Below are 57,671 nucleotides of genomic sequence, written 5' to 3'. Positions count from 1 at the left end.
GCGCCAACAGATGGTGCGAGTGTATCGGGCACGATAAACATCACGGGTTCGGCAACCGATGCGAACTTTAAGAACTACGCACTCGAGTATGGCGCCGGTGCGACACCATTATCCTGGACGCCGATTACCAATCCGACGACGCCGATTACGAGCGGCACGCTCGGTTCATTAAATACATCAACGCTGGCCAATGGGCTATACACCATCAGGCTTACAGCTAATGACAATGCAAGTAAAACATCGACGGCTTCGATTCAGATCAATGTTACAAACGATGTAACGGCACCGACGACGACATTATCGACGAATCCTAGCGCGATCAACGGTAAGAATGGTTGGTTTAATACGGCAACAACTATAACGCTCTCACCGTCCGAACCGGGCACCACGTATTACAAGTGGGATGGAGCTCCAACCGATACAACGTATACCGGCCCGTTTGCAGCACTTGAGGGTACGCATACGCTGTCTTACTACTCAAAAGATACTGTGAATAATACCGAGACGGTTCGGAACCAGACGATTAAGGTCGATACGGCGGCACCGGCTCTCTTTAACCTAACGTCACCGGCGGATGCAAGCTGGCAAAGCACTACGAGCCAGACGCTTAGATGGGGTGCTTCATCGGATGCAACCAGCAATCTTGTGAGCTATATTGTGAAAGTCGATGGCGGTATCAACAAGACGGTTGCTGCCGGTACCACGCAGGCAGCGGTAACTCTAACTGAAGGCAGCCATAATTGGCAGGTTATTGCAGAAGATAATGCCGGCAACCAGACAGCTTCGTCAACCTGGTCTGTTAGTATCGATACCGCAAACCCGGTGGCAAATATAGTAGCGCCGGCAAACAATGCGACGATTTCAGGCACAGTTGCAATAAACGGTACGGCGAGCGATATCAATATCGCTAGCTATAAGCTTGAATATGGTGTAGGTGCCTCACCGTCGAGCTGGACAACAATCACAAGCTCGACCGCGAGCGTTACAAGCGGCACACTCGGTACGTTAAATACCACGCTGCTCGCGGACGGCGCGTACACGATACGTCTCACCGTAACCGATAAAGCGGCGAAGACGACGGTAGCCAGTATTGCGGTTACAGCGAACAACGATACGGTTGCACCGACAACGACCGTGATCACCAGCCCGGCAGCTCCGGATGGAACGAACGGCTGGTTTAAATCAGCGACCACGCTCACGCTCGCGTCGTCCGAGCCGGGGTCAACCTACTATCAGTGGGATGGAACAGGTGGAACGTGGAACGCCTATACCGGCCCAATTGCGGCTCCGGAGGGCAATCATACGCTCTACTATTACTCAAAAGATGCCATAAACAACATGGAAGCGACAAAGAACCTGGCGGTAAAGGTCGATATGAGCGCTCCAAGTACACCTGCAATGCCGGCCGAGCCGTTTAACGATATCTGGCTTTCCACCCAGACACCAGCGTTTAAGTGGACACCGGCGGCAGACAGTATGTCCGGTATTCTAAAATACAAGCTCATGATTGATGGCGTGATGAACAAAGAAGTGGGCGGCGCTATAACAGCGACAACGCCGACAGCGTTGGCAGCTGGAAGCCATACCTGGAATATTGTTGCGGTGGACGCTGCCGGCAACGAGGCGGCATCCAGCAGTACGTGGACGATCAAGATAGATCTGACAAATCCGGTTGCCGTCATTACGGCTCCCGCTAACGGAGCGCTTGTATCGAATACAATTGCGGTTACAGGTTCGGCGACAGATGCCAACTTTGAAAAGTATGTTCTTGAGTACGGGCGCGGCACATCGCCGACTTCATGGACCACGATTAATGAGGCCATAAACCAGGTCAACAATGGAACCCTGGGATCGATAGATACGACTAACTGGCAGAACGGCACATATACCATAAGGCTAACTGCTAATGATATTACCGGTCGCAGCGCAACCACTAGTATTACGGTGACATCCGGCAATGTTGACGGCAATCCGCCTATTTGGTCCGGTAGCACTGCGGTTGAAGCAGTACCGATTAGCTACGACCAGATATATGTCAGGTGGCCGGAGGCAACCGATACGGTTGGGGTTGCGGGTTACGAAATCCACAAAGTATATAGTGGAACCGATAGCATAATTGAGACCGGAACCGGTACATACTATATAGCACAAGGGTTGTTACCAAATCAGGAATATACGTTCTACGTGAAGGCGTACGATGATGCGGGCAACCGCTCTGTGAAGACGCTGGATGCTGTAGCAACAACATTTAAGAAGCAAGAATATATTGTGACGCCGCCTTCAAGCGATAAAACTGTTGAGGTTCCGTTGAGCGGTATAGGCACAAAAGTTATATTTGATAATGTCACATCGGGCGGCGAGGTTAACTTCGTTGGTTACTCGAGCCTACCCCAGTTAAAAGCGCCGCTACCGCCGTTACCGAGTGACGCCCAGCCGATTATTGGCGCGATCTTTGATGTTGCGCTAGGGGAAACCTTCATATATGAAGGCAATGTTCAAATCATAATACCGTATACCAAGCTGGGAATATCGCAGCCAGATAAACTCGAGTTATGGCACTATAATACAAAACGCCAACCGGCGGCCTGGGAGACCCTGCCGAAGCAGGTCAGGGTAGATCAGGGTGTGGTCGTATTTACCACAACATCGTTCTCTCCATACGTTCTTGTTTACTCCGCTTCAGCACCTGGGCAGGTGGCATACGGCATGAATACTAATATGCTGCTTGCGATGGCCCTTCTCATGATGGCGTCCGGCGTATTCTTTATACGTGGGCTTGCCCGGCATCCATTCTAAATTAAGAAATCTTTATGGGCACACCAAGCGTGCCCATTCTTTTGTGCCTAGCAAGCTATTGCAATTCCGACCAGGACAAGCGATACTGAAATTCGACCTGACTCGCTGGTCGAATTATTGTTATCGGTTGCAAGGTAGTGTAACATTCAAGCAATAACCATCGTGTGCATAAGATTTGGTTTGCCGTAAAAAGGAGCGTACAACGTGGCTTCGCAAGTGTCCCCCCAGGGCAATAAGCCGACAAAGACAAGAGTTAAATTCAATAAGAAAGCGCTGGTTCCGGCATCGGTACTTTTTCTAGTAGCGATAATTGCATGGTGGCAAATATCGCTGTCGCTTCAGAAAACCACGGTCAAGGCGGTAAAAGTAGAGAAGGGCAGCATTGATATTCTTGTTTCCGCACCTTCTAAGGTAACGCTACCAAGTCGTGCTGATTTGAGCTTCAAAACCAATGGAAGGTTAGCGGCTGTATATGTGAAAAAAGGTCAAACGGTTTTGGCGGGGCAAACGCTCGCCGAACTCGATATGACGTCGATTTATCCGCAAATTAACCAAGCACAGGCCGGGCTCAAAATAGCACAGGCCGGGCTTGAGAAGCTGTTATCCGGACGCAGTAGGGGCGAGGTTGCCGTAGCTGAGGCCCAGGTTGATCAGGCCAGAACAGCCATAGAGAATGCGCAGCGGGCTCTACGAACGACGAGTAAACTTGTTGCACAGAGTAAACAAAAAGCCACGCTGGGCATAAAGAATGCCCAGGAAGGGCTTAATGTTGCAACCGAGCAATTTGCCAAGGTAAGAAACGGCGCTCGGACAGAGGAAAGGGCTGTTTCACAAGCCCAGGTCGACCAAGCATGGCAAGCGCTTCAAGATGCGGAAGACAACCTCACACAAGTGAGCCTAGTAAATAGTGCGGTTGCGCAAGAGGCACAGAAAGCGTATGAAGGCGCAGATGCTGTTCTAGCCGCATATACGCTAGATACAACATCGACCGCATATAAGCAACTTCAAGCTAGCGCTGATGGCGCACATCAGGCCTATAACAGGGTTATGGCTTCTAACGGCCAAACATATCGGGCAGCGCAAGCACAGGTAAATTCCGCACGCAAAGCTTATGATACGGCGGTGGCGCAACATAATCTTTCAACATCGCCAGCCAGGGATGAAGATGTGGCTATCGCGCAGAGCCAGCTTGCACAAGCTGAAATTGCTCTTACGCTTGCAAAATTTAACCAAGACGATGCGAGCATCGACGGCCAGCTCGACACAGCACAAGGGCAGCTTAATACTGCGATGAAAGCGAGTAAAGTTGCTATAGCACAGCTTGAATTGCAGAAACAAGGGCCGGGAGCCGCCGATGTTAAGCAGGCGCAAGGGCAGGTCGAGCAGGCTCAGGCAGCAATCCAATCAGCCCAATCGATCGCTCAAGACGCTGCGCTAAAGGCACCTTTCTCGGGCAGGGTTGCGGATGTTAACGGTAAAGTCGGTGAAATCGCAGGGATGAATGCTCTCGCAGCAGGAGGAACGGGCGGTTCAAGTGCGTTTATAACGCTCATCAATAACGATCGCATCGAACTTTCAGCCGACATCGACGAGACAGAAGTGAGTAAGCTAAAAGTCGGTCAAAATGTACGCGTTATGCTCGACGCATACGATACCAAGGCATTTGACGGAAAGCTCACCAATATCTCGCTACTCTCGTCCAAGAACTCGACCGGCGGTACGATTTTCGAGGCAACGGTTATCGTCAACACGGGTAAAGGTGAGGTTCGTGAGGGTATGAACGGTGACATTGATATAATCGTCGATCAAAGGAATAATGTACTTACCGTACCGTTTGAAGCCATAAAAACCGATGGACAGAAGAAAATGGTCTATGTCATAGAAAAGGGAATCGCGCACATCCGCGAAATAAAAACAGGTTTGGCGTCCGATACGGAGTACGAAGTGGTATCGGGGCTAAAACAGCATGATACAATAGCCGTCGGAAAAGTCACGTTAACCGAGGGGCAGACAGTAAAATTAGAAAATTAAGGCAGGCCGAGAATGGCAATTGAAGCACAAGACCTCTACAAGATTTACTGCCTGGAAGATGTTGAAATCAATGCCGTGAACGGTATTACTCTTCGCATAGATGATGGTGAGTTCGTTTCCATTATGGGTCAATCCGGCTCAGGTAAATCCACACTTATGCACATCGTCGGCTGCCTGGATAAGCCGACGAGAGGTTCTCTTCTCATTGACGGCCGTGATACCAACGACCTCTCCGATAACGAGCTCGCCGATCTTCGTCTTCAGAAAATCGGGTTCGTTTTCCAAACGTTTAATCTAATCCCCCGCGCGACGGCGGTTAAGAATGTCGAGCTGCCGCTCGTATATGCAGGTATTGCTGCCGCTGAGCGCAGAGAACGCGCCATACGCGCCCTTGAATCAGTGGGCTTGGGCGACAGGCTCTATAATCGCCCGTCACAGCTCTCAGGTGGGCAGCAGCAGCGCGTAGCGATCGCCCGTGCGCTTATTAACGATCCCAAAATCATCTTCGCCGACGAGCCGACTGGGAGCCTCGATTCGAAATCGGGCACCGAGATCATGGGCATTCTTACAGACCTTCACAAGCAAGGCAAGACCGTTATCCTTGTAACCCACGAGGCGGAAGTCGCCGAATATGCAGACCGCCTGATACGCCTGCGTGACGGTCAGGTTATCGAAGACGGCCCGGTGAAAAAAACCATGACGGGTGGGAAGCGCAAGAATGAACTTACTTGAGAGCTTTTTGCTTGCGCTTGACGCGATCATTGCCAATAAAATGAGGTCGGCGCTGACGACGCTCGGTATTATCATCGGCGTTCTTGCCGTGGTGTTGCTCGTTGCTATCGGGCAGGGCGCTAAGAACTATGTCACACAGCAAATCGAGGGCATCGGTTCAAATCTTATCATGATCATGCCGGGTTCGATGGATTTCTCCACCGGCGGCAATCCCGGCTCAACCGTAAACAAACTGCGATTAAGCCATGTTCGTGATATCGAGCGTGAGGCGACCAATGTAAATCAGGTCGGAGCGCTCATAGAGGGTGCGGGCACCGTGAAGTTCGGCACCAAGTCTGGCAAGAGCACTATTGAGGGTGTTATGGCGAATTACCCGGATATGCTCAACTATCCGGTCAGTGAAGGTACGACTTTCAGCGAGGCGCAGGTAAGCGGCGGCAAGAAAGTCGCCATTATCGGCAGCACCCTTGTTGATAAGCTCTTTAACGGTTCAAATCCCATTGGCCGGCGCATTACGGTCGAAGGGCAAAAGCTAATAGTAATCGGTACGCTCGAGTCTAAAGGAAAATCCCTGGGACAAGATCAAGACAATGTAGTGTTCGTGCCAATCACGCTTGCACAACGTATGTTCGGTTTTGAATGGGTCTCGTCTCTCGTGGCCGAAGCTAAAGATGAGAACAGCGTCAAGCCGGCGCAAGAGGAAATCAAGCGTATCCTACTGAAAAGCATGTCGAAAGACGATTTTTCAGTCATGACCCAAGAGAGCATCCTCGGTACTATGCAATCGATTCTCAGCATACTCACACTCATGCTCGGCGGTATCGCAGGTATATCACTGCTGGTAGGCGGCATTGGAATCATGAACATAATGCTGGTGTCGGTTACGGAACGAACGCGTGAGATCGGTATCCGCAAGGCGGTCGGCGCGAAGACGCACGATATTCTGGTTCAGTTTATCATTGAAGCAGCGACACTTAGCGTTATTGGCGGGCTTATAGGCATTATTATTGGGTTTAGCGGCGCACTCCTCATTAGCATCGTATTTCCGGCTACGGTGCCGGCGTGGGCGGTGATTGTCTCGTTCGTGTTCTCGGCCGGTATCGGTATTTTCTTTGGTGCGTACCCCGCATATAAAGCTTCGCGGCTCAGCCCGATCGAAGCGCTCAGATATGAATAAGTGCGCGGCTGTCAGGTCACGGTTTGCTTGTAGCGTCAGGTAAAGGGGGATAATTGTGGAATTAGTTAAAAGCCTTTTAAACACCATTGTAAGCCCTTCTCAGGCATTCGCTTGGGTGGCAGAGCATCCTCTCTGGTTGATCCCGGTGGTGCTGTTATTATTAACCTCGGTAATCGCAACCTTTGTTAGCGCCCCGTTTATCGCGGACTTGTCGATGCAGCGCCTCGAAGAGCAGTCGAGCAACATGTCCCCCGAGCAGATCAAACAATCAAAAGACATGATAAACTCACCGCTCATGGGCACAATAACGGTGGTATTTGCCGTTATAGGGATGATAATCGCGCTGCTGATACAAACGGTTGTCTTCCATTTCTCTGCGCTTACCATTGGGGGGAATGCACGATTCGGCTTAGGGTTTGCCATGGTCGCCTATGCACAAGTGCCGATCATGCTACAGCAAATCATACAGTCGGTGTACTCGAAGATGACCGACACAATGATACAATCCGGTTTTTCAGCTATGTTACCGGCCGATCAGGCCACTAAACCGATGGGAATATTCTTAACCCATGTAGATGTATTTACCGTCTGGTCGCTCATCCTCATCGCCATCGGATTGCCTATCATCTATAAAATATCCAAAGCCCAGGCGGCTGTTCTTTCTGCCGGCTACTGGGTATTGAGCACGACGATAGCCGTTATCATAGGAGCAATCGGCGGCGCTTTCGCTTAAAGTGAAGTCAAGCCGGCATATTATGCCAGTACCCAGTATGGGTATAATAAGACACAGGTTCGCAGCCCAGGCGAAACCGGTGCATTCAGCCACCCGAAGGCACATGCTTCCTTCCGCCATTAATACCCTAAATGACTTACTATAGAGATAAAAACAGATTGATGTGGGATAAAGCCCCTGTTTTAGCAGGGGCTTTATCTGTACGCCTTAAATTTTCGCATGTGCGTAACCAAACGCCCACTATCTCGTTATAGTAAATGAATGATCAATTAAGCGCTTAACTTGCCTCCATTTACAATGACGGGGGCAGCCGATTAACAAGGGGGAATCAGTATGCTTTTTAAGGGACTAAAGATTGTACTTGCCGTATTTGTAGTATCGGTGCTGCTGGCAGGCATTGCAGTAGCGTGCCCGGGTGGCAGCAAGATATTTAGTTCGAGCGAAAAACAGCAGGCTAAGGCACAAGTTAAGGGAGATGCTGCACACGAAGCTAATGACAACGTTGCGTATGATGCCGACACCAAAGACAACGATAAAGTTATTGTCGAAAAGGGCAAAAAGCGGACAATCATTAAAGTAGTGTACGAGCCACGAAAGGACAGAGATAAGAACAAGGATAAGTGGGCGAAAAAGTTCGGGTCAGTTACCGGTCTAACCTTGCTAGCATGCGAATCGACACCGACTAGCGGAACAGTAGATTGTACACCATCGGTTGAGAATACGCACTGCACGAAAAGCGCAGCGTGCATAGAGTTTTCGAAGAGCTGTAAAACTTCACCTAGCGTAGAGTGCTCAAAAAGCGCCGAAACATCGCCGAGTATTGACGGTACCGGCACACCGCTCGCAGGCGTGCACCTCCGTCTCTTAAAGAACAAGGGCAAAGGGTTTGAGCACGTCTCGTGGGCAACTCAATCCAACAAAAAGGGCCAGTTTGTCTTCAAGAATGTTAAGACCGGCGACTATGTACTGCGCGTTTGGTCAAAGAGCGCTGTTTACAACGGCTCCAAACCGATTGCGGTTCATGTTGAGGGCGGCAAAGCGACAAATCTTTCGCCGTTAGTATTTGAAGCAAAGGCTGTGTGTGCCAAGGCAAAATAGCCACATAATGTTTTGGCTGCGCTAAATGGTGTGTTCCATAAGTGTGACAAGACAAACCAAGCGGATTTATAAAACGCCTAGCACAAAACAGCACCGTGGTTTCTCCATATCATGATAGGAGGTAAGCCACGGCGCTGTTTTATTATCGCTTTGGGAAAAACGTGCTGCTTTTATCGTCGCATAGTATTTCTGGTGCTGCTCGCGTGAGGCAGTGATATGATAGATTCTGTTGCTGCTCATCCCCGTTATTTTCGTCGGCTGTAGTGGTAAGAATCAGACATCGGCAACTACTGCATCCAGCACGACGGGACTGAAAGTGTCTGCCGGGGAGGGTGCAATGAAGCTATTATCAAGTGCGTATGAAGATAAAGGCATAATCCCGGTCGAATATGCGAACCTGGGGGTCGAGGGTGGCCAAAATATCTCGATTCCGTATCAATGGGAAGGAGTACCTGAAGGTACTAAATCTCTGGTACTTGCTATGATTGATATTACCGCGAACCAGTGGACCCACTGGTTCGCGGTAGATATTCCTCCGACAGTAAACACTATCCCGGAAGGGGCTTCAAATCACGACATGCCATCCGGTTCCCGTGAAATGTACAACTCCTTTGGCTCGATTGGCTACGGCGGGCCGCAACCGCCGATTGGCTCGGGCGATCACGCATATGTGGCAACCCTCTATGCTTTAGATACGGCGACGGTTTCAATCAGTGAAAAACCTACATATGGGGAATTCTTAAAAGCAATCGACGGTAAGATTATCGATAAAGTATCGTATACAGGTTTGTTTGGCAGGTAGGATTGACCGGTTAGCAAGCCAGGCGGTGATGTCTGTGCCGGAATTACCGGAAGTTGAAACGATAAAGAGAGAGTTTGATCGTGAGCTTGTGGGCTGCACGGTTGTATCGGTTGGCGTCAAAAACCCGGTTGTTCTCGATATCCCGCCGGTGCAGTTTATCGAGCGGGTTCGCGGGGCTGAGTTCACGCATGTATCCCGCCGGGCTAAATACCTGGCCATAAATCTCTCAAACGGTTATAGCTTAATTATTCATCTTAAAATAAGCGGCCAACTGCTCTACACGGCGCCCGATATGCCGGTTGATGATGCAACCCACATCATTCTCAATCTTAATGACGGCAAGCAGCTGCGCTTGCGTGACAGCGATACGTTTGCGAAAGTTTTTACTGTTAAGACCTCGGACATTCCGTCGTTTTTTGCCAAACTGAGGCTGGGGCCCGAACCGTTGAACCCAAATTTTACCTTTGATGAGTTCCGCACGCTTATCCGCAGGCATAAACGTGCGATGATAAAACCGCTTCTTATAAACCAGCATTTCATCTCGGGCATCGGTAGTATATATGCCGATGAGATTCTATTCTTCGCAAAGGTGCATCCAACAAAAAAAGTCGGTGACCTTACCGAAGATGAGCTCCACAAGATTTACGATGGTATTAAGCGCATACTTCCCGAAGCTATCGCCCATCACGGCACGACAACCAGGGCGTATCGTGATCTCAACGGTCAAAAGGGCGAATACCAGGACTATCTCAAGGTACACGCGAAAGTTGGGCAGCCTTGCCCGGGCTGCCTGGGAACGGTGGAGAGAATCGAGATGTCCGGCAGGGGCACCTACGTCTGTTCAAGCTGCCAACACTAAAGAATTATCGTCGGTTATGCGGCTGCTTCAGACGAACGATTGATCTCGGTAATCACGGTGTCGCAGAATTCCTTGATGTTCTCCGGGCCTTTGCAGGTGATAAGATTACCGTCGACGACAACAGGTTCGTCATAATAATTGGCTCCAGCGTTTTCCACATCAACCCTTATCGACGGTGATCCGGTCACATTCTTGCCCTTGAGGACACCGAGCGTTATCAGCACTTGCACCCCATGATCGATAGCGCCGACGATTTTACCGGTATTGAACATGTCGAGCACCAGATCGAGCGCCGCATCGTTCATCCTGACTCTATCCGGTGAATAGCCATCCGGTATTATGACTGCCTGGAAATTGTAACCTCGCGCTTGCTCGTATGATATTTCCACTTCAACTTGAGTCGTGTGCTCAAAGTCCTGAAGCTTTCTTTCCGGTACATCGCCTATAACACTGATAAGAGCGCCGGCATCATCGAAGCACCTTCGAAGGCTGTTAAGCTCTCGTGAATCAAAGTTGTCTGCGATAATAAGCGCTACCTCTTTACCTGAAATCGACATAAAGCACTCCTCCTTAATAAGTTGATTTTTACCCGCGATACAGGCTCGAAAACAGTCTTACGTCGATTCATGGCAAATGATTTGCAGAAAAGTCGTATATCCAGTTTTGTACACCTTCACCACGGGTAAACTGTGCTCGTCTTATCAATTTTGGAGGGATGCCATATGCAGGCAAGGGGAAAGACCGTCGCGATGCTGTTACCCAATCACTATAACGCCAACTTATTCGATACCCTTCGCGATTGCATAGTGGGTGGCGGCGGCAAGATTCTTATAGCCGGTTTTCAAGAAAACGAACCGCTCACCGATAGTATGCGAAAAGAAGTGGTTACGATTGATGTAGATGCCCAGAACTTGTCACCGGGAGATTATAACGCACTCGTTATCGTAGACAGCTCAACTCCGGAGGAAATGATCGCAAGCCGTAAGAACTTGAACCTCATTCGCCGTTCATACGAAAGTCAAAAAATAATCGGTACTGTCGATAGCGGCGTTGAGCTCTTAATTGCGGCCATCGGGTCACTGTTAAGCGGTCGGAAAGTAACGGGATCTGAAGCATCGAGGATCGATCTCGAAAGCATCGGGGCGGTCTTTATCGATAAAGATGTTGTCGTCGACGAATACTTGATAACTGCGAGGTCTGTTGAGGATGCCGAGGAATTCTGTCAGGTGTTGCTCGATCGTCTCCAAGCGGTAGGCGACTTAGCCGCGTAGAGTTGCTTGTGCTTATGCCGATTTCAGCTTATTGGAATCGGCAAACGCGTTCTTATAGCTCAGATCTAAAGAACCGTTGCTCGCGATATCGGCCAGGACCCAAACGACTTCCGCGTCGAACTTAGTGCCTGCATGATCCTTTAATTTCTGAATAGCGGTTTCAATCGTGAGACTGCGCCGGCATTGTTGGCCGGTAGTAAGCGTTTCAAACTCATCGGCCACCGCTAGTATTCGTGCATTAAGAGGAATTGCTTCAGCCCGTAGGCCGTGAGGATAACCGGTTCCGTCAAGACGCTCATGGTGGTATAGAACCGTCATATATACCGCCGACATATTGGATTTCATCAGCATTTTGGCGCCAATGACAGAATGCATCCTAAGCTGCCCGGTCTCCATTTCGGTCAAAGGGGTTCTTTTTCTAAGGATTGAACCGGCGACAACGATCTTTCCTATATCATGCAATAAGCCCGCTATGCGCAGGTGCTCAAGTTCGTCTTCCGGTACGTTAAGTTTGCGCCCGATCATACAGGCGAGAGCTGCGACGCGCTCACCATGACCGGCATAAAGACCGCCCTCAAGTTCAGCTCGCTCCGCCAGCGCGCAGAAGATGTCGATATAATTCGACTGCCGCCACGTGCTATCAAGCCATGTATCACTACTGGTACCGTGCTGCAGCTCTGTAAATATCCCATCCATATCAAAAGCGTCACGTTTGCCCAGAGTCGGCACAGCCGCTTCGGCTCTCTTGGTAGATGCCGGCGCCTCAGTTCTCCGTGCGGGCTCACTGTTCGGTTTGCGATTGTCCGATTGTTCGTTGTGCCGGGAAGCGGTGCGGTCGTGGTTCTTCACGGCACGGGAGATGTTTGTACGGTCACGGTGCCGCACAGCAAAGAAGCCGGCCGGCTCATAAGCGGAGGAGCTTATTCCGGTTATCATTAAAGCCGGTGTTAAAAGAACCGCCAGTAATGCGATTAAGACGTTCGCGTTCATACCCCCGTTGTCGGGCATAATACGAGCTAGGGCATAGGTAATTATGCGATTGCCGCTGCTTGACGTAAAAACGCCTGAGTTGATAAGAAAGCGACCGCCATCTGCCGAGTTTTTATCGACTATCTTGTTTTCATCGCTGGTTCGCTCATTTATATAGCTGGCTTGCAGCGCTTTAATAGCAGCTGTTTTAGATGAGCCGGCAAACAATCCGTCGTAAGAAACGGCCACCTCTGCGCCCGTCATGCGTTTGATGTTATCCAAAAAGGGCTCATTAATGTTACTGCCGATGAGAATATAGCCCATAAGTCGACCCGATTGTGAGCGTAGCGGTGCCGAAGCTAAAATCCACACTCGATCGGCAGACCGGGTAAAACACGATACCGTTTTTGCGGCCGCGGTCTTAGTAAATTCGGCGGGTAACCGTAGCTTCGGGCCGAGTGAGATGAGCTCGGTGTTAGCGGCTGTAACTATTCGGACGCTATCAACGGTAAATGTTGTTTTGAGGATACTTCGCAGTGACCTTTGCTTGTTACGCGCAACACTGTCTTTTATCACAGCGCTTGAAGCAAGAGAGTCGGCCAAAGCTTCAAGGCGAGCTTCTTTATCATTGAGCTCTACGTTGATAGCATAGAGCGTATGTTTGTCCGGGGTCGCTTGTTGACGGTTGCCAACCGGTTTGGTGAGCGCGAATGCAATAAGCACAATTCCGACCAATCCTAAAAGCAGTATCGGTACGATCGGGCGCTCTATAGTTTTACGTCTAGAAAGCTGTAAATATTTCATAGTATTTAATATCGCTTGGCTCTAATAAAGTACGGGCGTTGGTGTATATATTACTTCTACCCAAGCGCATGCATATTAGTACGTATATCGGCATTATGGCATCTATAATTAGCGATTTATGGTTGATATAAAGCCTGGTACATTGGGCAATAAGAAATTAGCTTACTTCTTATGGCGTTTTGCCAGGGGGTATTGGATATGCAGTTTCTCGGTCTCACCTTAGAGGCGCAGGCCGCAAGAACTGCCGACCATATTGTCGACTCACGCTAATTTGCAGCTAACGCTGCTTCTATTTGGGTACATCTATATGCGACTTATATGGAGGTGATTTTGTGAAGTTTTTGGTTATTGACCGCGGCGGGACTATTGATCTTTCGCCAACCGAAGCCCAAACGTTGTTCGACGGCACCGGCGCTTGGGTTCGGCGTATGATGGACGCCGGTAAAATCGAGGTTGCATATGCGCTCTCCGGCCAGATGTCGACTGCCATGATTTGTAATGTAGGTTTGCATGAAGAGCTTGATGACCTATTACTAGAGTATCCGCTCAGCAATTACGCGCTCTTTGAAATCTACCCGTTGTCCGATGCGCTTCATTCGTTTGCCAAGGCAAGTCAGACGTTCGCTGCAAGACGACAGATGGCCGCATAACATCAGTAATGATACGCATGTAAAAAAGCCGGATGAGAATTCATCCGGCTTTTCGTTGTAGGTTTTATTGTGTGTTATTGGCCTGTTCCGCCGGCAGCACCTGTCATGCTGACTTGCGAGTCTTGAACGGTCCACTGGCCCTTATCGTTCTTTACGAACGTCCAGATTGTCTGCCACGTACCGTTCGTACCGAGGTTCATTTGAATGTCGACGGTGCCTACGTTGCCCGAGACCTGCGGTGTTCCAATTTGATATCCGGTCAAGCCGTAGCCTTCACGGCTCTGACCAAAGCTATCGATATCGGCTTGGGTCGCTTTCGCATTCCTCTTGGAGTACGGCTGCAGATCATACGCCGTTTTCCAGTCTTTTGCCATCCATGCTTTGTAGTATTTCTCGCAGAATTGTTCAAGCGTCATACCTGCGGGGACAAGCGTTGCCGGAGCGGTCGAGCTAACCGGCTTTGTGTCTGCCGGGACGCTTGGGGCTGCCGCTGGCGCCTGTGACTGCGTTGCGGGAGCCTGGGTCTGAGTTTGGCCGACCGCGCCGGTTTGACCCGTTAGAGCTTGGTCTTGCGGTGTGGCAGGCCTAAATGCTGCGTACACCACAACTGCGAGTACCGCAATAGTGATTATGGCGATCGGAAGGATCTTCTTTAAATCCACAAAAACAACGTCCTTTCCTTAGAATGTGAAAAAATACATTTGCTTGTAATGTACCTTAAACAGGGCCATCTTTCAAGTAGGACACACCTACTACACGAAATAATAGACAAAGAATCTTCGAGGCGTGATATAATTGGTATACCCATACCGGGCATGCTATGACAGCTGTTTTTGACTTTGGAGGTTAATGAATTGTTGGATATAAAAAAGATTTTAACTGCGCTCATTATTGTTGCCTCGATCATCATAGCGGCCGGGTGCTCATCGAACCAGCCGTCGTCGCAGGACCAAAATGGGCAGGTGGGGCAGACAGGCACAGAGCAAACTGCATCTCAAGCGCAACAGCAGGCTCAGACAAATTATCGAGATGTTGATGCGGCGCAGGCAAAGCAGTTGATTGATAGCGATAAAACGCTGCAGCTTATCGACGTACGCGAGCAGGATGAATATGCTGGGGGACATATTGAGGGTGCCAAGCTCATACCGATTGGAGAACTATCGACAAGGATGAGCGAAATCGATAAAGCCAAGCCCGTGCTCGTATATTGCCTCTCGGGCGTGCGCAGTGCTCAGGCGGCTCAGGTACTAGTACAAAGCGGCTATCCTAAGGTGTATAACCTGGCATCAGGTATTGACGGCTGGAGTTATCCACTCGCAAAGTAGCCCGACAGCACCTTGTTCCAAGCAGCACCGCAGCTATAATTTGAGCCTCGCTATCTACTGCCTTAACTAGCCGGCGCGTTTCTGCTCCTGGCCTTGCAAGCGCTGGATTACATCTACCGCTTCCCGGATATCGGGAAGTTCATCATCGGGATAGACGCGGCTATACGCGATTGCGCCTTTTGAATCCACAACCATAACTACCCGATGCTCCCGCTGCATTACGTCATTCCACACATCATAACGGCGGCCGATGGTTCCGAACCAGTCCGCCAGTAACGGGAAATCAATATTGCGCTCGTTGGCAAATGCTTTATGGGACCACCGGCTATCAGCGCTTATGCCCACGACCTGGGCATTGAGCTGGCGTATCTCAGACATATTTTCGAGAATACGCCCGACCTCGGAGGTTCACACGGGCGAGAAGTCATGCAGGTAGAAGATCAAAAGCACGTTATCGCCCCTGAGGCTTGAAAAGTCAAATTCTTTGCCGTTTTGATCGGGCAACGTAAAATCAGGCGCAGGTTGTCCAACTCCTAGAGCCATCTTAAATCCTCCATTCATTTAACGCAGCATAACGAAACTTATTCCCGCAACGCCGAACTATTAAAGTTGTTGAGGTAACGCGAGTGAAAAAGCCGGTATGCGTAGAAAAGGCGTTGTTAGATAACAACGCCTTTTAAATAGTCGCTTAAGAATTATTAAACCGTTGATTTACGAGATTTTGCCGAGCTTTATGAGTTCGCTTCGCAATATCTCTTTGGTTTTGCCGCTCATCTCTACAAGCGGGAGGCGAACCGGGCCGGCCGGTAGTCCCATCCAGGAGAGCGCTTGTTTTACCGGGACCGGATTAGGTTCAATAAATAACGTGTTAACAAGATCGAGCGTCTTATAGTGAATTGTACGGGCTAAATCGATGCTTCCGGCGTCGACAAGCTTAACCATCTGGTCGACTTCCTTGCCGATGACGTGTCCGACAGCGGCTACCGCACCGTGGCCGCCGAGGCACAACAGCGAGAATGTAAGTGCATCTTCACCGGCGTATACGTGGAAATTCGAGGCGTGGGTAGCCTTGATGATCTTCATGGTTTGCAGGATATCGCCCGAGGCGTCTTTAATGCCGACGACCGTATCAACATCGGCAAGCTTGATAACCGTTTCCGGCTCGATGTTTCTGCCTGTTCTGCCGGGAATGTTATATAAAATTATCGGGAGATCGGTCGCATCGGCGATTGCTTCAAAATGCTTGAGGATGCCTGCCTGGCTGGGCTTATTATAGTAAGGGCCGACCTGCAGCGTGCCATCGACGCCCGCGTCTTCCGCAGCCTTGGTCATCTCTATGGCTTCGTGAGTCGAATTGGAACCGCTACCGGCGATAACCGGGACACGGCCGGCGACCGCATCAACCGTTATCTTGATAACGTAGATATGCTCTTCGTGCGAAAGCGTCGGTGATTCACCGGTGGTGCCGCACGGGATAATTGCCGCGGCTGCCTGCTCATCGATCAGGTAATCAATGAGCGTTCTCAAGCCCGCTTCATCAACTTTATAATCATCGGTAAAAGGTGTGATAATAGGAATTAAGCATCCTTTTAGATTCCACGCTTTGTTACCCATCATAATTCCTCCTCGCCCTACATTTTTCAATTTAACCTTTAAGTAGGCGAATGAGTCAAGCGGTATTTCACTTCCCTGTAAAATATTAACACTCGACACTCAATTAGAAGATACCCGGGAAGGTTAATCGGAAAAATGCGCAGTAGCTGCGCCGGACGCTATTTCCCGCCTGCGGTGAGATATCGCTCGATATCCCGGACACCGCGCTCTGCCTGGCACTTAATAATAGCGTCATTGAGAAGCTCCTGCATCCGATTATGGTTGTCCATAATCTCGCTGATGAGGTCTTGTATGCGGTTTAACTTGTCGTTTTGGGAGTTAGCCCAACCTTCTACATCGCTCATAGGATAATCCTACCAGAAATACCATAATATGGGAATACACTTAGACACTATCGCTTTGACTTATCCCCGTTTTGTCGTGATACATAACATCCACTATTCCATATTTCGACGATACACCGGTATAATCAAAACAGTGTCCCTTTACCGGTTCGGAGACGTATGGATATCAGAGGGCTGAGCCTACCAGGAATTAAAGAAGTCCTCCTGCTAAAAGGGCAGACGGCAACCGGAAGCGATGTCTCGCTGAAACCCGGTGATACCGTCCAGGCACGCGTAGTTGCATCGTCAAACAATAGCGTGGTGCTTAACATAGGCGGTACGCGAATCCCGGCATCCACGGATATCTCTTTAAACGCAGGTCAAATACTATCGCTCATGGTGGTTGAGCTGGGGCCCGACCGCATCGTGCTGCGGCAGGTAAAAGAGCAAACCCGCGGGGCGCTACCGGCTAAATACAGCAAGGACGATCTGGTCGATTATCTGCTCAAAGGAACAAATCTAAAACAAGGCGATCTTCAGGGAATCGCCGGGTTGATCAAAGGGGCGCACCTCGAAACAGGCAAGGAATTCGCCGCACTCAAAGGACTGATTGCTACAGCGATGGCCGGCGATGAACTACCTGATGGGTTTGATTTTGCCCGGCTCATGCAGGACATCGATGAACTTATCGTCGACTCGGGTGATAAAAAACAAGTATTGGCTCGCATTCGCTCGATGGTTGAGGCGATAAGCCATGAAGCGAATCTCGTTGCATATCTTGCCGGGAGTGACGGCGAAGCAGATAATATAACTGCGCGTTTGCTCGAGGCGCAAAGCATGCTGCAAAATAAATCACAGATTCCGCTCGATTTGGCCAAAGCGCTCAGCCAATCAACAGAACGGCTTCTGGAATTGGTTACCACTATAAAACTTCTCAATTTACCGGTTGATTCGCAAGCGCGGGAATTTATTTACCTGCCGATTCCGGTCCGTGTCGGCGACCACGTCATGACAGCCGAGGTAAAGATTTACGCTAAAGGCTCTCGCGAGCAACGAGCATCCGGACAAAATCCCGTTTACACGATAGGTTTTGCGCTCGATATGCCGTCGCTGGGGGCAACGCGTGCGCTCGTTGAAGTGGCGGACCCATATATCAACGTCGGACTGGCAGTTGAAAATATAAAGGCGCTCGACCGCATTGATGAACTATTTGAAGAGCTTAAGGGCCCCCTGGAAGAGCTTGGCTATATTGTCGGCAGGCTATCCGCCGCGCAGCTTAAGCCCGAACCGGATCGCAGCTTGATTGAAGACAAGCTCGGCGTATCCCAAGAGGGAATAGATATTAAGGCGTAGCATTGTGACTGATAAAACTAAGAAGGACATTGCGGAGAAAACCATAAGAAACAAGGCGGTGGCGTTAGGCTACGATTCCGAGAAGGACGGCGCCCCGGTCGTACTTGCAAAAGGCGTTGGGTATACCGCCGAGCGCATCATAGAGCTTGCAAAAGAAAAGGGAATCGAGCTTTATGAAGACCCGGCGCTGGTTGAGGCGCTCAGCGTAATCGATCTCGGTCGCGAGATTCCGGAAGCGCTGTACGCGGTTGTTGCCGAGATACTGGCATTTATTTACATGCTCGACGGCCGGATGGCAAAGCTGCCGCGCCGCTAACATCTTAAGCAATCTTTAAAGCAATCCGGCGGATCTCATCCATGCGCAGCAACCCCTCTTGAGCACCCAGTTTGCTGACCACCGATGCTGCATTAATAGAGGCCATGTACATCGAGGTTTGAATATCGTATCCCATGAAGTAGGCCGCGAGGAACGTCGCACCAAAAGCGTCGCCCGCTCCGGTCGCGTCAACTGTCTTTACGGGTACCGCCTCTTGATAGTAGGTTGTTGAATCCTCCGTGGCATAGCTGCCCTCATCGCCACAAGTCACTACCACAATTTTAGGCCCCATAGCAACAAGCTCGGGCGCGAGTTTTTCATCATCGAACACTTTGATTCCGGGATATTTCAGGCGAAGCAGCAGGTTTGCTTCGGTACGGTTAACGATCAGGATCTCGATTAAAGGCAAAACCTCGGACATGTATTCAAACCCAAGCTCAATCTGGCCTACACCGGGATTATTGGCAACCTTAATTGATTTCTTATCCGCAAACCCCACGAGCTCTTTTAAGAGTTCCGGTGATTGCCTGCTTAAAGGGCTTATATAGAGCCATTTCGTGTCCTCGATTTTTTGCCAATCCCGCACCTTCAGACTGCGGTTTGCCCCGGAATACGCGAGGATGGTTCTATCGCTAACCTGCTCGGGAATGAGGATAACCGATATTCCGGTGCGGTTCTTGTCGTCAACCCAGATAAACTCGGCGTCCGCGCCCTCCCGAACGAGCTCGAGGATGATCTGCTGGCCCATCTCATCGTTGCCGATGTTAACGTAGGGTGCCGCGTTGAGACCAAGCCTGGTGAACGCGATTGCCGCATTAAGTGCACCGCCTCCATCTGAGATATGCGCTGTTTCGATTGAGACCTTCGCGCCAAGAATAAAGGCGAGAAGCTCACCCTCGATACTCGATGGATCTGGGATAATCCGACTGTGCCCGGTGATAAAGAATATATCTCGGGTCGCCCCGCCGGCGGTGATTACATCAAACACTACTTAGGCCTCCCGGGAAGATCCGCAATTATTGCTTCGAACTCGTGCGCCGTATCGACCGGCGGTAAACACATACGCCCGATGCACGGATATAGAACCGGATACCGCTCAGGCGGAAAGCCGGCCTTTACCAGCGTTTCAAAGTCTCGAACAGTATCGAGCAACCTGATGTCTTTACCGGGGACATAACTGGCCCACGCCGTACGGAGAAGCGTATTCGTACCGATATCGTCCTTATTGCCGACTACTGTTAAGATGACGGGTTCGCTTATAAGCTCATCGGCAACCAGGCCAAACTCGGCAACAGAGGGAGTGGGATCAATTTCCCCAAGGTCTATGTCGCCCATGACGTCCATCGCTATCGTTTCGTACCCGTCGTTGCCGGTTAGGTATGCGAGCCGGTAGAGATTCTGAGCCATTACGGCGTTCTCTCTGATGGGCTTGTCCTTGATAAAGAGGGCGCCAAGCTCGGGCTCTACGCCGGTCGCCTGGTCATAGAATGCGCCGCTGTCTGCCCGCAGTGTCCTTAAGCTGATTTCAGCGAGCTCATTCGCTTTATCGAGAGGCTTGTAGCTACCGGTTGCGTTGTACATATCGATAAGTGCGTTTATCATATATGCCTGGTCGGCGAGCCATCCGGCGAAATGAGGGTCTACATCGTATGAGTGAGCCATTCCGTATTCGGGTGAGAAGCAGTGCTTAAGCAAGAATTCGGTCGTTTTAACTGCAAAGTCCAGTTGGTCGTGATTGCCCGTAATTTCAAAGCTCTGTATGTATGCGGAAACTGCAACGGCGTTTTGGTCGACATATACAATCGGGTCGGTGTAAGGCATCTTAGCCTGTTCTCGTTCGCTGGCACTGAGCTTGTAGAACATGTCATCAGCATCTTGGCTGCCCGCAAAACCGCCGCGAGCTTGGTCGGCGAGAAAGCGGTCTAGGTACGCAAGCGTTTTCTCGGCCACATCACGGAATTGAAGGCGCCCTGAGACCTGGTATGCGTGTAAATATGCGATAGCGGCCCCGGCGTTTTCTCCGAGCAGCTTTTCAAAATGCGGCTTACTCCAATCGCGTTTAGTTGCGTATCGGAAGAAACCGCCCCACACCGCATCAAATATCTCACCGGCCGCCATGTGGTCGAGCGTGAGCACCACCATCTCGAGCAGCTCGGAATTATCTTCCAGGTAGGCACGGCGTAAGAAAAACTCCGTAGCCGGCATGTTGGGGAATTTGGGCTCGGTTCCGAACCCGCCGTTTGCAGAATCAAATGACGTAAGAAGCGAGTGCATGATCTTATTAACCAGTCTTTTATCTGTTTTGTGATGTGCCGCCGGTTCGTTTTCCTGCGACTGGGTGATCCTGACTTTGCGCCGGGCTGCCTGCATATCGAGAGCTTCATGGTTCTCCTGGTAAAATTCGCGCGCGCGCGCGAGAAGTTCTAAGAGTTGGTCCGGGGGAATATATGTGCCGCCCGTAATAACCTCACCGTTATCCGTAAGGATCGCGGTTGTCGGCCAACCGCCGAGCAAATAGCGGCTTTGTATATCAGGCCGTCGATCGGCATCAACCCTAATCGGAATAAACTGGTCGTTTATAAGGTTGATGACCCTCTCATCGGAGAACGACGTTTCATCCATGACGTGGCACCAATGGCACCACACCGCCGAAATTGAAAGCAAAATCGGCTTATGTTCCGTTTTTGCCTGATCAAAGGCGCCGGTTGACCATTCATGCCAAGCGATCTCATCGGCCCGGTTGGAGTTCGGCGAAAAACGGAAACGCGGGAATTTATCTTCTGGCACTGGTTTTGGCACTAACATAACAGCTCCTTACAACAAGGTACACTGCGCTTTTACAGCTTCCAAGATTATTAATCTCTTGCCTCTACGCATTCTAATATTTATTACCAATTTGAATACAGGGATAACGCAGAGTATTTGCTAAATATGAGTTGCTCTTGCTATGCAACCTTGCCGGGCCGGCGTTCTTTCCCGGGGGCGAAACAAGTAGGTAAACCATCGTAGATCGTGGGATAAAGCGGTGTGAAGCCGAGATCAGCCTTGGTTTTTACAGTATCCGCAGCAAAGCTCGACATGCCGAGGGTGAGGGTATCGTTGGTGACGGACGGCGCCGTTTTCGTGATACGGGCCCAGGCTTCCACAAAAGCCGCAACGGAGCGGCATAGGGAGACCGACGTGCTCTTAGGGTGCGGCGCACCGATTAAGCCGGCGAGTTCGTAGATAAACTCCTTATATGTAACCGGCATATTATCCGCTACATTATATATTTGCCCGGACGCTCGAGTAGTACCGAGCGCAAGCAGTATAGCATGGACAACGTCGTCGATATGAACGGGGTTGATGAGGGTATTGCCGGTTCCCGGGATTCGGTACGAACGTCGTGCGATACGGGGCGTAAGCATTTTTATAAGCTGTGTATGCGGGCCGTATATCGTCCCGAGTCGCAGGATTGTTACCGGCAGCTTGCCTTGCTCGCCAAGTATGAGTAAGTGCTGCTCGCACAGCCTTTTATACAAGGCATAAAAGGAGCTTGGTTGAGTTACCGTATCCTCCGGTTCTAACGGAGGCATTGGGGTTTTATGCGGTCCAAGCACCTGGGGAATACTAGGAAAAATAAACCGCTTTACATGGGATGCGGTACATTCTTCCGCAATATTGATCGTGCCTTCATAATTAATTTGCCGGAGGGTTTCCTCGGGGTCGGCCACGAACAGCGCATCCGCAAGATGAAAAACCACGTCCGTATCGATGGCTATCCCCTTGATCGATCGGGCATCGCTCACATTACCCACGAAGATTTCTACGCCGGGATACCGGATGCTTCGCGCCTCTTTCGTAGTTGTAGCAAGCACCTTTACATGATGGCCTTGCCGTAGAAGTATAGCAACGATGCGCAAGCCGATATCGCCGCCGGCGCCGGTTACGAGAATATTCATGGGATTCCTCTGGTCGAAGCAAACTACTGCTTATTTATAGTAGTTAATACCACATAGGAGGATTAATTATGCGTGGGCGTCAACCATGGGGATGGCTTGCACGGCCGCAGCCTTACCAGGCCTTTTGACGAGGCACAACCAAGCTGATGACGCTAAGCTAACGATGACGAGCATCATGTGTAAAAACAGTTCGGTATAGGAAATTATGATGTGACCGCCTCTGGTCGATATTTCCGCTGCTTGTGCGCCATGCAGGAAGATAAAATACAATACGACCGGCGGCAGGTTGATCATGCCCTGAAGAAACGCGATAAACGCGGAGAGGCTGCGCGCGACATCGCGGCCACGGGGGTCGCTGTCAACGGCAAGCAGCGTGAATACGAGCAAGGTCGAGGAGAGAAAAATGGCATATTTAGACCACAGCCACAGCTCTTCAACATGTGCATACGGAAAGAGGTTAAGTGGTGAGTTGGGGTGGTATAACAGAGCCACAAAAATGCCCATTAATGCATTTATAACAATGATTAACGCTATAACAGTAACCAACCCCCAATAAAAAGCGCTTTATATATTATTTTCGGCATGATTTTTGTGCGGGTTTAGCGCTTTTTATGTACGGCATCAAGGCTTATAGCCATCCATTTTAGACCTGCTATAATAACTGTTATGGCTTCGACAAGGAACAAAAAGTATTATATGCGAGTGGTTATCATCCTTACCGGCATAGTGGCCGGCTGGTTATTCGCACATAGGAAAAAGAGCACGTCAAAGCTGGCGGAATTTCACGGCCGCCGGGTTCATGATTTTCTTCACAGCTATTTTTACTTTAAATGGACCTCGGTCTATTTGAAGCCGATACGGTACGTACTCGAGCGGCCCGGCATATTTCCTCAATGGTTCTATCAAGGCGCCGGGAATCGTCTAATGCACACGCACCACGGCAAAGTAGTTACGAACGAGACGGCGAAGCGCCTTATCGATGTAAAACAACCTATTGAGCTTACCAACCCCGAGCAGGTACTCCCCTATAAAAAGGCCCGCGACATTATTCTCGCGAACGCGGAGCATCTTGCGGTAATCGATTGCCCGTGCCGTCAGATTGCCGAGAATCCATGCCAGCCGATTGATGTATGTTTTGTATTAGGAGAACCGTTCGTCGATTTTGTAATCGAGCATAAAAAGGGTAATGCAAAGCGCCTTAACGTCACGCAAGCGCTTGAAATTCTCGAGCGGGAGCACAAACGCGGGCGGGTTCATACGGCATGGTTTAAAGACGTCGCCGGCGACAGGTTGTATTCGATCTGTAACTGTTGCGGGTGCTGCTGTCTTGGGTTGAAGGCGGTCTCGTACGGGTTTGACCTCGTCTCTTCATCCGGGTTTACCGCGCATATCGATGATGCCCAGTGTATGCATTGCGGCGTCTGTGCAGGCGTGTGTCACTTCGGCGCGATAGAGGTAGATGAATCCGTCAATATCAATGCAGACGCATGCAGAGGTTGCGGCGTATGCGTTAACGCATGCCCCACGGAAGCCGTTTCCTTGAAGGAAGATAGCGCCAAACCCGGCCCGATTATTCTACCACGCGAATAAATGTATTAGTTGTCCTCGCCAGGCGTGCCATCCGTATTATCCGTAGCGGAATGCTCCTCAGACGTTTCAGCAGGACCCGCGTTTTGTCCAGCTTCATTCGTCGATTCTGTGGTCTCACTGCTTGAAACGTTATCGCTGCCTGCCGCTTTATCTGGTGCCGGTATCTCGCCGCGCGCAACTTTCGCTCCGTAATCCCCGCCAAACCATCCCGCAAAGAGGGCGAGAGCCCATGTTATGAGGTCAAGATCGACGTGGATACCTCCGAGCGGATACTGGTATCCTGAAAGGCTTCCGGTAGATAGGAAGAAGCTGAGCAGCTGGATAAGAACAGTAGAAGCATCAAAAAGAACAACGACTATGGCTATCACTAAACCGCGACGTGCCCCGTTGTCTTTGGAAAACCAACCGGTGACAGTAGCGCCAAACGCAACCCCGGCTACAAGGAGGATCGTCTGGATAAGGAGAAATGCTAGTGGATTCTGTGAAGCCCTGGCGCCAAAGACTGCCAGCAAGAGCGTGAGCAGCAGGCTTCCTACCCGGGTAAACAAAAAGTAGACGCCGAAACCTGCGGCAAGATCAAGCGGTACGGAATTCAACCAGGTATCTTTTTTTTGTACGTTTCCCATTATTGCCCCCAATGCTACAAAGCTTTAAAGCGCTAACTTTCTACTCTATCTTATCTCGTACTCTAGGTTTAGAGTCAAGGTTTTTGGGTAAACCCGTTGCCGGCGCAGTTATAACGAGGTGTCGCCGGCTTCAACTAGCATTGTCCGGGGAAATCTGAGATAATCTGCAAAAATCCAAGAAAGTGTTAAAAATGCCTGCTATATATATCCACATCCCGTTTTGTAAGCAAAAGTGCAAGTATTGCGATTTTAATTCATTTGCGGGGTTCGGAGCAATTCATGATACATATATTGATGCGCTTATTCGCGAGATCGAAACGCAAGCCCCATTGCTTGCCGGTAATCCCGTGGATACGGTTTTTTTTGGCGGCGGTACTCCTACGCTTCTTAAGCCGGAGCACATATCACGGATCACGGCGGCTTTAAGATCGCGTTTTGAAATTGCAGGTGAAGCCGAGATATCGATCGAAGCAAATCCGGAAACAATTACCGGTGATGTTTTAGAGCGGCTTTTAAACAGTGGAATAAATCGTCTCAGCGTCGGGTTTCAAGCGCTCGATGATGAATTACTGCAATTGATCGGTAGGAAGCATACCGCGCAGCAGGCCGTCGATGCGTTTTATCGAGCCCGGAAAGCAGGTTTTGAAAATATAAATATCGATTTAATCTCGGGCCTGCCGGGACAGACGCTCGCACACTGGGCGGTAACCTTAGAACAGGCAGCTTCGCTTGAGCCCGAGCATCTCTCATGTTATAGCCTCACGGTTGAACCGCGCACGCCGTTGGAACGGGAAATCCAATGCGGGCTAATCAGCGTACCCGATGATGATGTGCAAGCAGATATGCTCTTATACACGATGGACTCGCTGGAGGAATCCGGCTTCATACATTACGAAATCTCAAACTATGCGAAACCGGGTAAAGAGTGCCGGCACAACCTGGTCTATTGGAAATACGGCGATTATCTTGGCCTCGGGGCCGGTGCGCATTCAAAGATTGGGAATAAAAGATTCAGGAATATCGCAGAACCTAATGAATATATCCAAGCGGTTGGCAGCCCGGTCGTTCAGGACCATGCTGCATTGGCAGCCACTGTCTCGGTAGTTGAGGAACAAACAGAGCTTAGCAGTACCGAGATGATGAGTGAGACCATGTTTCTCGGTCTTCGGCTTTTAAGCGGAGTCGATTTGGGTGAGTTTGAAGATCATTTCGGCATATCGGTGCGCGATGTGTATGGGCCGCAAGTTGATGAGCTGGTTGAGAAAGGCCTGGTAGGGCTAAGTGATAACACACTCAAGCTAACCAAAAAAGGACTGCTGCTAGGCAACGAAGTATTTGCGCGGTTCGTGTAGAGAGCACTCGTTTTATCGATTATGCATAAATGAATGTTACAATACTATTTGTAAAGCGCACGTTGCCGCGTCGTAGTATTTAGTTTGATCTCAATCATACCGTGGTTGATAACTGTGCTGTGTTGACATTTGCTGCGGTTTTGTATAGTATATGATGGTTGCAAGAGTAGCGTTATAAAGTACACAAAAGCTTTTACATACGTAGTTGGAGGAGAAATGAAGACGTATTCGGCCAAGCCAAAGGATATTGAACGCGAGTGGTTTGTGGTTGATGCGGCTGGCGTTCCGCTCGGCCGTTTATCGACTCAGATCGCTACAATTCTGAGAGGGAAGCACAAACCGATGTACACGCCCAATATGGACACGGGCGACCACGTAATTGTTCTTAATGCAGCGAAAGTCGCATTAACCGGGCGCAAAGCGCAGACCAAGATGTATTATCGTCATTCTCTCTACCCGGGCGGTCTCAAAGAGATCACCTTTGAGAGAATGATCAAGAGCAAACCAGAGAGAGTCATCGAGCTGGCAGTTAAGGGTATGTTGCCAAAGAACAGCCTCGGTCGGCAGATGTTCACGAAGTTAAAAGTGTATGCAGGGACGGAACATCCACATGCCGCCCAGCAGCCAAAAACTCTAGACCTCAGGGCGGAAGGAGAGTAATCGGTGGCTGATAAAGTTGTTTACTACGGAACAGGCCGCAGAAAAGATGCGGTAGCCCGAGTCCGTTTAATGCCGGGCCAGGGACAGTTTATTATAAGCGGCAAAGACCTCCAGCAGTATTTTGGTCGCAAGGCGCTTCAAATATTGATCCAGCAGCCGTTTGATGCGACGGGCACCAACGGTAGGTTCGATGTTGTCGCAACCATCGCCGGTGGCGGGGTCAGTGGCCAAGCCGGCGCACTTCGCCATGGTATCGCAAGAGCGCTGCTTGAAGCAGATGAAGGTTTCCGTACCGAGCTTAAGAAAGCCGGTCTTCTAACCCGAGATCCGCGGATGAAAGAACGCCGCAAGTATGGCTTGAAAAAAGCCCGCAAGCGTCCACAGTTCTCCAAGAGGTAATACGTTCGAATTGCGAGAGGTTAAAGAAGCGAGCTTCTTTAACCTCTTTTTATTTTGAGGTGATTTTGTGGCGTTTCCAGCCGTTACTGTCAATCTTTCGAAAATCGAGCACAATGCGAGAGTGCTGGCTGCAATATGCAGCAAAAACGCGGCGTGTGTTGTCGGTGTTACTAAGGCATGTCTTGGAAGCCCCGAAGTAGCTCTCGCTATGATAAGAGGCGGTGTGAACGCCATTGCAGATTCGCGGCTGGCGAACTTGGAGCGCCTGTATTTCGAGAAACAGCAGAAAAACGGTTTTGATGTTCCGATTATGATGCTCAGGCAGCCGATGAAAGATGAGTGCGGGCGAGCCGTCGAGATTACCGATGTCGCGCTTGTCTCTGAGCTTGAAGCGGTTAAGAACCTATCGGCAGCCGCACAAAAGCTTGGTAAAGCATATTCGATTGTCGTCATGGTTGAAACCGGGGATTTGCGTGAGGGCGTGCTGTCGCAAGACCTGTGTGAGTTCATACAGCGGGCGGCGGAGCTGCCGTACATTACTATTGCGGGCATCGGCACCAATGTCGCATGTCTGCAAGGGGTCCCTCCGACACCTGGGATGCTCGAGCTTCTTACCGGCAGTGCCGTAAACCTTCGCGAGCGCCTTGGTCTCAGCCTCCCATTGATATCGGGCGGGAACTCCAGCGCATGGAAGCTTATCGAATCGGGAGCAATTCCGCACGGCGTCAACCAGTTTCGCTTTGGCGAGGCCGTCCTGCTCGGGCAGGAAACGACCGGATTTAGCCCTATACCTCAGACTTTTCAAGATGCGATAGTTGTCGAGGCTGAAATTATCGAATTGAAAGAAAAACCGGTGCCCGATAACGGCGGTACGCTTCGCAAGCGCGCGATTCTTGCGATCGGGCGGCAAGATGTCTCTGAAGGATACCTAAAACCGGTAGGCCGCGGTATAGAAATCCTGCGACGCAGTAGCGACCACTTGGTAGTCGATGTAACCGATACCAACCGTACGTATACGGTCGGCGATGCTATAACTTTTACACCGGGATATGAGGCGTTGCTTGCCGCAATGACGTCCCCTTATTGTAATAAGGTTTTCATCTCGTGAACGAGGGGCCTTTGTTAGACGCAAAGCGTAAATGGTATACTAAACCAGAAACCGGAAGCATGAATGTAGTTTCCAACTATAGTAGGAAACTTCTTTTTATATAACCTGGAGGTGCAGTTTGTCGCGGCTTTTTGGAACCGATGGCGTTCGTGGAATCGCCAATGAATATCTAACCGCCGAGTTGGCTTTTAAACTGGGGCAGGCTGGGGCTACCGTGCTGAGTGGGGGAAAAGGCGGCGGCACCTTTATCATAGGAAAGGATACCCGCATATCCTGCGATATGCTGGAAGCGTCTCTGTCGGCCGGTATCTGTTCTGTCGGCTCGAATGTCCTGCAGGTGGGCGTGGTGCCCACACCGACGGTTGCGTTCCTGGCGCGCGCTCTGAAAGCCAAGGGTGGTGTTGTGATTTCGGCGTCCCACAATCCTGCCGAATACAACGGAATTAAGTTTTTCGGCCCTGATGGTTTCAAGCTCCCGGATGATGTCGAGGATGAGATCGAAGTAACAATGAACACATCAAAAGAGCTTCCTGTCGGTCCTCACCTCGGCAGAATCGAGAGAAACCCCCGGGCTGTAGATATGTATATCGATCATGTCGTCAACACCGTTGGCGGGTCTCTCGAGGGCTTGAAAATGGCGATCGATTGCGGGCACGGCGCGGCATTCCAGGTATCACCGAGCGTTTTCAGGCAGCTCGGCGCCAACGTAATGGCGGTTAATACTAAGCCGAACGGCACCAATATTAATTTCAATTGCGGGTCGACCTATATCGACTACATCCAGGAGATTGTTACAACGCACGATATCGACCTGGGGTTTGCTCATGACGGCGACGCCGACAGGGTTATTGCTGTCGATGAGAACGGCGAGGTCGTCGATGGCGACTATATAATGGCTATCTGCGCGGCCCATATGAAAGAAACCGGATCGCTGCCAAAACATTCAATTGTAACTACGGTAATGGCAAATCTAGGTTTTGACTTGGCGATGAAAGAGTACGGCGTTGATGTGGTGAAAACCCGTGTCGGCGACCGGTATGTACTTGAGGAAATGCTGAAACGTGGGATTAATATCGGCGGCGAGCAGTCCGGGCACATCATTTTCCTAGATCACAACACAACCGGAGACGGTATTATTACAGCCTTACAACTTGCATCGGTTATGGTAGAGAGCGGCAAGAAACTCTCAGAGCTAAAGCAAATCATGGAGAAGCTGCCGCAGGTTCTGGTAAACGTAAAAGTCAAGGATACGCATGGTTGGGATGAGATTCCGTCAATTCACGAAGCGATGAAGAAGGCTGAAGCCGATCTTAAAGACACCGGTCGTGTTCTCGTCAGGCCTTCCGGAACCGAGCCGCTAATTCGCGTCATGATTGAAAGTAAGAGCAGCGAAAGCGCCCAGGCAATCGCAAATAGTATCGCCGAAATTATTAAAGCGGAGCTCGGCTAGAGGAAAAAAATAGAGCCTCAGCAAGAAGCGCATAGCTGCCTCTGAAGCTGGATTCCAGCGGTAAAAAGTAGTAGTATATTAATAGCTTGATAGGCCCTTTGACCAGTTTTTCAGTTCTTATGGACAGGTTTTATAGAATAAGAAAACAGGTATAATTCAAATGGGCGCCGTAACGGGTAGATGATAGAGGTGGTGTCTAAAAAGTAACGGCAGATTGTGTTGTAAGTGAATAGGGGAAGTAAAAGCGCCAGAACTGCGTAGTATTGAATTAGTCAGAGCAGGTTTACGCAGTTGACGAGGAAGAGGTTAATCGAGAAGCTCGGAAACGAGCATTCGGCGGGTGCCTCTCGGCCGGCCACGGTCGTTATGATAACCACAAAACCGGAGGGTGACCACTGGGACAAAGAATTATCAAGTGGCAAAGAAACCGGCACAGTCATGTCCTCGCCGGATCTTAGCAGTAATCCCCTATTTTTTATGTTTTGATGTGCCACGCGCTAGATTTGTTGTCGCACGCTTTACATCACGAAGGGAGACCCTATGTGTGGAATAGTCGGATATATCGGTCAGCAAGACACCGTACCGATTCTTATTAATGGTCTAAAACGCCTCGAGTACAGAGGATATGATTCGGCAGGCATAGCGGTATTAAACGGCGGAATAAGCATTCTACGCCGTTTAGGGAAGCTCAGTGAGCTCGAGATGGCGCTTGATGGAGGAACACTTCCCGGGGCGGTTGGCATCGGCCACGTTCGTTGGGCTACGCACGGTAAACCGTCGGAAGAAAATGCGCACCCGCATCTCGATTGCTCGGGGAATATCGCAGTCGTGCATAACGGCATTATAGAGAACTATTTAACTTTAAGAGACGAGCTCAAAAGCCGCGGGCACGTTTTTAAATCTGAGACCGATACCGAAGTGGTCGCCCACCTTGTCGAAGAGAAATACGACGGCAATTTGCTTGAAGCTGTACGGGCTGCCGTCCGTGAGATTATCGGTTCGTTTGCGCTGGCAGTCATCAACACGAAAGAGCCTGATAGAATCATCGCTGCACGCAAAGACAGCCCGCTTATTCTGGGTATCGGCGAAGGGGAAAATTTCATCGCTTCCGATATTCCGGCAATTCTTAAAAATACGCGAAGCATCATGTTTTTAAGCAATGATGAACTCGCCGAGGTTACCTGCGATTCGGTTAAGATCTGCACAATCGATGATGTGGCGATCGAGCGCGAGATATTCACAGTACACTGGGATGATGAGGCCGCCGAGAAGGGCGGCTATGACGATTTCATGCTCAAAGAGATAAACGAACAACCGGCTGCAGTGCGCGAGACGATTCGCAGTAGCTTCCGTGACGGCAAAGTTGTGCTCGACAGCACATCGAACCTTGATGAGGACATCGTAAAAGCAACCAATAAAATATTTATTGTCGCCTGCGGCACGTCGTATCACGCCGGTCTGGTCGGCAAGACCATTATCGAGAACTGGGCGAAAGTACCGGTTGAAGTTGATGTCGCATCCGAGTTTCGCTACCGCAATCCGATAATTGACGATAAAACGCTCGTTGTAACCATTTCACAGTCGGGCGAGACCGCGGATACGCTGGCAAGCCTTCGCGAAGCGCAGCTAAGGGGTGCCAAGGTAATTGCGATCAGCAACGTGGTAGGGAGCAGTATCACCCGCGAAGCCGACGGCACCATTCACACCCACGCCGGTCCGGAGATCGGTGTTGCCGCGACAAAAACGCTGGTATCACAGATGGCGGCTATCTATACGCTCGCCCTCTATCTCGCGCAGGTGCGCGGCACCATGTCTCAGGATGAGATCGATATGCGGGTGAATGAGCTCAAGGGCATTCCCGACAAGGTGGCGGCGCTGCTCGCCGATAAAGACGGTATTAGGCGGATTGAGGAATGCGCCAAGCGCTTTGTTGATTGCAGGAGCTTCTTATTTTTAGGACGTGGCATCGGTGTCCCGGTGGCAATGGAAGGGGCGCTCAAGCTCAAAGAGATATCATACATTCATGCCGAGGGCTATGCGGCAGGAGAGATGAAGCACGGACCGATCGCGCTTCTCGACAAAGACGTACCGGTTGTGGCGGTCGCAACGCAAGGGCACACCTATGAGAAAGTCGTGAGCAATATCCAGGAGGTTAGGGCGCGCGATTCTTATGTAGTCGCGGTAGCGACCGAAGGCGATAACGAGATCAACTCCCATGCCGACTATGTCTTTTATGTTCCTGAAACATCCGAACATCTTTCGGCGATACCGGCGGTAGTACCGCTTCAATTGTTGTCATATTACATCGCAAAATTAAGGGGTTGCGATGTCGACCAACCGCGAAACCTGGCAAAAAGCGTGACGGTCGAGTAGGAACGGTGGTTTTGAGCCAAGGAGCGGAACATGATACCATGTGAGAGGCTGCATGAAGTCATCTTTAAGCCCTTGGGCCTTGATCGTTTTTAGCTGCCCCGATATATAATCACCTACGATGCTCGATTTAGGAGGCGTCACAAGTGAAGTACGATGTGCTTTTCATCCACGCACCAAGCATTTATGATTTCCGCGAGCGCCCGATTATGTTCGGGCCGGTAAGCGACGTGGTACCTTCGACGCCGATTTTTGAGATGTATCCGATCGGTTTCGCCATTCTCTCGGATCATCTTGAGCAGCGCAATTTTCGTACCGGCATTTTGAATCTGGCCGTTCGGATGCTGCGCGAACCGGGATTTAATGTCGAAAATGAGATCCGTTCCGTCGATACGCGCTTATTCGCGCTTGACCTGCACTGGCTGCCTCACGCACAGGGTGCTCTTGAGATCGCGCGGATTATAAAAAAGCTTCACCCCGATGTTCCAATCGTATTCGGCGGCCTTTCTTCTACGTATTTCCACGAGGAGCTGATCAAGTATCCTCAGGTTGATATGGTTATGAAAGGCGACTCGACCGAGGAACCGATGTGTATCCTTCTCGACGTCGTACAAAAAGGTGGCAATCTCGATGAGGTGCCGAATCTATCATGGAAAGCTGCGGACGGAACGATTACGCACCAGCCGATCACATATGTGCCGAAGAAGTGGGATCATTCCCGCATTAATTACGGTCGTATCATAAAGTCGGCGCTTCGCGGCAGATCTGTAAAAAACTATCTACCGTTTAAAGATTTCATGCGTTACCCAATTGTCGCTGCATTTTTCTGCCGGGGCGGAGTTCGAAACTGCGCTGTATGCGGCGGGTCGAAATACACCTACGCGAATTTCTTTAACCGCCCGGAGGCCGCCATGAGAGAGCCGGAAGATCTGGCATTCGACATTGCCGATGCCGCCAGCTACTTCACGGGCCCGGTTTTTCTGGTTGGCGATGTCCAGGCCGGCGGTCCCGAGTATATCGACCGCTTTTTAAATGCGCTTTCAAAATATAAACTTAAAAACATGGTGGTTTTTGAGTTTTGGCAATTACCGCCGGCGGAAATCTTTGAGCGAATCTCAAAAGCGGTAGCAAACTGGAGCTTTGAAATATCATGTGAGTCTCAATGTGAATCAATCCGTAAGAAATTCGGGAAAGCAATCTTTACAAACGACCAGTTCAAGCAGTCTATCAAAGACGGTTTGCGGGCCGGGGCGCAGCGTGCTGACGTATATATGATGACCGGTATTCCATTCCAATCAAAGGATTCGATTATGGAAATACCGGATTTTGTTGAGTACCTCTACGACGGGCTAAACGGCGAGCGTAAGAAACTCCTTTGTTTCGCCGCGCCGCTAGCACCGTTTGTCGATCCCGGAAGCTTGGCGTTTGAAAAGCCGGAAATGTACGGCTATACGCTGGCAAGGAAAAGCCTTGAAGACCACCGGCAGGCGATGACGGCACCATCATGGAAGTACTGGCTGAACTATGATAGTGCCTATCTCTCTAGAGACGACTTAGTAGAAGCGACCTATGACTGTGGTCTTAAGCTCAATGATGTAAAGCGTAGGCTGGGCGTTGTAAGCGATGGCGATGCCGCTATCGTTAAAAACAACATCCTGAAAGCAAAAGAGATCATGGGTAAAATTGATAAGATTTATACGTCGAACCTGAATGAGGCAGAAAAGCACGAGAAATACTATGCTCTCAAAAACGATATGGATCGCTACTCTATGTCTACGGTTTGTGAAAAGAGAGAGCTTGAGTGGAGCGTATCAGCGCTGAAAAAGTTTAAACCCCGAGGGCTGATAAAGGCGCTGCTGTCGTAACCTGCTTTACACCGTTTGCTAACTAATTCTAAAAATTCTTTTAAAAAACGCTAAAGTATTTATAAACTATGCCGATATAAATATTTAACCGTATAGTGAGAGTAATACAATATAAAAATGCGCCTCTGCTAGGGCGCATTTTTATATCCCCCGGTACGTATACAATTTGTTGCGGCATAAAAGAACGCCTCGCTATTACGCGAGGCGTTCTTTTATTTTACCGAAAATACTCTCGGCGTGGCACCTTTGTAGGTGTTATAACGTTATTTCAGGAACGGAACCAGCAATAAGGCCACAATATTGATAACCTTGATCATCGGGTTGATAGCCGGACCGGCGGTATCCTTGTAAGGATCGCCGACCGTGTCACCGGTGATTGCTGCTTGGTGCGCGAATGATTTCTTGCCGCCATGGTTACCGTCTTCGATGTACTTCTTGGCGTTATCCCATGCGCCGCCGCCGGTTGTCATTGAAATAGCGACAAACAGACCGGTTACGATACTTCCGACGAGAACACCGCCAAGCATTGTAGCACCGATGTTAGGGCCTTGCGCTGCAAGGGCTTTACCGATAAGCAAAATTACGACTGGTGTGAGAACCGGAATCAAAGCAGGTACGACCATCTCTTTGATCGCGGCAGCAGTAACGATATCAACGGCACGTGCATAATCCGGTTTTCCGGTACCTTCCATAATACCCTTGATCTCGCGGAACTGGCGGCGTACTTCCTCGACAACCGCGCCGGCAGCACGACCGACAGCGGCCATACTAAACGACCCGAAGAGATACGGCAGAAGACCGCCGATAAAGAGACCGACAATAACATATGGATTAGAGAGATCAAAGCTCATAGCTTGACCGGCATTCTTAAGCTCTTCCGTATATGCCGAAAAGAGGACGATTGCGGCAAGACCGGCAGATCCGATTGCATAACCCTTGGTAACCGCCTTGGTGGTGTTACCAACAGCGTCGAGCGCGTCGGTGACGTCGCGGACGCTATCCGGCAAGCCGGCCATCTCAGCGATACCACCGGCGTTATCTGTAACGGGGCCGAACGCGTCGATTGCGACAACAATACCGGTCATTGATAGCATCGCGAGCGCGGCGATTGCAACACCGTAGAGGCCTGAGAGAATATAGGCGGTCAGGATACCTGCGCCGATTACGATAACCGGTAGCGCGGTAGCTTGCATACCGACTGCAAGACCTTGAATGATGTTGGTTGCGTGACCCGTCTCGCTTGCTTTCGCAATAAGCTTAACCGGCGAGAAGTTTGAAGACGTATAGTAGTCCGTGATAACTACGAGTGCAGCGGTTACAAGGATACCGACCAGTTCTGCGCCGAAGAGTGCGCCTACCGAGTACGTTCCATTCGCCGCCATGAAATACTGCGTGAGCGGGTAGAAGCCGGCTATCGCAATAATTGCGGATGCGGCAAGCCCTTTGTAGAGGGCACCCATGATGTTGTTACTCTTCCCAAGTCTTACGAAGAATGTTCCAAGAATCGAAGCGATGATAGAGAAGCCTGCCAGCGCGAGCGGGAAGGTAACAGCCGTCCCGAAGTTCGGGAAGTAGAGGTGACCGAGAAGCATTGTCGCTACGGCGGTAACAACATATGTCTCAAAGAGGTCGGCCGCCATACCGGCATCGTCTCCAACGTTATCGCCAACGTTATCAGCGATAACGGCCGGGTTTCTCGGATCATCCTCAGGAATTCCGGCCTCAAGCTTACCTACCAGGTCGGCGCCGACGTCAGCGGCTTTTGTGAAGATACCGCCACCGATACGGGCGAATACCGAGATAAGGCTCCCACCAAAACCAAGACCGATAAGTGCTTTAGCATCTTTGGTTATAAACCAAAAAACCGATACAACAAGGATACCGAGACCGACGACGAGAATGCCGGTAACCGTACCACCCTTAAAAGCTAGGCCCAAAGCCTTTTTTAGTCCTCCTCGTGCCGCTTCGGCTGTTCGAACGTTTGCGCGTACTGCTACGCTCATGCCGATAAAGCCTGCCGATGCCGAAGCTACAGCTCCAACAAAGAAACCGATAGCGGTCGTCCACCCAATACCAAAGCCCAGAACAAGAACTAATACGATTAATACGAAAAATACTGTGGTGTACTGCCGTTTAAGATAGGCAGAAGCACCTTGCTGAATCGCCAAAGCGATTTCTTGCATTTTCTCGTTGCCTTGCGGTTGTTTAAGCGTCCAGGCGGCTAGATATATGCCGAACAGAATCGCTAACAAGCCTGTACCAAAGGCGATATAAATTGCGTTTTGTTCCATTTTCCACTCCTTTTCGTTTTAAGTTTTGTGCCACATACCGAGGAAGCCTTTTTGGATGGGGTTAATATAATATAGCAAAAGTCCGTTGGCCGATGCAAGCACTTTGCACATTTAGTACCGTCCCGTCGTTAGCCAAATTTGCAGGTAAATAAAGCAACCGCTGCTATCGTGGTAACGTAAATGTTGCAATAATTACGTGGTAAATCAAACGTTTAGGTGGTCAAGGCTATAATGAATAAAACAGTACCAGGCGTTTGATGTCGTATTAATATCGCGCTCCTGATTTATTGCAGGCAGAAATACCACGGGCTTACCGGCTTTTTATACCGCTTTTTTTGGGATAATAACCAATCCCGGGGAAAATGTATGAAATAATGTATCTAGCTCGTTGGATTAATATGCGAACATGATATCGGCGGCAGTACAGGCGATTTATTATGGATATTGTATACCGGTACGGGTATAATTGCTGCAATGCGAAGGTTCATGAGCGGCAAGCATAATAGGAGGTGTATATATATGCCCGGACACAAGTTTCATGGAAGCATTCAAAGATTTGATGATCCGAGACGCATGCAAATACTACCGGTAGACCTTCTGATCGACCAGGTAAAGGACATCGAAACCGGTGGAGCGATAGCCGATCTCGGTTCCGGGAGCGGCTATTTATGTATCCCTCTTGCCCGGCACTTTAAGAACCGGGCTACTGTTTACGCGGTCGATATAAACCCGGAGTTGCTCGAAGTCATAAAGGAGCGAGCGGGAGACCTTACAAATCTCGTTCCGATTCTATCGGAGGAAAACCGTATTCCTATCGCTGGAGGCATACTTGATGCGTCGTTTATGGTGGCGGTGTACCACGAGCTTGATAACCCGGCTCAATTCATAGACGAAGTAAAGAGAGTTTCTCGGCCGGTTCATAAGGTGATTGTGGTTGATTGGAGCCAGGTTAAAGGGGATATGGGGCCGCCGCTGTCTGAGCGCATCCCAAAACCCGAGGTCATTAGCTCATACCAGGATCTGGGATACCGGCTTGTTAGCGAATTCGAGCCAAGCGTTTACGTATACGGATTGGTGTTTGGATACGGTATATAGGTATATTATCAGCACATTCGCAAAAATATTGCTTAATAAATTGTTAAAACTAAACGATATATATATTTAGACTAACGAACGCAGAAAAGGGATGGTATTGAATGTCGCTAAAAGTAGTAATAATTGGCGGTGTAGCTGGTGGAGCGAGCGCAGCCGCCCGGCTTCGAAGGCTTGATGAAACAGCCGAAATCGTTCTGTTTGAAAAGGACAAATATATCTCATTTGCCAATTGCGGCCTGCCATACTATATCGGTGACGTTATCGAAGAGCGTGGCGACCTTCTGGTTCAGACGCCCGAACGCATGCGCGAGCGATTTAATATCGATGTACGCGTGCGGAGCGAAGTTATAAGGATTCTTCCGGACGAGAAAAAGGTCGAGGTACGCAACTTTAAGAACGGCGAGTCATATCTCGAATCCTACGATAAACTTATTCTCTCTCCGGGTGCAGTCCCGCATGTTCCGCCGGTTAAAGGCGTCGACCATCCCCGCGTATTTACGATAAGAAACGTACCGGATACCGATGCCGTTAAGGGTTTTGTTGAAACCAACAAACCTGAGCGTGCGGTGGTTATCGGCGCAGGCTTTATCGGCATGGAGATGGCTGAGAACCTGTATAAAAAAGGTGTTAAGGTAACCATCATCGAGCTTTCTGAAAATATTATCCCAATGCTTGATTTTGAAATGGCTGCCCTTGCCGAGCGATACGTTATTGATAAGGGTATCGAAGTCATTAGGGGCACAACGGCAACAACGCTGGATCGTAATGGAGAGTTGTTGGTTGTTGAGCTCATAAACGGCAGGCGTATTGAGACCGACATGGTTGTTTTCGGTATCGGCGTACGCCCTGAAGCCACCCTTGCCAAAGAGAGCGGTCTGGCGATAGGTCAATCGGGCGGTATCGCGGTTGATGAATACTTGTTAACATCGGACGCGAACATTTACGCGATCGGCGATGCTATAGAGGTAACAAACCTTGTAAGCGGTACTCCGGCGCTTATTCCGCTTGCCGGGCCCGCCAATAAACAAGGACGAATCGCCGCCGATAATGTCTGCGGTCGCCAGAGAAAGTACAAAACCACCCAGGGAACAGCGATTCTTAAGATCTTTGATATGGCTGTTGCTTCAACCGGTCTTAACGAGCGAGGTCTGATGAGGGCCGGTATCGCGTATCAAACGGCAATCTGCCACCCGTTTTCACATGCCACATATTTCCCGGGTGCGTCGATGCTATCAGTAAAAGTCTTGTTCGATGCGCAGGACGGGACATTGCTCGGCGCCCAAGTTGTGGGGGAGGATTCGGTCGATAAGATAATCGATGCGTTCTCAATGGCGGTGCGCGCCGGCATGACCGTGTTCGACTTAACCGAGCTGGAGTTTGCATATGCGCCGCCGTTTTCAAGCGCCAAGAGCCCGGTCAATATGGCCGGTTATGTAGCATCTAATATTCTTAGCGGCGATGTTGCCGTTGCTACCTGGAGAGATGTTGATAATATCGATCCGGACCATGTTGCTATCCTTGATGTAAGAACTTCATACGAGCACAAACATGACGGCAACATAAAAGGCGCCCTTCACATTCCGGTAGATGATCTGAGAGCGCGGATGCACGAACTGCCGAAAGATAAAGAAATCTACGTTTACTGCCGCGTTGGTATGCGTGCATATATCGCGTGCAGGATACTAAAACAAAATGGCTATAACGTTAGAAACATAAGCGGCGGGTTTATCACCTATAAAGCGGCGCACGATGTGCTGGCCGTAGGCCAAAAAGTCGCGGTAAGCTAGATCCACCGGTAGTATAAATATTGTTGGAAACTAAAGCACCAGGCATTGGACCTGGTGCTTTAGTTCTGCGTGACATTTTTAGCCGGGTACGCACTGACACTTCGCTTTGCATGCATTACAATAGTGGTAAGACGCGGATACTGCCAGCAAGAGGTGTACAATGATCAAAGGAATCGGCATCGATATTGTTGAAGTAAATCGGATAGAACAAGCAATAAACCGCCGCAAAAAATTTATCGAACGTGTATTTACCGAAATTGAAAGGGATTATTGTTTAAGCAAGCATCGTCCCCATCTCCACTTCGCCGCTCGATTTGCAGCTAAAGAAGCTGCAGTAAAAGCACTTGGCACTGGCCTGCGCGGTATGAAATGGACCGACTTTGAAGTATGCCGGGATAAATGGGGACGGCCGTATCTGAAGCTTAGCGGCAATGCAGCCGCAATTGCGCACGAAAAGGGTGTGTGCGATATTTTTATCAGCCTTTCATTTAGTCGTGAGTCGGCAATCGCCCAGGCAATAGCTGTGGGAATGGAGTAGGTAATTGCGGGTCGTTACAAGCAGACAAATGCTTACAATAGAACAACACGCTGAGAGCGAGTTTGGGCTTACCACCACCATGCTCATGGAGCGTGCCGGTGAAGCTGTAGCGGACGAGGCTAAAAAGATACTGTCCTCTTCAGGCAAGGCGCTTATCGTCTGCGGAAAAGGCAATAATGGGGGCGACGGGTTTGTCGCTGCGCGCCTTCTAGATGAGGCGGGATACGCCGTAACCGTATATTCCCTGGCAAATGCAGATGATCTTGCACCGGACGCACGCAAAGCGTTCGACAAGCTTCCTGCGCGGATTACTATAATCGCCGGTTCCAACCTTAATACCTTCGACGAAGCGGTTCTTGCCGCAGACATAATAATCGATGCGATATTCGGTTTTAGCTTAAAAGGCGCGGTTCGCGGTACGGCGGCCGATATTATCGATCGCGTCAACGCTTCGCAACGGCCCATCCTGTCGGTTGATTTGCCGTCGGGTTTGGCGGCCGATACCGGTAAAGTGTATAGCAGCGGTATTGTTGCGGATGTAACCGTCACATTTACAGCCCCGAAAGTAGGTATGCTTCTTTATTCAGGTTTTGTTAATACCGGCGAGTATATTGTCGCTGATATCGGTATTCCGGGTGAGCTGGTTGAGGAAATCGGCACCTATCGCGAGCTTGATAAACTCGAAGTGCGGAATCTGTTTCCGGTGCGCGATATAAATGCCCATAAGAAATCGGTCGGGCAGGTATTGGTGATTGCCGGATCGAGGGGTATGCCCGGCGCCGCTGCGCTGGTTGCGCGGGCGGCGTATAGGATGGGTGCGGGCTTAGTCGCGTTCGCACCGCCGGCCGGTATCACAGCGGTGCTTAACGAAGCGGTTGTTGAGGCGATTGCGTGGCCGCAACACGAGACGGCGCATGGTACATTGGCTCTGGCGGCAGACGAGCACCTGCTGGCGATAGCATCCCAATATGATGTTGTTGCGATTGGGCCGGGGCTTGGGTCTGAGCCTGAGACCGAGGAGCTCATCAGAATGCTCGTAGCCGATATCGATAAACCGATGGTCATAGATGCCTCCGCATTAACGGCCATTGCAGCCAACCCGAACGTGTTACGCAACAGGCGCTCTGAGACCATTATTACGCCGCATCCAGGTGAAATGGCGCGCCTCTTTGGTGTATCACCGCAGGAAGTTTTGGGTGATTGGCTCGGGTTTGCCCATCGGGCTCATGATGAATTCGGCGCTGTTGTAGTGCTCAAGGGTGCCCGAACGGTTATTTGCGGGCAAGTTGAGATAACCATTAATACAACCGGTAACCCGGGGCTTGCAACCGCAGGGACCGGAGATGTCCTAACCGGTGCTATTGCCGCCCTGCTGGCACAGGGTTTGGACGCATATTCAGCAGCTTCGATTGGTGCGTTTTTGCACGGTTTGTCCGCCGATATAGCGGTCGAGGACAGCAACATCTATAGCCTTACAGCATCAGATGTTATTGAATACTTACCCGAAGCGATCAACGAGGTCATACTGTAAGTTAGAGAAAGTGAGAAGTGAGAAATGGCGCAATTGAAGTTGAGAGCGCGAGATATTATGAGCAAAGAAATTGTTGTCTTCACACCGGATATGACGGTTAAGGAAGCTGCAGGCATCTTAAGCGCGAAGGGAATCAGCGGTGCTCCCGTAGTCGACAATGAAGACCGTCTTGTTGGGATGGTTAGCGAGAGTGATTTGATTATGCAGGATGTGCGCCTGCACTTTCCGACGTTTATCCAATTGCTGGACGGGTACATCTACCTGCCATCGAGCATGCAAAGGTTTGAAGAGGAGTTTAAAAAAGCGGTAGGGGCTAAAGTCGGCGATGTAATGTCGACAGAGGTTGTAACTATCGGCGAAGATGATACTGTAGAAGATATCGCGACCCTTATGGTCGAGCAAGATATAAGTCGCGCACCCGTAATGTCGGACGGCAAGCTGGTTGGCATAATTACAAAGGGTGATCTGGTGCGAGCTATAAGTAAGCAATAGGTGGGTATAACAACGTGATGAATACAAGGCCTTTATGGGCTGAGATTGATCTCTCGGCAATTAAGCACAACATACGGGAAGCAAAGAAGGTTATCGGCGCTAATGTTGCCATAATGGCGATCGTCAAGGCCAACGGCTATGGACACGGAGCGGTACCCGTAGCCAAAGCGGCCATCGAAGCCGGTGCGTCGTCGCTCGGCGTCGCCATTCCCGAGGAAGGCGTGGCGCTCAGGGAAGCAGGAATTACCCAACCGATTCTTGTGTTATCCGAGAGCGCAACCGCGGCGGCTCCGTTAATCGTCGAACATGGTTTAACGGCAACCGTGTGCTCGGAGAAAGCTTCCCATACACTTTCCGATGAGGCGACGCAACAGGGAAAACGAGTTAAGGTTCACGTCAAGGTTGATACCGGCATGAATCGTATCGGCTTGGTGCCGGAGCGGGTGGCGGAGTTTCTTCGCCATGTGAACTCACTACCCGGGTTGGAGGTCGAGGGCATCTTCACGCATTTCGCCGAAGCGGACAACCCGCGCAGCACCTACACGAATTTTCAACTCGCGCAGTTCATGCCGCTTGTTCATGCATTGAAAAACGAGGGATTATGCCCACCGGTGCGACATGCCGCAAACAGCGCAGGCGTGTATTTGCATCTGCAATCGCACCTGGATATGGTGCGAATCGGAATTTCTCTCTACGGGCTTCATCCCTCGGAAGCTACCAAGGGGAAGGTTGATCTTCGACCGTCGCTTTCTCTTAAGAGCCGGCTCTCCTTTGTGAAAAACGTAAAAGCGGGAACAGGCGTCAGCTATGGGCGCATATTCCGGGCGTCGCAGGATACAACAATCGGCACCATACCTGCCGGCTACGGCGACGGCTATACCCGACTTCTCTCGGATAAAGCGGATGTTCTCGTCGGCGGCCGCAGGTATCCCGCTGTCGGAAATATTTGCATGGATCAATTCATGGTTGATTTCGGCGAAAACACGGCGGTGTCCGTCGATGATGAAGCAGTATTAATCGGTCGCCAGGGAGATGATGAGATAAGTGCGGATGAGCTCGCATCTATCCTCGGTACAATCAATTACGAAATCGTTTGCATGATAAACTCGCGCGTACCGAGGGAATATAGGGAGTAAAAGATGCCTAGGCCTAGGATTTTCTGCTTTGCTGTCATCGTTATCGGACTTCTTCTCGTATCGTGCACAGCGCAAAACAAGGCGGACAACCCCTCGGCTTCAAAACCGACCTCCGCTTCCGGAACGGTGGGCGTTCAAGATGGGGATAATTCGACCGTGATGGTAGCCGATATCAAAGTCTCCGCAAAAATTTCGTCAGAGAATGTACGTCCCGGCCAGAGGCTCAAGGTTACGCTGAACGTGCTGAATACCGCTTCACAGGTTCGCGAACTCACCTTTAATACCGGGCAGAAATATGATCTTCTTATAAAAGAGAAAGAAGGTCGCAACGTATGGCGCTGGTCGGCCGGCAAGATGTTCTCGCAGATGATCGAGACCGTGCGCCTGGGGCCGGGCAAAAGTGTCTCGTATGAGGCTGAATGGCCGGGCACAGGTTCGCTTGAGCGGCCGCTCAAGCCCGGAACCTACACTGTTACCGCAAATATCACCGCAAATGACCTAAGGGACAAAGAGCTTACATTTAAGCTAAGTGTTGCCGAGTAGCATCGGTATTCTGCCAAAAATGTGGAATAAGTATACATAAGCGAAATTCTAAGTCGCGGATATACCTTAGAGGTGTGCTCCACGACAGAGGAGGTTGCATGTATGGGTATGCTTATTTGTCCCAAATGTATGGCAGTCTATGATGGTCAGAAATGGTTTTACGATGATGGAGAGCACGAACGGCTTGCCCGGGCCGGACAGGCGGAAGTAACTCTCTGCCCGGGACACCAACGCATTGAAAAGAAGCGGATTGATGGCGTTGTGACGCTTAAGGGCAGGTTTTTAAAAGATCACCAAGCAGAAGCCCTGAATCTTATCAATAACGTCGCCGATCAGCAGGTTCACCGCAATGTCGCCGCCAGAGTCTATAATGTCAGTAGCAGTGATAGTATGATAACCGTTCAAACCACCGATACGCATCTTGCAGAACGCATCGGTAAAGAGTTTGAAAAGGCGTTTAACGGCAATCTAGCTATCCAGTGGCCGAAAGATGAGGAATTCGTGCGGGTAAGCTGGGAGCGCGATTAATCGAGTAATAGAAAAGCGGCTTTTAATAAGACCGCTTACTTTAATGCACGGTAGCGCATAACCACTATAATTTAAGCGTGTATTTTTTGTAAAATTCGCAATCCATAAAGTTGACAAGCTTTTGCGCAAACGTACCCTGGACGGTACTGCCGCATTTTTTAAATTTCCAACAGTTCATGTGTCAATTCCTCCTATAGTGTCTAGGGCATTTATAATATTTGTTTGAAATATGCAATGCTGTAAGATGTCTTGCTATAGTATCGGTCCAGTAATTCCTGCTCATTATAGCTAATATGCAGATTTATCCTTGAGTATGGCTGCTAGAACCGCATGCTATGCGAATTCACTGAGAATTGATAAAATCTGTATATCAATTCTACAGTGTATTTGGTGATTGAAATGCCTTTGTATGAGTTTAAATGTAATTCATGTGGGTCGAAGTTCGAGAAGCTGGTTTTGCAGACAAACGGGCAAAATCCCACATGCGATAGGTGTGGCAGCGATGATGTGTCAAAATTGTTTTCAACATTCGGTTTCAGTTCAAGCGGCAAAACTTCTAGTAGCGGCTGCAGTAGTTGCACCGGCAACAATTGCAGTACATGCGGTAGGTAGGTGATATTATGGAGCTTCAAACCATTACGGAGTCGGCTGTTGGGTGTACACTATGCCCGCTAGCAGAACAAGGTCGTAGCCGGGTTGTATTCGGTGACGGCAACTCGAACGCCGGTATTGTATTTATCGGTGAAGGTCCGGGTTTTTATGAAGATAAAAACGGTATTCCGTTTTGCGGTGCGGCAGGCAAACTATTAACACAGCTTCTTCAGTCAATCGGTCTGGAACGAGAGGATGTTTACATAACCAATGTGGTAAAATGTCGTCCGCCTCAGAACCGCGATCCTAAGCCTGAAGAAATCGAAGTCTGTACGGGCACATATTTATTTAAACAGCTGGGGATAATCCAACCGAAGGTAATTGCAACGCTCGGGCGTTTTGCGTCCGCTGTTATGCTCGGGGTAAAAGATGTTTCGATGGGCAAGGTTCATGGGCAAAAATTTCAGAAAGACGGCTATTTTGTCGTGCCTATCTATCATCCGGCGGCGGCGCTTCACTCGCGTGCGAATCTGGTACCGCTTCAAGAGGATTTTATCAAGCTTAAGGAATATCTCGAAGAGAAGCCTAAGGTAGCCGAAGCCGTAGAAGAGAAGGCCGAAGCAGAGCAAATGGGGCTATTCTAACGTGAGCGATATATTTGCAGTTATTTCGCATTCACCTGAGGAGACTTGGGAGTTGGCGCGAAAGCTGGCTCCCATGTTATCTGAAGGAGATGTGATAAGTTTAAGCGGTGACCTGGGCGCGGGTAAAACCGTATTCACGAAAGGCCTGGCTGAAGGGCTTAGCATATCCGAGCCGGTGACAAGCCCAACGTTTACCATTATTAAGGAGTATAGCGGACGACTGCCGCTCTACCACTTCGATGTGTACCGGCTCTCCGACCCGAATGAGCTCGATGCGCTTGGCGTCGATGAGTATTTTTACGGTGACGGCGTGTCGGTGGTCGAGTGGGGAGATAAAGTTGAAGAACTCATGCCGGACATCCATGTTGATGTTAGGATGTTGCGGCTTGTCGATGAATCGTTTCGCCGGATAGAAATAGCGCCGCACGGTGCTTCGTGGCAGACGAGGGTCGAGAAATGGTTATCAGGAGAATAACGTGCTTGTTCTTGCGTTTGATACATCGAGCCCGGTACTAACCGCGGCCATCAGCGATGATAATATAATAATCGATGAGATAAACCTGTGGATGCCGCGCGGCCACATGGCGCAATTGCTGCCGCTGTTGGATGGTTTGCTGAAGAAGCATGAGTACCGGATCAATGATGTCGAGGCGGTTGTTATCGGTAGTGGCCCCGGCTCGTATACGGGCTTGAGAATAGGCATGGTAATTGCACGATCGCTCGCACAGATGCTTGAAGCGCCGATTGTGGGCATACCGAGTCTCGACGCTATAGCTTATCGCAACATAACCGAAAGAGCACTCATCGCACCGATCATCGATGCTAAACGGGGCGAAGTATATACGGCACGCTATTGTTCAAAAGCAGCGCATGTTATGCGTCTTGAGGACTTCAAGTCCGCCAACCCTGAGGAGCTTGTGCAACTTTTCGTTGCCGAAGGGTACGAACATATAGTTTTTGCCGGCGATGCCGTCAAGCTGTATGCGCATGTCTTTTCAGAGATATTGGATGGAAGAGTAGAATTTGCGCCTGAGGAAAACTGGTGGCCCCGGGCTTCGGATTTAATCCACCTGGCGTGGCCCAGACTCGAGCGCCGAGAATACGACGAGTTATACCAGCTCGCACCGATTTACGTAAGGTTGTCACAGGCCGAGGAGATGTGGGAACAACGTCACCGGGGGTGAAATAATGCTTACAATGAAACCGGATATCCGGCGCATGACTATGGCGGATGTCGATCAGGTTTATGATATAGAGAGAAGATCGCAGTCTGCTCCCTGGAGCAAGCTGACGTTTCAAAGAGAACTAATCGGAAGCCACCACAACGAGTGTTTTGTCGCCGAATATGGAGAACGGGTCGTCGGGTTCGTGTGCATGTACCATGTGCTGGATGAAGCCCACATAACCAACATTGCCGTAGATAATGTCTTTCAAAACAGGCATATCGGAAGCCGGTTGTTACTGACGGCGATAGATATCGCCAAGATTAAAGGGACTAAACAGGTAACGCTTGAGGTGCGAAAATCGAACACGAGGGCTCAGCACTTGTATATTAAATTCGGATTTAGGATGAAGGGTCTGCGCAAGGGATATTACACGGACAACAATGAGGATGCACTCATTTTCTGGACCGGTGATGTCACAAGCGACTATTATGAAAACCTCTTCAGCGAGATCGGAAGGGAAATAGCGAACGAATAATATGCAGACCGACATCTATATTCTTGGTATCGAGACATCATGCGATGAAACCGCGGCCGCGATCCTACGAAACGGCCGCGAGGTTGTATCGAGTGTTGTTGCCTCGCAAATCGAGTTCCATCAAAAATTTGGCGGCGTTGTGCCGGAAATCGCTTCGCGCAAGCACCTTGAGGTTATTAACCCGGTGCTAGATGAGGTGATGGTTGAGTCGGGCTTAACGTATGAAGACCTGAGCGCTGTCGCAGTGACAGTCGGCCCGGGGCTTGTAGGCGCGCTGCTTATGGGGTTGGGTACCGCGAAGGCAATTTCATACGTAAAAGGCCTGCCGCTCGTAGGCGTCAATCACCTCGAAGGGCATATCTACGCGAATTTTATCGATCACCCGGAACTCAAGCCCCCGCTCCTTGCCCTCATTATTTCGGGCGGGCATACAATGCTGGTTCACATGAAGGATTACGGCAGCTATGAGATTATGGGGCAGACGCTCGATGATGCTGTCGGTGAAGCGTATGACAAGGTCGCTTCATTTCTAGGGCTCGGTTACCCGGGCGGCCCGATTATCGACAACCTTGCAAAGGACGGTAACCCGGCGGCTATCCCGTTCCCGCGGGCCATGATGAGAAAGGGCGAATTCAATTTCAGTTTGAGCGGCTTGAAAACCGCCGTGCTGAATTACGTGGCGAAGCTCGGCCGTGAAACGCACGAGATTCCCTTACCCGATCTGGCGGCAAGTTTCCAAGCGGCGATTGCGGATGTGCTTGTCTCAAAAACCATGCTTGCAGCCAGAGATAAAGGCGTTGATAAGGTGGTTTTAGCCGGCGGCGTTGCGGCAAACAGCTACCTTCGCGAGCGCATGATCCGGGCAACAAAAGGAGAAGGGCTTCAACTTTATTATCCGCATGCGTATCTTTGCACCGACAATGCGATCATGGTAGCCGCTGCCGGCTATCGCAGATTTCTAGACGGTGAGCGCATCTCGCTGGCAGCGAACCCGGTCCCCAATTTACATTTAGGCCAACCTATTGAAATGTGATGTGCTCATACCTGGACCTCGCAGTTCATACCTGCTACGCTCCTTGTAGAAATCTTATTTTTGTAGGTCGACCGATTTGAAATCTATTGGCAGAAACATGCTTAAAAGCTATCTACTGGCGGGTTTATCCGGCGTACTGCTCGCGCTCGCGTTTCCGCATTCCTCAATAACCGTGCTTGTCTGGATCGGACTTATTCCACTTCTTTTTGCGATAGATCGGAGCAATGTTAAGCACGCACCGCTACTCGGACTTATCTGCGGGATTGTTTTCTATGCGGCTGTTCTCTACTGGATTCAAGTTTTTGGTTTTATCGCATGGTTTGCCTTGAGCGTATTTCTGGCGGTCTGGATCGGGTTGTTTTCGTTGGGGGCGAAGCTTGTTTTTGAGCGCGGTAAAAGTATGCTGCCGTTTTTACTCCTGCCGGCATTGTGGGCGCTTACAGAATACGGGCGCGCGCTCGGGCCGCTGGGATTCGCCTGGGCGAACCTCGGCGCAACGACCGCCGGTTTCAGGGTTTCACTGCTCGCGTCATACATCGGTGAGCCGGGTGTCAGCGCCGCCATCGTCTTCGTTAATCTGGCGCTGCTTCGAGCCGTTCAAACCCTGCGTTCATACCGCGTGCGCAAAAAGCTTTCCACAATCAAGATGAATGAAGTCGAAATTATGGTTGAAGTACAGCCGGGTAGTATCGAGCAGCACATTGAATTATTAACCGATGGATTAACCGATGGTGACCACGACGGGATATTTGCAAGCCGCATAAGCCGACGCACGGCCAAGAGGGCGCGCAACGCCTCTCAGATTTGCATCGGCGTCGCGGTGCTCTCCCTGATTGTCCTCGGGTTCCTTCGAGCGCCGGCAGCGCAGCAGGACGTGCGCACTGCCATCAAAGTGACGCTCGTTCAACCGAGTATCCCGCAAAGCGTTAAACATAACGTCGCAAACGACAGTCTGATTAAGTCGCGCTACCGGACTATGACCGATCGGGCGCTGCGAACCTGGCCGGCGGGGCCGGATCTTCTAATCTGGCCCGAGAGCGTGTTTATCTCGTATATCGAAGATCAGAAACCCTATATTAGCGCTATGACTGATTTGATAACCCAGAACAACGCGTCGTTTATTTTTGGCGGTATGAGCCAGGACGAGCAGCAGCGGATATTCAACAACGCCATCTTTGTCGACGCAACAGATAAAAAGAAGGATTACCAGAGTTACCAGAAGACTCATCTCGTACCGTTTGGCGAGTATATGCCGCTGCGAGGCTTTATCGAGCGCATCAACGATATGGCCGACCTGGTCGATGATAAAACACCCGGCACGCGCTTCGTGACCTTTGATATTTCCAGGACTGTAAGGCCGAAAGGGTATCCAAATCGGGTACAACGTCTCGGCAAGTTTTCAACTATTCTCTGCTTTGAATCGGCGGATTCGCGCCTGGTCGGCAGAATGGTTGAAAACGGCGCCCGCATGATTGTCGTCATTACGAACGATGGTTGGTTCGGAAAAACAGCGGCTCTTGAGCAGCACTTCCAAATAGCGCGCATGCGTGCTATCGAGTATGGTGTCCCGGTCGTGCAAGCCGCCAATACCGGTTTATCCGGCTTTATCGACCAGAACGGTCACGTAATCGCCCGCACTGCCATCAATCGCCAGGAAGTCTTGCGAAGCGCGATAAACTTCGCAAGCCGACCCAGCTTCTTCGCCCATTACGGCACATTCTTACCCTACCTATATCTGGCGGTTATTCTTACCGCCGTTTTGTACCGCCGGACAAATAGCGTATAATAAGCTTATGCAGAAGATGCAAATTTCCGTATACCAAGAACCAATAGCCCAACAAATCGCGTCACTAGAGACTGAGCGCAGCAAAAAACTCGTTCTAAAAGAGCTGCGCTACGTTCCCGGTGTCGGCAAAGCCATTGCGCACGATCTTTACGATCTTGGTATACGCTCAATCGTAGACCTTGAAGGCAAGGACCCGGAATATCTTTATAACAAGCACTGTGAAAAGATGGGCATACGGGTCGACAGGTGCGTGCTCTACGTCTTTCGATGTGCTGTCTACTTCGCCTCAAACCGGACATACGATCCCGATCTACTGAAATGGTGGAACTGGAAGGATTAATCGACGTTTTCGCCGGCCTCACGTTAGGGCAACTCCGTATGCGGAAATAATCACAATTTGGCCGACTTATATACACATAGCTTTTTCTGGGAGAATTTATTGCCGATTGCATGGGCGAACATGATCAATTGCAGAATCGCCAAGCAATATGTTTGCAATCTATTGATTTTGGCAATAAATTGGCTGTCGGTGTTGATTTTGGCAGAGCACCTAGTATAATATACGATTAGCACTCTGATAGGAAGAGTGCTAAAAACACTGTTAGGAGGGTTGTATCTGATGAATCTTAAGCCTTTACGTGATCGAGTGGTGATCAAACCCATGGAGGCCGAAGAGGTGACTAAAAGCGGAATCGTGATTCCGGACACCGCGAAAAAAGAACGGCCGCAAGAGGGAGAAGTAGTAGCAGTCGGCGGAGGAAAATACGACGACAATGGCAAGGTAATCCCGATGGAAGTAAAAGTCGGTGACAAGGTCATCTACTCGAAGTATGGCGGTAGTGAGGTTAAAATCGACGAGCAAGATTACCTCATTATGCGCGAAGAAGATATTCTCGCAGTACTCAGCTAATTTATTACTATTCAAGGAGGGAAGCTTTCGATGCCAAAAATCATTGAGTTCAATGAAGAGGCTAGGCGTAAACTGGAGGCCGGCGTTAATAAACTTGCCGACACCGTAAAAGTAACGCTTGGACCAAAAGGCAGAAATGTTGTAATTGATAAAAGGTTCGGTGCTCCGACGATTACCCACGATGGTGTAACCGTCGCAAAAGAGATCGAGCTTGAAGACCCGTACGAGAACATGGGTGCGCAGCTCGCCAAAGAGATCGCAACCCAGACAAACGATGTTGCCGGTGACGGAACAACCACCGCAACGATTCTCGGCCAGGCCATTGTCCGCGAGGGCATGAAAAACGTGGCCGCAGGCTCAAACCCGATGTTTATCAAAAGAGGTATCGACAAGGCCGTTCAAACAGCGGTAGAAGAGATCAAGAATCTCGCTAAGAGTATCGATACTAAAGAAGAGATCGCTTCAGTAGCGACAATTTCCGCAGCCGACGCAGAGATCGGCAACCTTATAGCGGACGCGATGGATAAGGTAGGAAAAGATGGCGTCATTACTGTTGAGGAGTCACAAACTCTTGGAACCCAGCTCGAAGTCGTTGAAGGTCTACAATTCGACAAAGGCTACGTCTCCGCGTACATGGTCACAGACACAGAGAGAATGGAAGCTGTCCTCGACGACCCGTTCATCCTCATAGCAAATATGAAAATCGGCGCTATTGCAGACCTTCTGCCAGTTCTTGAGAAAGTCATGCAGGCCGGTCGCCCGCTCTTCATTATTGCCGAAGATGTTGAGGGCGAGGCGCTAGCGACACTTATCGTTAACAAAATTCGCGGTACCTTTACCAGCGTCGCGGTTAAAGCCCCTGGTTTCGGCGACCGCCGTAAAGCGATGCTCGAGGATATCGCCATCGTCACTGGTGGCAGGGTCGTAACTGAAGAGCTCGGTATGAAGCTTGATGCAGTAACCGTTGACATGCTCGGTCGCGCACAGCGCGTTCGTATTACCAAAGATGAGACCGTTATCGTCAGTGGGGCAGGTAGCGCGGAGGCCATCAAAGGCCGTATGAACCAGATCAAAGCTGAGATCGAACAAAGCGATTCAGAGTTTGATCGTGAGAAACTGCAAGAACGCCTTGCAAAGCTATCAGGCGGCGTTGCGGTTATCCGCGTAGGTGCGGCAACCGAGACCGAGATGAAAGAGAAAAAGCACCGCATCGAGGATGCCCTCTCGGCTACAAAAGCAGCCGTTGAGGAAGGTATCGTCCCTGGTGGCGAGGTAACATTGATCAACATCATCCCGGCTATTAACAAGCTCGAAAGCAAGCTTGATGGCGACGAGAAGGTTGGCGTACAGATCATCCAGCGCGCGCTCGAAGCACCGCTTCGCCAACTCGCGATGAACGCCGGCTACGAGGGCTCGATTATTGTTGAGAAAATCAAAGGCATGGGCAAAGGCCAAGGCCTCAACGTTGTAACCGGGCAGTTCGGCGATATGATGAAAGACGGCGTTATCGACCCGGCCAAAGTTACCCGTTCAGCGCTTCAGAATGCGGCGTCCATCGCAAGTCTCGTGCTTACCACGGAGGCTGCTATTGCCGACAAGCCTGAGGAAGGCGGCGGCGGTGGCGGCATGGCAGGTATGCCGGGCGGCATGGGCGGCATGGGTATGATGTAAAAAGCACTCGCGTAAATGCACGGTGCAATGGCACGCAACCAAAGAGTATGCGTGCATGTAGTGTAAACAGAAAAACAGTATGATCGTCTAATATGCTAGAACAGTAATGTATGCTGGGATTGGATGCGAGCATGCTAAAATAAATACAAACGTGCACTACGGAGCGCTTAAGAAGTTAGAGAAACTATAGGTGGCGGGGCCGCAAGGCCCCGCCACTACGTTTACATTTTAGCGACAGCGGATATTTTGCTAGCGTTGTAAGTCAAATTGGTGTATTATATAACTATCTTACCGGTAATCGCCAACTCAGTTGCTTAGGGTTCCTTCATTAAAGTTCTCTATCGCGTATCCGAAATCACGCAGAGCCGGTCGATACTCCGAACCTTACCCGCATGGTAACTTGGCGATTTCACTAACACTCTAGTAGGTCTTTGTAGCTTCGGGTATACACGGCATTAGATATTCTAGGAGGCAGTTATGGAAAACATAAAGTGTTCGGAGCATACGCATATATGCCCAGAAAAACTGGATGTCTGCTGTCAATTCTGCACACGCAATTATTCACCATGCGAGGGCAAGTGCTCGGGCTGCTGGGATCAGATCAAAATCACCGGCCCAACCATCGCAATGGAAACGCCGTCAGCTAAGATCAAGAAGGCGGCAGCTGTTTAGGTTCTCGCAGAAAAGCCAGCCGATAAAGTTACTTCGTAATCTTGTCCCCAAGAGTTGCTTTAAGGTCATCTAAATCTTTCAGGTCAACGATACGACCGTTAACGCAAACCTGGCCGTCCAAAGCGTGTGTTTCTACGTTGCCCCCATAGCTTGCGTATGCGGACCCGTTACTGCTGGTTGCAACTTTATGCGAATTAACTATGCTTGACCCGGATATGGCGGTGCTCGTCGCGCCGTTACACGTTACACTGCTTTTAACCGAGACGTTGACCTCACTGCTCCCGCTGGAGCAGCTATGGTTGGGCCCGCAAGAGTATGTACGGCTTACTGTGTTCCGACGTGTTGTTTGGCTGTCTTGATTTTGTGAACAGCTTGTTGGGCGGGTAGTCGAAGGTGTGTATGAATCTGACCCCGGATTATAATTAGAATAACCACCCGAATTGGTGACAACTATATGAGAACTATTACTTGCAGTGGAGCCGTTCATCCCATTGGAATTGCAGCTCGATGCGTTGTTGCTATAGTACGTTGCAATGTTGACGCCATTGCCCGCCGTAAATGTTGTTGCATGGCTGGCATTAGGGTCGTTGCTCGACCACAATATATCGCCGCCATCGGCGCCGGTTATTGTTACCGATGTCTCAGAAAGCCCATCGCCGGTTAAAGAAGAGTTATTGGTAATGCTAAGAGATCCGCTCTTGGTGCCTTCCGATGTTGAATCATCTTGGTCGCAATTTAAATCATTACTGTTCACGTCGGTCTCACCACCGTTACCAGCCAAGTTTGCCAGCATTGTAGGATTTGCGCTACTTATTGCCGCATGAACTGCAAGCAATAAAAGTAAAGCCAGAGCTAAGAGTATCGGTTTCTTAATCATTACGTAGTCTCCCCAGGTAGCAATAAAGATCCTATGCCTGCTCTTTTTTATAGCCAAAGCATAGCAAATAAAAACCACTACTTTAGTATGGTTTTTGGTATAGCCATGTGGTGAATTGGCAGGTTAACAGGTGCTTACTCTACGTAGAAAAGCCCCGCTATTATTGCGGAGCTTGTGCTTGGTTTAGGTTTACCTTAATTACTGCTCTTCAGGTTTGACCATACGTAACTGTGGTGCTTGCGCCGCAGCTGAAGGCTGTCGCAGGTGTTGCAGCACGACAATGAGGTTGTCGTCTATATCCATAACGAGCTGGATAACCTGGCCCAAGGAAAAGAAAAGAAGTGCTTGGATTACGGTAATGATTACTATTCCGGATATTGCGAAGAGCTGCGCCGAAAGGCCTGTTACAAGTAAAGGCGTTACGAAAACCGCGAAAACGCCGATTGCTATAACGATATAACCGAGCGCCATCAAGAACGTTGAGGCTATTATCAGGGCGCCGTAGCGGGGTTGCTGTTCTTCCTCCATTATTAACGCCTCCTTCTGGTTGATACCCATCCATAAGATACCCAGTAATAGCAACTCGAAACGCAACCCTATTTATTTAGTTTTCGGTGCTCGGATACTGGGTAGTGGGTCAGTTTGAAATCTTAGGCAGTTTTGAAAAAAATGAATTTCGCTTGATCGCGCCCATATAATTCTGTAAAAAGGTTCATTTGAGGGTGAGTTGAAAAAGAGCCATCGTTCCTCACAATAGAAAGTGACGAAACCAACTATTTAGGAGGAAATTACGATGGCTCACGAAAAGAGTACGAATTCGACCGCGTTTTTGCAAGAAGCACTTTTAAATGACAAGGAGTTCTTAAAGGTAATCGTGCAGAGATTCCTGCAGGCATTCATGGAGAAAGAGATCGCCGAATTCCTGCAGGCTGATCCCTATGAGAGATGCGATGAGCGCACGGGGTATCGAAACGGCTACAAACCGAGAACCTTGTATACCAGGGTCGGAGATATCGCCCTTGCAGTACCGCAAGGGCGGGAAGGAAGCTTCTCAACAAAGCTCTTTGAGCGGTATCAGCGAAGTGAGAAGGCGCTGGCGCTCTCCATCATTGAGATGTACATCCAGGGGGTCTCGACGAGAAAGGTGGCCAAAATAGCCGAGGAGCTTTGCGGGCACACGGTATCAAAAAGCCAGGTATTGCGCCTGGCCCAAGAACTCGACCAGGAACTCTTGGCGTGGAGGGTGCGCCCTCTCGGGAAGTATCCTTACCTGGTTATCGATGCCCGCTATGAGAAAGTGCGCACACCCAGAGGTGTGGTAAGCCAAAGCATTTTAATTGTCGCTGGAGTAAATACCGAAGGGTACCGCGAGATCCTCGCCGTTGAGGTTGCCAACGCAGAAAGTGCCACAAGCTGGGGTGAGCTGTTTAGGTCGTTAATTGAAAGAGGTCTTACCGGGGTCGAGTTTGTGGTAAGCGACGACCACACGGGCCTTGTTACGGCGGTTGAGAGATACTTTGCCGGTGCCATCTGGCAGCGGTGCCAGTGCCACTTCATGAGAAATATCCTGGATAAAGTGGCCAAAGCCGATAGAGCGGCTCTTAAGGCTGATATGCAGGCAATATTTAATAGCGCTAACGGGGAGCGCGCCAGAGAACTTTTGACAGCATGCACTCTTCGCTATCAGAGTCGCTACGAGAGCGTATCAGAAATGTTAGAGGACAGCGCCGACAGCATCCTCGCCTGTTTTTCCCTGCCGGAGGGCCACAGGCGCCGCATGCGAACCACTAATCTACTGGAAAGGTATAACCAGGAGATAAAAAGAAGAACCAAAGTGGTCAGGATCTTTCCAAACGAAGAAGCTGCCCTAAGACTTATCACTGCCTTGGCAGCTGAGCAATCTGAGGAGTGGCTCTCGGGTAGGAAATACCTCGATATGTCGGTAAGGGATGTAGCAGCAGTGCAAGCCGTGAAACCAGAGCCGGCTCTGGTTTCAGTCTAGGGCTGATCTTGAGGAATGAATTTACAGAAATATTGGGACTTGATCTTTCGCTTTTTGAAGGATTCATTCATGGGTATGAAGAATCTAAAGTATTACTACTTAATAGCAAGATAACCAACCGTAAAATTGACGTAGCAAGTAACAATAGCTAGAATTGAACCATGTAACAAACGCCACGCAACATGTGTAACTGAATGGTTAAGGGAGGCGCACATGCTTTCACCAGATGAAATCAGAATCGCTGAAGAGGCGGCCAAAGATGTTATAATTCAGTCCTTTGGAAGCATTGATTCCCTTGAACTCCCAATAGACCTAAACGTTATTCTTGAGGCCAATGCGCTGATTCTAAAAAAGGGCATGTTTGCAGAGTCCAACGTGTCTGGAGCTTTTGACCGAAGAAGTTCTACTATTTATATCGCTATGGATGAGCCTCCTGAAAGGCAGGCTTTTACGGTAGCTCACGAAATAGGCCACTTCAAGCTTCATGCCAATATGGATACCGAACTGCTTTATAGACAAACTATGCAATTCGCAACCGCCGAGATTGAAAAACAGGAACAAATTGCAAACTGGTTTGCAGCAGCGCTTCTAATGCCAGCAGACGCAGTCATGCGCTTATGGAAAACAACAAAAGACGTTGATGAGTTATCTCGTATCTTTGGCGTTTCTAAATCGGCAATGTATTTTAGACTGATCAACTTAAAACTTCTTTAAATTATGAAAATCGAAGAAGACTCACATAATATTACGATATCAAACCCGCCGCTCCCAATAGAGTTAGGTGGCTTTGAAAGAGATTTTTTTGAGCCATATATACAAAGAAAACCAATAAAACACCACGAAAGACTTCTTCAGGCAGAGCTTGCCGACGTAAAACAACAGATACGTATGCGGTGGGTGCTGGCCTTCTTTTTTGGAGCATTGCTAATTGCCCAACACGCAGGGTTGTTCCTTATCTTAAAGTGGACGCTTGAAAAAGGAATATTACCGCAATTACAGACAGTTTTTGCAATACTCATACCTGCTACATTAGCTCAAACCTATGGGATAGCTAGTTTAATAGTCGATAGAATGTTCAAGTCAATCGACTATACGGACAAGCAAGACCGCTTTAATGATCACGACGACAAATAGCAATTTGTGTGATATCATAAGTCTATGCATGAACGCTCAAGCAAGAAGAAGCGGCCAACGGATTTAAACCGTCTTGCCGCTGAGATCGTCAATGAAGCAACTGAAGAAGAGAAACCTACTCCTGAACCAGAACAGGAGAAGAACGCCGCCGCCGTCGAACTCGGACGCATGGGCGGGTTAAAGGGCGGCGTAGCTCGTGCCGCAAAGCTCACCCCTGAAGAGCGCCGAGAGATCGCTAAGAAAGCTGCTGCTGCCAGGTGGAACAAAAATAACCATTAATATATTTAGAATATATCAGCTTATTACTTGATATTATTAATCCTTTATGTCATATTAAGCAAGACGACCATTGCATAAAGGAGATGCTATGAAAGAGGTAGTCGCTGACCGCTCCAGGGAATATATAGTAGTACAACCTGGAGTAGATAGGCTATAGGCTGGATATTGTTCTGGGGCTTTAAGACCCTGAAAAGGAGATTGGTCTTCGCCTATAGC

General features: G+C 49.9%; 58 protein-coding genes (1 of these 58 running past the window's edge). 44 read left to right on the top strand and 14 right to left on the bottom strand.

All coding sequences use genetic code 11. The features are described from left to right. The 8 genes from VGK02_11130 to mutM form a co-directional block, all read left to right on the top strand. Window positions 1–2,796 carry part of the coding region annotated (locus VGK02_11130) for an Ig-like domain-containing protein (protein HEY3375592.1) on the top strand (this coding region is incomplete at its 5' end). Its footprint begins 1,222 nt before the window's first position, so 2,796 of the 4,018 annotated nt are shown. Window positions 2,797–3,000: 204 nt separating this feature from the next. Further along, on the top strand, window positions 3,001–4,827 hold the full coding sequence (locus VGK02_11125) for an efflux RND transporter periplasmic adaptor subunit (GenBank protein ID HEY3375591.1): 1,827 nt from the start codon (window positions 3,001–3,003) through the stop codon (window positions 4,825–4,827). 12 nt (window positions 4,828–4,839) lie between these two features. After that, window positions 4,840–5,559: an ABC transporter ATP-binding protein gene (locus VGK02_11120; GenBank protein ID HEY3375590.1), complete on the top strand. Its 720-nt coding sequence runs from the start codon at window positions 4,840–4,842 to the stop codon at window positions 5,557–5,559. Next, complete coding sequence (locus tag VGK02_11115; protein HEY3375589.1) at window positions 5,546–6,736, top strand: ABC transporter permease; 1,191 nt, start codon at window positions 5,546–5,548, stop codon at window positions 6,734–6,736. Before VGK02_11120 ends, VGK02_11115 begins: the two co-directional genes overlap by 14 nt. Before the next feature lie 55 nt (window positions 6,737–6,791). Next, a complete protein-coding gene (locus VGK02_11110; GenBank protein ID HEY3375588.1) occupies window positions 6,792–7,469 on the top strand; it encodes a YIP1 family protein in 678 nt (225 codons plus the stop codon). A gap of 333 nt (window positions 7,470–7,802) precedes the next feature. Beyond that, window positions 7,803–8,567: a carboxypeptidase-like regulatory domain-containing protein gene (locus VGK02_11105; GenBank protein ID HEY3375587.1), complete on the top strand. Its 765-nt coding sequence runs from the start codon at window positions 7,803–7,805 to the stop codon at window positions 8,565–8,567. A gap of 337 nt (window positions 8,568–8,904) precedes the next feature. Beyond that, entirely contained in the window at window positions 8,905–9,369 is a 465-nt protein-coding gene (locus VGK02_11100; protein ID HEY3375586.1) for a YbhB/YbcL family Raf kinase inhibitor-like protein, read from the top strand. Window positions 9,370–9,403: 34 nt separating this feature from the next. After that, complete coding sequence (mutM, locus tag VGK02_11095; protein ID HEY3375585.1) at window positions 9,404–10,228, top strand: bifunctional DNA-formamidopyrimidine glycosylase/DNA-(apurinic or apyrimidinic site) lyase; 825 nt, start codon at window positions 9,404–9,406, stop codon at window positions 10,226–10,228. A gap of 14 nt (window positions 10,229–10,242) precedes the next feature. Here the strand turns inward: mutM and VGK02_11090 are convergent, their stop codons facing one another. Continuing rightward, window positions 10,243–10,785 carry a DJ-1/PfpI family protein gene (locus VGK02_11090; GenBank protein HEY3375584.1) on the bottom strand — a complete coding sequence of 181 codons (543 nt, stop codon included), beginning with the start codon at window positions 10,783–10,785 and terminating at the stop codon, window positions 10,243–10,245. Window positions 10,786–10,950: 165 nt separating this feature from the next. Here VGK02_11090 and VGK02_11085 point away from each other — a divergent pair, with 165 nt between their 5' ends. Continuing rightward, a complete protein-coding gene (locus VGK02_11085; GenBank protein HEY3375583.1) occupies window positions 10,951–11,499 on the top strand; it encodes a DJ-1/PfpI family protein in 549 nt (182 codons plus the stop codon). A gap of 12 nt (window positions 11,500–11,511) precedes the next feature. Here the strand turns inward: VGK02_11085 and VGK02_11080 are convergent, their stop codons facing one another. Next, a complete protein-coding gene (locus tag VGK02_11080; GenBank protein HEY3375582.1) occupies window positions 11,512–13,272 on the bottom strand; it encodes an HD domain-containing phosphohydrolase in 1,761 nt (586 codons plus the stop codon). 332 nt (window positions 13,273–13,604) lie between these two features. Between VGK02_11080 and VGK02_11075 the strand changes: the two genes are divergently transcribed. Continuing rightward, window positions 13,605–13,922, top strand: a complete 318-nt coding sequence (locus VGK02_11075; protein HEY3375581.1) for a muconolactone Delta-isomerase family protein — start codon at window positions 13,605–13,607, stop codon at window positions 13,920–13,922. 74 nt (window positions 13,923–13,996) lie between these two features. Here VGK02_11075 and VGK02_11070 read toward each other — a convergent pair whose 3' ends face one another. Then, window positions 13,997–14,584 (bottom strand): hypothetical protein, encoded by a 588-nt coding sequence (locus tag VGK02_11070; GenBank protein HEY3375580.1) that lies wholly within the window; start codon window positions 14,582–14,584, stop codon window positions 13,997–13,999. A gap of 192 nt (window positions 14,585–14,776) precedes the next feature. On the opposite strand from VGK02_11070, the gene VGK02_11065 reads away from it, so the two are divergent. Then, on the top strand, window positions 14,777–15,247 hold the full coding sequence (locus VGK02_11065; GenBank protein HEY3375579.1) for a rhodanese-like domain-containing protein: 471 nt from the start codon (window positions 14,777–14,779) through the stop codon (window positions 15,245–15,247). 66 nt (window positions 15,248–15,313) lie between these two features. On the opposite strand, the gene VGK02_11060 is transcribed toward VGK02_11065, so the two are convergent. The 3 genes from VGK02_11060 to VGK02_11050 all read right to left on the bottom strand — a co-directional run bounded on the left by VGK02_11060 (window position 15,314) and on the right by VGK02_11050 (window position 17,205). Then, window positions 15,314–15,790 (bottom strand): redoxin domain-containing protein, encoded by a 477-nt coding sequence (locus tag VGK02_11060; protein ID HEY3375578.1) that lies wholly within the window; start codon window positions 15,788–15,790, stop codon window positions 15,314–15,316. A gap of 168 nt (window positions 15,791–15,958) precedes the next feature. Next, window positions 15,959–16,864 (bottom strand): 4-hydroxy-tetrahydrodipicolinate synthase, encoded by a 906-nt coding sequence (gene dapA, locus VGK02_11055; protein HEY3375577.1) that lies wholly within the window; start codon window positions 16,862–16,864, stop codon window positions 15,959–15,961. Between the two features lie 155 nt (window positions 16,865–17,019). After that, a complete protein-coding gene (locus VGK02_11050) occupies window positions 17,020–17,205 on the bottom strand; it encodes a hypothetical protein (protein HEY3375576.1) in 186 nt (61 codons plus the stop codon). Between the two features lie 159 nt (window positions 17,206–17,364). On the opposite strand from VGK02_11050, the gene VGK02_11045 reads away from it, so the two are divergent. Together VGK02_11045 and VGK02_11040 are read left to right on the top strand one after the other, a co-directional pair. Then, a complete protein-coding gene (locus VGK02_11045) occupies window positions 17,365–18,537 on the top strand; it encodes a hypothetical protein (protein HEY3375575.1) in 1,173 nt (390 codons plus the stop codon). A 4-nt stretch (window positions 18,538–18,541) separates the two neighbouring features. Further along, window positions 18,542–18,853 carry an EscU/YscU/HrcU family type III secretion system export apparatus switch protein gene (locus tag VGK02_11040; protein ID HEY3375574.1) on the top strand — a complete coding sequence of 104 codons (312 nt, stop codon included), beginning with the start codon at window positions 18,542–18,544 and terminating at the stop codon, window positions 18,851–18,853. Between the two features lie 4 nt (window positions 18,854–18,857). On the opposite strand, the gene VGK02_11035 is transcribed toward VGK02_11040, so the two are convergent. The 4 genes from VGK02_11035 to VGK02_11020 form a co-directional block, all read right to left on the bottom strand. Next, a complete protein-coding gene (locus VGK02_11035) occupies window positions 18,858–19,841 on the bottom strand; it encodes a carbohydrate kinase family protein (GenBank protein HEY3375573.1) in 984 nt (327 codons plus the stop codon). Continuing rightward, a complete protein-coding gene (locus tag VGK02_11030) occupies window positions 19,841–21,658 on the bottom strand; it encodes a DUF255 domain-containing protein (protein ID HEY3375572.1) in 1,818 nt (605 codons plus the stop codon). The genes VGK02_11035 and VGK02_11030 overlap by 1 nt, the downstream gene beginning before the upstream one ends. Before the next feature lie 140 nt (window positions 21,659–21,798). Further along, on the bottom strand, window positions 21,799–22,794 hold the full coding sequence (locus tag VGK02_11025) for an NAD(P)-dependent oxidoreductase (protein ID HEY3375571.1): 996 nt from the start codon (window positions 22,792–22,794) through the stop codon (window positions 21,799–21,801). A 66-nt stretch (window positions 22,795–22,860) separates the two neighbouring features. Next, window positions 22,861–23,286 carry a hypothetical protein gene (locus VGK02_11020; GenBank protein ID HEY3375570.1) on the bottom strand — a complete coding sequence of 142 codons (426 nt, stop codon included), beginning with the start codon at window positions 23,284–23,286 and terminating at the stop codon, window positions 22,861–22,863. Window positions 23,287–23,490: 204 nt separating this feature from the next. On the opposite strand from VGK02_11020, the gene VGK02_11015 reads away from it, so the two are divergent. Beyond that, a complete protein-coding gene (locus tag VGK02_11015) occupies window positions 23,491–24,384 on the top strand; it encodes a 4Fe-4S dicluster domain-containing protein (GenBank protein ID HEY3375569.1) in 894 nt (297 codons plus the stop codon). A gap of 5 nt (window positions 24,385–24,389) precedes the next feature. Here VGK02_11015 and VGK02_11010 read toward each other — a convergent pair whose 3' ends face one another. Beyond that, on the bottom strand, window positions 24,390–25,010 hold the full coding sequence (locus tag VGK02_11010; protein ID HEY3375568.1) for a hypothetical protein: 621 nt from the start codon (window positions 25,008–25,010) through the stop codon (window positions 24,390–24,392). Between the two features lie 191 nt (window positions 25,011–25,201). On the opposite strand from VGK02_11010, the gene hemW reads away from it, so the two are divergent. The 8 genes from hemW (at window position 25,202) to VGK02_10970 (ending at window position 34,214) form a co-directional block, all read left to right on the top strand. After that, window positions 25,202–26,362 (top strand): radical SAM family heme chaperone HemW, encoded by a 1,161-nt coding sequence (hemW, locus tag VGK02_11005; protein ID HEY3375567.1) that lies wholly within the window; start codon window positions 25,202–25,204, stop codon window positions 26,360–26,362. Window positions 26,363–26,578: 216 nt separating this feature from the next. Then, window positions 26,579–27,022 carry a 50S ribosomal protein L13 gene (rplM, locus tag VGK02_11000; GenBank protein ID HEY3375566.1) on the top strand — a complete coding sequence of 148 codons (444 nt, stop codon included), beginning with the start codon at window positions 26,579–26,581 and terminating at the stop codon, window positions 27,020–27,022. Window positions 27,023–27,025: 3 nt separating this feature from the next. Next, window positions 27,026–27,421 (top strand): 30S ribosomal protein S9, encoded by a 396-nt coding sequence (gene rpsI / locus VGK02_10995; protein ID HEY3375565.1) that lies wholly within the window; start codon window positions 27,026–27,028, stop codon window positions 27,419–27,421. A gap of 67 nt (window positions 27,422–27,488) precedes the next feature. Then, the gene (locus tag VGK02_10990; protein HEY3375564.1) at window positions 27,489–28,529 is read left to right on the top strand and encodes an alanine/ornithine racemase family PLP-dependent enzyme; all 1,041 of its coding nucleotides are present in this window, start codon (window positions 27,489–27,491) and stop codon (window positions 28,527–28,529) included. A gap of 118 nt (window positions 28,530–28,647) precedes the next feature. Continuing rightward, window positions 28,648–29,979: a phosphoglucosamine mutase gene (gene glmM, locus VGK02_10985; GenBank protein HEY3375563.1), complete on the top strand. Its 1,332-nt coding sequence runs from the start codon at window positions 28,648–28,650 to the stop codon at window positions 29,977–29,979. A gap of 291 nt (window positions 29,980–30,270) precedes the next feature. Continuing rightward, on the top strand, window positions 30,271–30,465 hold the full coding sequence (locus VGK02_10980) for a hypothetical protein (GenBank protein HEY3375562.1): 195 nt from the start codon (window positions 30,271–30,273) through the stop codon (window positions 30,463–30,465). A gap of 54 nt (window positions 30,466–30,519) precedes the next feature. Continuing rightward, window positions 30,520–32,352, top strand: a complete 1,833-nt coding sequence (gene glmS / locus VGK02_10975) for a glutamine--fructose-6-phosphate transaminase (isomerizing) (GenBank protein ID HEY3375561.1) — start codon at window positions 30,520–30,522, stop codon at window positions 32,350–32,352. 143 nt (window positions 32,353–32,495) lie between these two features. Next, window positions 32,496–34,214, top strand: coding sequence for a TIGR04190 family B12-binding domain/radical SAM domain protein (locus VGK02_10970; protein HEY3375560.1), 1,719 nt, complete (start codon window positions 32,496–32,498; stop codon window positions 34,212–34,214). Between the two features lie 263 nt (window positions 34,215–34,477). Here VGK02_10970 and VGK02_10965 read toward each other — a convergent pair whose 3' ends face one another. Then, entirely contained in the window at window positions 34,478–36,505 is a 2,028-nt protein-coding gene (locus VGK02_10965; GenBank protein ID HEY3375559.1) for a sodium-translocating pyrophosphatase, read from the bottom strand. Between the two features lie 519 nt (window positions 36,506–37,024). Here VGK02_10965 and VGK02_10960 point away from each other — a divergent pair. The 18 genes from VGK02_10960 to VGK02_10875 all read left to right on the top strand — a co-directional run bounded on the left by VGK02_10960 (window position 37,025) and on the right by VGK02_10875 (window position 53,163). Next, entirely contained in the window at window positions 37,025–37,600 is a 576-nt protein-coding gene (locus VGK02_10960) for a class I SAM-dependent methyltransferase (GenBank protein HEY3375558.1), read from the top strand. 101 nt (window positions 37,601–37,701) lie between these two features. Further along, window positions 37,702–39,387 (top strand): FAD-dependent oxidoreductase, encoded by a 1,686-nt coding sequence (locus VGK02_10955; protein ID HEY3375557.1) that lies wholly within the window; start codon window positions 37,702–37,704, stop codon window positions 39,385–39,387. Window positions 39,388–39,547: 160 nt separating this feature from the next. After that, window positions 39,548–39,925, top strand: coding sequence for a holo-ACP synthase (locus VGK02_10950; protein ID HEY3375556.1), 378 nt, complete (start codon window positions 39,548–39,550; stop codon window positions 39,923–39,925). A gap of 4 nt (window positions 39,926–39,929) precedes the next feature. After that, on the top strand, window positions 39,930–41,456 hold the full coding sequence (locus tag VGK02_10945; protein HEY3375555.1) for an NAD(P)H-hydrate dehydratase: 1,527 nt from the start codon (window positions 39,930–39,932) through the stop codon (window positions 41,454–41,456). Between the two features lie 24 nt (window positions 41,457–41,480). Continuing rightward, window positions 41,481–41,948: a CBS domain-containing protein gene (locus tag VGK02_10940; protein HEY3375554.1), complete on the top strand. Its 468-nt coding sequence runs from the start codon at window positions 41,481–41,483 to the stop codon at window positions 41,946–41,948. A 17-nt stretch (window positions 41,949–41,965) separates the two neighbouring features. Then, complete coding sequence (gene alr / locus VGK02_10935; protein ID HEY3375553.1) at window positions 41,966–43,084, top strand: alanine racemase; 1,119 nt, start codon at window positions 41,966–41,968, stop codon at window positions 43,082–43,084. Window positions 43,085–43,087: 3 nt separating this feature from the next. Continuing rightward, window positions 43,088–43,627, top strand: a complete 540-nt coding sequence (locus VGK02_10930) for a BsuPI-related putative proteinase inhibitor (protein ID HEY3375552.1) — start codon at window positions 43,088–43,090, stop codon at window positions 43,625–43,627. A gap of 102 nt (window positions 43,628–43,729) precedes the next feature. Next, window positions 43,730–44,155, top strand: a complete 426-nt coding sequence (locus VGK02_10925) for a BCAM0308 family protein (GenBank protein HEY3375551.1) — start codon at window positions 43,730–43,732, stop codon at window positions 44,153–44,155. Window positions 44,156–44,775: 620 nt separating this feature from the next. Further along, window positions 44,776–45,390, top strand: coding sequence for a uracil-DNA glycosylase (locus VGK02_10920; GenBank protein ID HEY3375550.1), 615 nt, complete (start codon window positions 44,776–44,778; stop codon window positions 45,388–45,390). 1 nt (window position 45,391) lies between these two features. Continuing rightward, window positions 45,392–45,865 (top strand): tRNA (adenosine(37)-N6)-threonylcarbamoyltransferase complex ATPase subunit type 1 TsaE, encoded by a 474-nt coding sequence (tsaE, locus tag VGK02_10915; protein HEY3375549.1) that lies wholly within the window; start codon window positions 45,392–45,394, stop codon window positions 45,863–45,865. Between the two features lies 1 nt (window position 45,866). Further along, a complete protein-coding gene (tsaB, locus tag VGK02_10910; GenBank protein HEY3375548.1) occupies window positions 45,867–46,574 on the top strand; it encodes a tRNA (adenosine(37)-N6)-threonylcarbamoyltransferase complex dimerization subunit type 1 TsaB in 708 nt (235 codons plus the stop codon). 4 nt (window positions 46,575–46,578) lie between these two features. After that, entirely contained in the window at window positions 46,579–47,091 is a 513-nt protein-coding gene (gene rimI / locus VGK02_10905) for a ribosomal protein S18-alanine N-acetyltransferase (protein ID HEY3375547.1), read from the top strand. Between the two features lies 1 nt (window position 47,092). Continuing rightward, window positions 47,093–48,124, top strand: a complete 1,032-nt coding sequence (gene tsaD / locus VGK02_10900) for a tRNA (adenosine(37)-N6)-threonylcarbamoyltransferase complex transferase subunit TsaD (GenBank protein ID HEY3375546.1) — start codon at window positions 47,093–47,095, stop codon at window positions 48,122–48,124. Window positions 48,125–48,200: 76 nt separating this feature from the next. After that, complete coding sequence (lnt, locus tag VGK02_10895) at window positions 48,201–49,910, top strand: apolipoprotein N-acyltransferase (GenBank protein HEY3375545.1); 1,710 nt, start codon at window positions 48,201–48,203, stop codon at window positions 49,908–49,910. 7 nt (window positions 49,911–49,917) lie between these two features. Then, window positions 49,918–50,250: a helix-hairpin-helix domain-containing protein gene (locus VGK02_10890; protein HEY3375544.1), complete on the top strand. Its 333-nt coding sequence runs from the start codon at window positions 49,918–49,920 to the stop codon at window positions 50,248–50,250. Window positions 50,251–50,529: 279 nt separating this feature from the next. Further along, a complete protein-coding gene (gene groES, locus VGK02_10885; protein HEY3375543.1) occupies window positions 50,530–50,820 on the top strand; it encodes a co-chaperone GroES in 291 nt (96 codons plus the stop codon). A 30-nt stretch (window positions 50,821–50,850) separates the two neighbouring features. Next, window positions 50,851–52,491, top strand: coding sequence for a chaperonin GroEL (groL, locus tag VGK02_10880; protein HEY3375542.1), 1,641 nt, complete (start codon window positions 50,851–50,853; stop codon window positions 52,489–52,491). Window positions 52,492–52,968: 477 nt separating this feature from the next. After that, the gene (locus VGK02_10875) at window positions 52,969–53,163 is read left to right on the top strand and encodes a hypothetical protein (protein ID HEY3375541.1); all 195 of its coding nucleotides are present in this window, start codon (window positions 52,969–52,971) and stop codon (window positions 53,161–53,163) included. A gap of 28 nt (window positions 53,164–53,191) precedes the next feature. Here the strand turns inward: VGK02_10875 and VGK02_10870 are convergent, their stop codons facing one another. Both VGK02_10870 and VGK02_10865 read right to left on the bottom strand, forming a co-directional pair. Then, window positions 53,192–54,040, bottom strand: a complete 849-nt coding sequence (locus VGK02_10870) for a hypothetical protein (protein HEY3375540.1) — start codon at window positions 54,038–54,040, stop codon at window positions 53,192–53,194. Between the two features lie 198 nt (window positions 54,041–54,238). After that, a complete protein-coding gene (locus tag VGK02_10865) occupies window positions 54,239–54,568 on the bottom strand; it encodes a hypothetical protein (protein HEY3375539.1) in 330 nt (109 codons plus the stop codon). 265 nt (window positions 54,569–54,833) lie between these two features. On the opposite strand from VGK02_10865, the gene VGK02_10860 reads away from it, so the two are divergent. From VGK02_10860 to VGK02_10845, 4 genes are all read left to right on the top strand, one after another. Continuing rightward, complete coding sequence (locus tag VGK02_10860) at window positions 54,834–56,042, top strand: IS256 family transposase (protein HEY3375538.1); 1,209 nt, start codon at window positions 54,834–54,836, stop codon at window positions 56,040–56,042. Between the two features lie 213 nt (window positions 56,043–56,255). Further along, on the top strand, window positions 56,256–56,756 hold the full coding sequence (locus VGK02_10855; GenBank protein ID HEY3375537.1) for an ImmA/IrrE family metallo-endopeptidase: 501 nt from the start codon (window positions 56,256–56,258) through the stop codon (window positions 56,754–56,756). A gap of 3 nt (window positions 56,757–56,759) precedes the next feature. Continuing rightward, entirely contained in the window at window positions 56,760–57,176 is a 417-nt protein-coding gene (locus VGK02_10850) for a hypothetical protein (protein HEY3375536.1), read from the top strand. A gap of 24 nt (window positions 57,177–57,200) precedes the next feature. Further along, entirely contained in the window at window positions 57,201–57,455 is a 255-nt protein-coding gene (locus tag VGK02_10845; GenBank protein ID HEY3375535.1) for a hypothetical protein, read from the top strand. The last annotated feature ends 216 nt before the right edge of the window (window positions 57,456–57,671 follow it).

The organism is Candidatus Aquicultor sp. (assembly GCA_036504445.1).
Taxonomy (GTDB): domain Bacteria; phylum Actinomycetota; class Aquicultoria; order Aquicultorales; family Aquicultoraceae; genus DASXVE01.
This window is presented reverse-complemented; position numbering and strand designations above follow the sequence as displayed.

Bases quoted from the DNA above. Each gene is read 5' to 3' on its own strand.
- rplM (HEY3375566.1), top strand. From the start codon at position 26,579: ATGAAGACGTATTCGGCCAAGCCAAAGGATATTGAACGCGAGTGGTTT.
- VGK02_11045 (HEY3375575.1), top strand. From the start codon at position 17,365: ATGGATATCAGAGGGCTGAGCCTACCAGGAATTAAAGAAGTCCTCCTG.
- hemW (HEY3375567.1), top strand. From the start codon at position 25,202: ATGCCTGCTATATATATCCACATCCCGTTTTGTAAGCAAAAGTGCAAG.
- VGK02_11100 (HEY3375586.1), top strand. From the start codon at position 8,905: ATGAAGCTATTATCAAGTGCGTATGAAGATAAAGGCATAATCCCGGTC.
- VGK02_11090 (HEY3375584.1), bottom strand. From the start codon at position 10,785: ATGTCGATTTCAGGTAAAGAGGTAGCGCTTATTATCGCAGACAACTTT.
- VGK02_10850 (HEY3375536.1), top strand. From the start codon at position 56,760: ATGAAAATCGAAGAAGACTCACATAATATTACGATATCAAACCCGCCG.
- VGK02_10845 (HEY3375535.1), top strand. From the start codon at position 57,201: ATGCATGAACGCTCAAGCAAGAAGAAGCGGCCAACGGATTTAAACCGT.
- VGK02_10920 (HEY3375550.1), top strand. From the start codon at position 44,776: ATGGAGCTTCAAACCATTACGGAGTCGGCTGTTGGGTGTACACTATGC.
- glmS (HEY3375561.1), top strand. From the start codon at position 30,520: ATGTGTGGAATAGTCGGATATATCGGTCAGCAAGACACCGTACCGATT.
- tsaD (HEY3375546.1), top strand. From the start codon at position 47,093: ATGCAGACCGACATCTATATTCTTGGTATCGAGACATCATGCGATGAA.
- VGK02_11030 (HEY3375572.1), bottom strand. From the start codon at position 21,658: ATGTTAGTGCCAAAACCAGTGCCAGAAGATAAATTCCCGCGTTTCCGT.
- VGK02_10860 (HEY3375538.1), top strand. From the start codon at position 54,834: ATGGCTCACGAAAAGAGTACGAATTCGACCGCGTTTTTGCAAGAAGCA.
- VGK02_10930 (HEY3375552.1), top strand. From the start codon at position 43,088: ATGCCTAGGCCTAGGATTTTCTGCTTTGCTGTCATCGTTATCGGACTT.
- rimI (HEY3375547.1), top strand. From the start codon at position 46,579: ATGCTTACAATGAAACCGGATATCCGGCGCATGACTATGGCGGATGTC.
- VGK02_10955 (HEY3375557.1), top strand. From the start codon at position 37,702: ATGTCGCTAAAAGTAGTAATAATTGGCGGTGTAGCTGGTGGAGCGAGC.
- VGK02_10960 (HEY3375558.1), top strand. From the start codon at position 37,025: ATGCCCGGACACAAGTTTCATGGAAGCATTCAAAGATTTGATGATCCG.
- VGK02_11025 (HEY3375571.1), bottom strand. From the start codon at position 22,794: ATGAATATTCTCGTAACCGGCGCCGGCGGCGATATCGGCTTGCGCATC.
- VGK02_10855 (HEY3375537.1), top strand. From the start codon at position 56,256: ATGCTTTCACCAGATGAAATCAGAATCGCTGAAGAGGCGGCCAAAGAT.
- VGK02_11010 (HEY3375568.1), bottom strand. From the start codon at position 25,010: ATGGGAAACGTACAAAAAAAAGATACCTGGTTGAATTCCGTACCGCTT.
- VGK02_10925 (HEY3375551.1), top strand. From the start codon at position 43,730: ATGGGTATGCTTATTTGTCCCAAATGTATGGCAGTCTATGATGGTCAG.
- VGK02_11050 (HEY3375576.1), bottom strand. From the start codon at position 17,205: ATGAGCGATGTAGAAGGTTGGGCTAACTCCCAAAACGACAAGTTAAAC.
- VGK02_11105 (HEY3375587.1), top strand. From the start codon at position 7,803: ATGCTTTTTAAGGGACTAAAGATTGTACTTGCCGTATTTGTAGTATCG.
- VGK02_10875 (HEY3375541.1), top strand. From the start codon at position 52,969: ATGGAAAACATAAAGTGTTCGGAGCATACGCATATATGCCCAGAAAAA.
- VGK02_11080 (HEY3375582.1), bottom strand. From the start codon at position 13,272: ATGAAATATTTACAGCTTTCTAGACGTAAAACTATAGAGCGCCCGATC.
- VGK02_11115 (HEY3375589.1), top strand. From the start codon at position 5,546: ATGAACTTACTTGAGAGCTTTTTGCTTGCGCTTGACGCGATCATTGCC.
- VGK02_10890 (HEY3375544.1), top strand. From the start codon at position 49,918: ATGCAGAAGATGCAAATTTCCGTATACCAAGAACCAATAGCCCAACAA.
- groL (HEY3375542.1), top strand. From the start codon at position 50,851: ATGCCAAAAATCATTGAGTTCAATGAAGAGGCTAGGCGTAAACTGGAG.
- VGK02_11085 (HEY3375583.1), top strand. From the start codon at position 10,951: ATGCAGGCAAGGGGAAAGACCGTCGCGATGCTGTTACCCAATCACTAT.
- groES (HEY3375543.1), top strand. From the start codon at position 50,530: ATGAATCTTAAGCCTTTACGTGATCGAGTGGTGATCAAACCCATGGAG.
- VGK02_11015 (HEY3375569.1), top strand. From the start codon at position 23,491: ATGCGAGTGGTTATCATCCTTACCGGCATAGTGGCCGGCTGGTTATTC.
- VGK02_11120 (HEY3375590.1), top strand. From the start codon at position 4,840: ATGGCAATTGAAGCACAAGACCTCTACAAGATTTACTGCCTGGAAGAT.
- VGK02_10965 (HEY3375559.1), bottom strand. From the start codon at position 36,505: ATGGAACAAAACGCAATTTATATCGCCTTTGGTACAGGCTTGTTAGCG.
- VGK02_10865 (HEY3375539.1), bottom strand. From the start codon at position 54,568: ATGGAGGAAGAACAGCAACCCCGCTACGGCGCCCTGATAATAGCCTCA.
- VGK02_10870 (HEY3375540.1), bottom strand. From the start codon at position 54,040: ATGATTAAGAAACCGATACTCTTAGCTCTGGCTTTACTTTTATTGCTT.
- VGK02_10950 (HEY3375556.1), top strand. From the start codon at position 39,548: ATGATCAAAGGAATCGGCATCGATATTGTTGAAGTAAATCGGATAGAA.
- dapA (HEY3375577.1), bottom strand. From the start codon at position 16,864: ATGATGGGTAACAAAGCGTGGAATCTAAAAGGATGCTTAATTCCTATT.
- VGK02_10940 (HEY3375554.1), top strand. From the start codon at position 41,481: ATGGCGCAATTGAAGTTGAGAGCGCGAGATATTATGAGCAAAGAAATT.
- alr (HEY3375553.1), top strand. From the start codon at position 41,966: ATGAATACAAGGCCTTTATGGGCTGAGATTGATCTCTCGGCAATTAAG.